Annotated in this window: 56 protein-coding genes and 3 pseudogenes (1 of these 59 cut by a window edge); 25 read left to right on the top strand and 34 right to left on the bottom strand. The window is 57.7% G+C overall.

What is annotated here, in order from left to right; genetic code table 11:
- Positions 1-509, top strand: the final stretch of a protein-coding gene (locus GYN01_RS21845) for a putative porin (protein ID WP_048366349.1). Its footprint begins 784 nt before the window's first position; only the last 509 of its 1,293 coding nucleotides appear in the window; its start codon lies off the left edge, out of view; it ends in the stop codon at positions 507-509.
- A 62-nt stretch (positions 510-571) separates the two neighbouring features.
- Here GYN01_RS21845 and GYN01_RS21840 read toward each other — a convergent pair whose 3' ends face one another.
- From GYN01_RS21840 to aceK, 5 genes are all read right to left on the bottom strand, one after another.
- A complete protein-coding gene (locus GYN01_RS21840; protein ID WP_048366350.1) occupies positions 572-811 on the bottom strand; it encodes an anti-sigma factor family protein in 240 nt (79 codons plus the stop codon).
- On the bottom strand, positions 805-1,407 hold the full coding sequence (locus GYN01_RS21835) for an RNA polymerase sigma factor (protein ID WP_048366351.1): 603 nt from the start codon (positions 1,405-1,407) through the stop codon (positions 805-807). Before GYN01_RS21835 ends, GYN01_RS21840 begins: the two co-directional genes overlap by 7 nt.
- Before the next feature lie 84 nt (positions 1,408-1,491).
- Complete coding sequence (locus GYN01_RS21830; protein WP_048366352.1) at positions 1,492-2,613, bottom strand: beta-ketoacyl-ACP synthase III; 1,122 nt, start codon at positions 2,611-2,613, stop codon at positions 1,492-1,494.
- A gap of 218 nt (positions 2,614-2,831) precedes the next feature.
- Positions 2,832-6,743 (bottom strand): ATP-dependent RNA helicase HrpA, encoded by a 3,912-nt coding sequence (gene hrpA, locus GYN01_RS21825; protein ID WP_203307782.1) that lies wholly within the window; start codon positions 6,741-6,743, stop codon positions 2,832-2,834.
- 273 nt (positions 6,744-7,016) lie between these two features.
- Positions 7,017-8,726: a bifunctional isocitrate dehydrogenase kinase/phosphatase gene (gene aceK / locus GYN01_RS21820; RefSeq protein ID WP_203307781.1), complete on the bottom strand. Its 1,710-nt coding sequence runs from the start codon at positions 8,724-8,726 to the stop codon at positions 7,017-7,019.
- Positions 8,727-8,864: 138 nt separating this feature from the next.
- On the opposite strand from aceK, the gene GYN01_RS21815 reads away from it, so the two are divergent.
- On the top strand, positions 8,865-9,758 hold the full coding sequence (locus tag GYN01_RS21815) for a DMT family transporter (RefSeq protein WP_048366354.1): 894 nt from the start codon (positions 8,865-8,867) through the stop codon (positions 9,756-9,758).
- Between the two features lie 32 nt (positions 9,759-9,790).
- On the opposite strand, the gene GYN01_RS21810 is transcribed toward GYN01_RS21815, so the two are convergent.
- From GYN01_RS21810 to GYN01_RS21795, 4 genes are all read right to left on the bottom strand, one after another.
- Positions 9,791-10,657, bottom strand: a complete 867-nt coding sequence (locus GYN01_RS21810) for a DMT family transporter (RefSeq protein ID WP_048402537.1) — start codon at positions 10,655-10,657, stop codon at positions 9,791-9,793.
- 323 nt (positions 10,658-10,980) lie between these two features.
- A complete protein-coding gene (locus tag GYN01_RS21805; protein ID WP_203307780.1) occupies positions 10,981-11,919 on the bottom strand; it encodes an aspartyl/asparaginyl beta-hydroxylase domain-containing protein in 939 nt (312 codons plus the stop codon).
- 278 nt (positions 11,920-12,197) lie between these two features.
- On the bottom strand, positions 12,198-13,172 hold the full coding sequence (cysK, locus tag GYN01_RS21800) for a cysteine synthase A (RefSeq protein WP_203307779.1): 975 nt from the start codon (positions 13,170-13,172) through the stop codon (positions 12,198-12,200).
- 228 nt (positions 13,173-13,400) lie between these two features.
- Positions 13,401-14,324, bottom strand: coding sequence for a DUF4238 domain-containing protein (locus GYN01_RS21795; protein ID WP_203307778.1), 924 nt, complete (start codon positions 14,322-14,324; stop codon positions 13,401-13,403).
- 356 nt (positions 14,325-14,680) lie between these two features.
- Here GYN01_RS21795 and GYN01_RS21790 point away from each other — a divergent pair, with 356 nt between their 5' ends.
- The 8 genes from GYN01_RS21790 to GYN01_RS21755 all read left to right on the top strand — a co-directional run bounded on the left by GYN01_RS21790 (position 14,681) and on the right by GYN01_RS21755 (position 19,167).
- Positions 14,681-15,241: a recombinase family protein gene (locus tag GYN01_RS21790; protein WP_203307777.1), complete on the top strand. Its 561-nt coding sequence runs from the start codon at positions 14,681-14,683 to the stop codon at positions 15,239-15,241.
- A gap of 377 nt (positions 15,242-15,618) precedes the next feature.
- Positions 15,619-16,014: a hypothetical protein gene (locus tag GYN01_RS21785; RefSeq protein ID WP_203307776.1), complete on the top strand. Its 396-nt coding sequence runs from the start codon at positions 15,619-15,621 to the stop codon at positions 16,012-16,014.
- A gap of 194 nt (positions 16,015-16,208) precedes the next feature.
- Entirely contained in the window at positions 16,209-16,859 is a 651-nt protein-coding gene (locus GYN01_RS21780) for a hypothetical protein (protein WP_203307775.1), read from the top strand.
- 14 nt (positions 16,860-16,873) lie between these two features.
- The gene (locus GYN01_RS21775) at positions 16,874-17,173 is read left to right on the top strand and encodes a hypothetical protein (protein ID WP_203307774.1); all 300 of its coding nucleotides are present in this window, start codon (positions 16,874-16,876) and stop codon (positions 17,171-17,173) included.
- A gap of 179 nt (positions 17,174-17,352) precedes the next feature.
- Entirely contained in the window at positions 17,353-17,592 is a 240-nt protein-coding gene (locus GYN01_RS21770; protein ID WP_203307773.1) for a hypothetical protein, read from the top strand.
- Positions 17,589-17,927, top strand: a complete 339-nt coding sequence (locus GYN01_RS21765) for a hypothetical protein (RefSeq protein ID WP_203307772.1) — start codon at positions 17,589-17,591, stop codon at positions 17,925-17,927. The genes GYN01_RS21770 and GYN01_RS21765 overlap by 4 nt, the downstream gene beginning before the upstream one ends.
- Entirely contained in the window at positions 17,924-18,148 is a 225-nt protein-coding gene (locus GYN01_RS21760) for a hypothetical protein (RefSeq protein ID WP_203307771.1), read from the top strand. Before GYN01_RS21765 ends, GYN01_RS21760 begins: the two co-directional genes overlap by 4 nt.
- Before the next feature lie 44 nt (positions 18,149-18,192).
- Positions 18,193-19,167 carry a hypothetical protein gene (locus GYN01_RS21755; protein ID WP_203307770.1) on the top strand — a complete coding sequence of 325 codons (975 nt, stop codon included), beginning with the start codon at positions 18,193-18,195 and terminating at the stop codon, positions 19,165-19,167.
- Between the two features lie 16 nt (positions 19,168-19,183).
- Here GYN01_RS21755 and GYN01_RS21750 read toward each other — a convergent pair whose 3' ends face one another.
- Positions 19,184-20,644: a DUF6538 domain-containing protein gene (locus GYN01_RS21750; protein ID WP_203307769.1), complete on the bottom strand. Its 1,461-nt coding sequence runs from the start codon at positions 20,642-20,644 to the stop codon at positions 19,184-19,186.
- A gap of 278 nt (positions 20,645-20,922) precedes the next feature.
- Here GYN01_RS21750 and GYN01_RS21745 point away from each other — a divergent pair, with 278 nt between their 5' ends.
- Both GYN01_RS21745 and GYN01_RS21740 read left to right on the top strand, forming a co-directional pair.
- Positions 20,923-21,768: an AAA family ATPase gene (locus GYN01_RS21745; protein ID WP_047276083.1), complete on the top strand. Its 846-nt coding sequence runs from the start codon at positions 20,923-20,925 to the stop codon at positions 21,766-21,768.
- 21 nt (positions 21,769-21,789) lie between these two features.
- Positions 21,790-22,968, top strand: coding sequence for a vWA domain-containing protein (locus GYN01_RS21740; protein WP_048402534.1), 1,179 nt, complete (start codon positions 21,790-21,792; stop codon positions 22,966-22,968).
- Between the two features lie 101 nt (positions 22,969-23,069).
- Here GYN01_RS21740 and GYN01_RS21735 read toward each other — a convergent pair whose 3' ends face one another.
- From GYN01_RS21735 to GYN01_RS21710, 6 genes are all read right to left on the bottom strand, one after another.
- Positions 23,070-23,999, bottom strand: coding sequence for a 5-oxoprolinase subunit C family protein (locus tag GYN01_RS21735; protein ID WP_048402533.1), 930 nt, complete (start codon positions 23,997-23,999; stop codon positions 23,070-23,072).
- Positions 23,996-24,700 carry a 5-oxoprolinase subunit PxpB gene (gene pxpB, locus GYN01_RS21730; protein WP_203307768.1) on the bottom strand — a complete coding sequence of 235 codons (705 nt, stop codon included), beginning with the start codon at positions 24,698-24,700 and terminating at the stop codon, positions 23,996-23,998. Before pxpB ends, GYN01_RS21735 begins: the two co-directional genes overlap by 4 nt.
- Complete coding sequence (locus tag GYN01_RS21725) at positions 24,697-25,446, bottom strand: 5-oxoprolinase subunit PxpA (protein ID WP_203307767.1); 750 nt, start codon at positions 25,444-25,446, stop codon at positions 24,697-24,699. Before GYN01_RS21725 ends, pxpB begins: the two co-directional genes overlap by 4 nt.
- Positions 25,447-25,624: 178 nt before the next feature.
- Positions 25,625-26,158, bottom strand: coding sequence for a DUF2937 family protein (locus GYN01_RS21720; protein WP_203307766.1), 534 nt, complete (start codon positions 26,156-26,158; stop codon positions 25,625-25,627).
- A gap of 12 nt (positions 26,159-26,170) precedes the next feature.
- Positions 26,171-26,947 carry a class II glutamine amidotransferase gene (locus tag GYN01_RS21715; protein WP_048366364.1) on the bottom strand — a complete coding sequence of 259 codons (777 nt, stop codon included), beginning with the start codon at positions 26,945-26,947 and terminating at the stop codon, positions 26,171-26,173.
- 35 nt (positions 26,948-26,982) lie between these two features.
- On the bottom strand, positions 26,983-27,474 hold the full coding sequence (locus tag GYN01_RS21710; protein WP_048366392.1) for a hypothetical protein: 492 nt from the start codon (positions 27,472-27,474) through the stop codon (positions 26,983-26,985).
- Between the two features lie 100 nt (positions 27,475-27,574).
- Here GYN01_RS21710 and GYN01_RS21705 point away from each other — a divergent pair, with 100 nt between their 5' ends.
- Positions 27,575-29,620, top strand: a complete 2,046-nt coding sequence (locus GYN01_RS21705) for a S9 family peptidase (protein WP_203307765.1) — start codon at positions 27,575-27,577, stop codon at positions 29,618-29,620.
- Positions 29,621-29,649: 29 nt separating this feature from the next.
- On the opposite strand, the gene GYN01_RS21700 is transcribed toward GYN01_RS21705, so the two are convergent.
- On the bottom strand, positions 29,650-29,943 hold the full coding sequence (locus GYN01_RS21700) for a hypothetical protein (protein ID WP_048366366.1): 294 nt from the start codon (positions 29,941-29,943) through the stop codon (positions 29,650-29,652).
- An 82-nt stretch (positions 29,944-30,025) separates the two neighbouring features.
- Here GYN01_RS21700 and GYN01_RS21695 point away from each other — a divergent pair, with 82 nt between their 5' ends.
- From GYN01_RS21695 to GYN01_RS21680, 4 genes are all read left to right on the top strand, one after another.
- Positions 30,026-30,712 (top strand): spermidine synthase, encoded by a 687-nt coding sequence (locus GYN01_RS21695; protein ID WP_010656469.1) that lies wholly within the window; start codon positions 30,026-30,028, stop codon positions 30,710-30,712.
- Between the two features lie 52 nt (positions 30,713-30,764).
- On the top strand, positions 30,765-31,139 hold the full coding sequence (locus tag GYN01_RS21690) for a YajD family HNH nuclease (RefSeq protein WP_048366367.1): 375 nt from the start codon (positions 30,765-30,767) through the stop codon (positions 31,137-31,139).
- 144 nt (positions 31,140-31,283) lie between these two features.
- On the top strand, positions 31,284-31,751 hold the full coding sequence (locus GYN01_RS21685) for an RNA methyltransferase (protein ID WP_048366368.1): 468 nt from the start codon (positions 31,284-31,286) through the stop codon (positions 31,749-31,751).
- 79 nt (positions 31,752-31,830) lie between these two features.
- Positions 31,831-32,166: a YgaP family membrane protein gene (locus GYN01_RS21680; RefSeq protein ID WP_048402529.1), complete on the top strand. Its 336-nt coding sequence runs from the start codon at positions 31,831-31,833 to the stop codon at positions 32,164-32,166.
- Between the two features lie 192 nt (positions 32,167-32,358).
- Here the strand turns inward: GYN01_RS21680 and GYN01_RS21675 are convergent, their stop codons facing one another.
- The 9 genes from GYN01_RS21675 to GYN01_RS21635 all read right to left on the bottom strand — a co-directional run bounded on the left by GYN01_RS21675 (position 32,359) and on the right by GYN01_RS21635 (position 40,319).
- Positions 32,359-33,408: an AI-2E family transporter gene (locus GYN01_RS21675; RefSeq protein ID WP_048402528.1), complete on the bottom strand. Its 1,050-nt coding sequence runs from the start codon at positions 33,406-33,408 to the stop codon at positions 32,359-32,361.
- A gap of 73 nt (positions 33,409-33,481) precedes the next feature.
- Positions 33,482-34,300, bottom strand: coding sequence for a DUF4892 domain-containing protein (locus GYN01_RS21670; RefSeq protein WP_048366371.1), 819 nt, complete (start codon positions 34,298-34,300; stop codon positions 33,482-33,484).
- Positions 34,301-34,445: 145 nt separating this feature from the next.
- Positions 34,446-35,300, bottom strand: coding sequence for an alpha/beta hydrolase (locus tag GYN01_RS21665; RefSeq protein WP_048366372.1), 855 nt, complete (start codon positions 35,298-35,300; stop codon positions 34,446-34,448).
- Positions 35,301-35,312: 12 nt separating this feature from the next.
- Positions 35,313-36,113 (bottom strand): alpha/beta fold hydrolase, encoded by an 801-nt coding sequence (locus GYN01_RS21660; RefSeq protein WP_048402557.1) that lies wholly within the window; start codon positions 36,111-36,113, stop codon positions 35,313-35,315.
- A gap of 111 nt (positions 36,114-36,224) precedes the next feature.
- Positions 36,225-36,668: a hotdog fold thioesterase gene (locus GYN01_RS21655; RefSeq protein ID WP_048366373.1), complete on the bottom strand. Its 444-nt coding sequence runs from the start codon at positions 36,666-36,668 to the stop codon at positions 36,225-36,227.
- Positions 36,669-36,690: 22 nt separating this feature from the next.
- The gene (locus GYN01_RS21650) at positions 36,691-38,364 is read right to left on the bottom strand and encodes an AMP-binding protein (RefSeq protein ID WP_048402526.1); all 1,674 of its coding nucleotides are present in this window, start codon (positions 38,362-38,364) and stop codon (positions 36,691-36,693) included.
- Positions 38,365-38,498: 134 nt separating this feature from the next.
- Positions 38,499-38,948, bottom strand: a complete 450-nt coding sequence (gene sixA / locus GYN01_RS21645; protein ID WP_203307764.1) for a phosphohistidine phosphatase SixA — start codon at positions 38,946-38,948, stop codon at positions 38,499-38,501.
- Positions 38,945-39,274: a DUF4389 domain-containing protein gene (locus GYN01_RS21640; protein ID WP_048402524.1), complete on the bottom strand. Its 330-nt coding sequence runs from the start codon at positions 39,272-39,274 to the stop codon at positions 38,945-38,947. Before GYN01_RS21640 ends, sixA begins: the two co-directional genes overlap by 4 nt.
- Before the next feature lie 19 nt (positions 39,275-39,293).
- Positions 39,294-40,319, bottom strand: coding sequence for an NAD(P)H-dependent glycerol-3-phosphate dehydrogenase (locus GYN01_RS21635; RefSeq protein ID WP_048402523.1), 1,026 nt, complete (start codon positions 40,317-40,319; stop codon positions 39,294-39,296).
- 263 nt (positions 40,320-40,582) lie between these two features.
- On the opposite strand from GYN01_RS21635, the gene GYN01_RS21630 reads away from it, so the two are divergent.
- From GYN01_RS21630 to fabB, 3 genes are all read left to right on the top strand, one after another.
- Positions 40,583-42,454 carry a response regulator gene (locus tag GYN01_RS21630; protein WP_203307763.1) on the top strand — a complete coding sequence of 624 codons (1,872 nt, stop codon included), beginning with the start codon at positions 40,583-40,585 and terminating at the stop codon, positions 42,452-42,454.
- Between the two features lie 248 nt (positions 42,455-42,702).
- The gene (fabA, locus tag GYN01_RS21625; RefSeq protein ID WP_048366379.1) at positions 42,703-43,218 is read left to right on the top strand and encodes a 3-hydroxyacyl-[acyl-carrier-protein] dehydratase FabA; all 516 of its coding nucleotides are present in this window, start codon (positions 42,703-42,705) and stop codon (positions 43,216-43,218) included.
- 11 nt (positions 43,219-43,229) lie between these two features.
- A complete protein-coding gene (gene fabB / locus GYN01_RS21620; protein ID WP_203307762.1) occupies positions 43,230-44,450 on the top strand; it encodes a beta-ketoacyl-ACP synthase I in 1,221 nt (406 codons plus the stop codon).
- Between the two features lie 65 nt (positions 44,451-44,515).
- On the opposite strand, the gene GYN01_RS21615 is transcribed toward fabB, so the two are convergent.
- A complete protein-coding gene (locus GYN01_RS21615; RefSeq protein ID WP_420850465.1) occupies positions 44,516-45,517 on the bottom strand; it encodes an amidohydrolase family protein in 1,002 nt (333 codons plus the stop codon).
- Positions 45,518-45,663: 146 nt separating this feature from the next.
- Here GYN01_RS21615 and GYN01_RS21610 point away from each other — a divergent pair, with 146 nt between their 5' ends.
- Positions 45,664-46,080, top strand: a complete 417-nt coding sequence (locus GYN01_RS21610) for an OsmC family protein (RefSeq protein ID WP_048366381.1) — start codon at positions 45,664-45,666, stop codon at positions 46,078-46,080.
- A 64-nt stretch (positions 46,081-46,144) separates the two neighbouring features.
- Positions 46,145-47,011, top strand: a complete 867-nt coding sequence (locus GYN01_RS21605; RefSeq protein WP_048402520.1) for a pirin family protein — start codon at positions 46,145-46,147, stop codon at positions 47,009-47,011.
- A 50-nt stretch (positions 47,012-47,061) separates the two neighbouring features.
- Here the strand turns inward: GYN01_RS21605 and GYN01_RS22810 are convergent, their stop codons facing one another.
- The 3 genes and pseudogenes from GYN01_RS22810 to GYN01_RS21595 form a co-directional block, all read right to left on the bottom strand.
- The gene (locus GYN01_RS22810) at positions 47,062-47,817 is read right to left on the bottom strand and encodes a methyl-accepting chemotaxis protein (protein WP_420850464.1); all 756 of its coding nucleotides are present in this window, start codon (positions 47,815-47,817) and stop codon (positions 47,062-47,064) included.
- 102 nt (positions 47,818-47,919) lie between these two features.
- Positions 47,920-48,744 (bottom strand): annotated as a pseudogene (locus GYN01_RS22805) (cache domain-containing protein); the annotation flags it as partial.
- A gap of 105 nt (positions 48,745-48,849) precedes the next feature.
- On the bottom strand, positions 48,850-50,169 hold the full coding sequence (locus GYN01_RS21595) for a GntT/GntP/DsdX family permease (protein WP_203307793.1): 1,320 nt from the start codon (positions 50,167-50,169) through the stop codon (positions 48,850-48,852).
- Between the two features lie 306 nt (positions 50,170-50,475).
- On the opposite strand from GYN01_RS21595, the pseudogene GYN01_RS22800 reads away from it, so the two are divergent.
- Together GYN01_RS22800 and GYN01_RS22795 are read left to right on the top strand one after the other, a co-directional pair.
- Positions 50,476-51,765, top strand: a pseudogene (locus GYN01_RS22800) (cache domain-containing protein); the annotation flags it as partial.
- Positions 51,766-51,867: 102 nt separating this feature from the next.
- Positions 51,868-52,623 (top strand): methyl-accepting chemotaxis protein, encoded by a 756-nt coding sequence (locus tag GYN01_RS22795; RefSeq protein ID WP_420850463.1) that lies wholly within the window; start codon positions 51,868-51,870, stop codon positions 52,621-52,623.
- Positions 52,624-52,649: 26 nt separating this feature from the next.
- Here the strand turns inward: GYN01_RS22795 and GYN01_RS21585 are convergent, their stop codons facing one another.
- Genes GYN01_RS21585 through GYN01_RS21575 form a run of 3 tightly spaced genes read right to left on the bottom strand, consistent with a single transcriptional unit; the run spans position 52,650 to position 54,963 of the window.
- Positions 52,650-53,984: an ATP-binding protein gene (locus tag GYN01_RS21585; RefSeq protein WP_203307761.1), complete on the bottom strand. Its 1,335-nt coding sequence runs from the start codon at positions 53,982-53,984 to the stop codon at positions 52,650-52,652.
- Positions 53,981-54,649: a response regulator transcription factor gene (locus tag GYN01_RS21580; protein WP_048366387.1), complete on the bottom strand. Its 669-nt coding sequence runs from the start codon at positions 54,647-54,649 to the stop codon at positions 53,981-53,983. Before GYN01_RS21580 ends, GYN01_RS21585 begins: the two co-directional genes overlap by 4 nt.
- Positions 54,649-54,963: a PepSY domain-containing protein gene (locus GYN01_RS21575; RefSeq protein ID WP_048366388.1), complete on the bottom strand. Its 315-nt coding sequence runs from the start codon at positions 54,961-54,963 to the stop codon at positions 54,649-54,651. The genes GYN01_RS21580 and GYN01_RS21575 overlap by 1 nt, the downstream gene beginning before the upstream one ends.
- A gap of 216 nt (positions 54,964-55,179) precedes the next feature.
- On the opposite strand from GYN01_RS21575, the gene queD reads away from it, so the two are divergent.
- Positions 55,180-55,536: a 6-carboxytetrahydropterin synthase QueD gene (gene queD / locus GYN01_RS21570; protein WP_059761996.1), complete on the top strand. Its 357-nt coding sequence runs from the start codon at positions 55,180-55,182 to the stop codon at positions 55,534-55,536.
- Here the strand turns inward: queD and GYN01_RS21565 are convergent.
- A pseudogene (locus GYN01_RS21565) lies at positions 55,533-56,331 on the bottom strand (IS5 family transposase). The gene queD and the pseudogene GYN01_RS21565 overlap by 4 nt on opposite strands.
- Between the last annotated feature and the right edge of the window lie 154 nt (positions 56,332-56,485).

The following is a 56,485-nucleotide window of genomic DNA, read 5'->3' as shown; positions in this document are numbered from 1 at the left end:
AAGTGACGCTGGGCGGCAGTGTTTACGGCTACAAAAACGACGAAGACAGCAAGTGCCCCACCACCGGCACCAAAACCACCCCGTGTGCACTGGCGGTCAACGGCAACAGCACCGACGAGTTCCGTCTGTACGAAGGCTTTGGCCAGGTCGATATTGCCAACCTGCCGTTGCCACTGTCGCTGTATGGCCAATACGTGCATAACGCCGAGACCGACAGCGATCAGGACGATGCGTGGCTGGTGGGCTTCAAAAGCAAGTACAACGCCTTCAGCCTGGACTACAACTACCGCGATATTCAGCGTAACGCCGTGGTCGGTGCCTTCACTGACTCTGACTTCGCGAACGGCACCACCGGTTCTCGCGGCCACAAGGTCAAACTGGGCTACGAGATCGACAAGAACTTCGGGGTTGGCGTGACGTACTTCCTGACCAAAGCCGACTACGCCACCACCACCCAGAAAGATGCCAACACCAATACCTTGCAACTGGACGTTGAAGCCAAGTTCTAACGGCACCTGGGCTTAAGAGAATGCGTCGTCGATCCCCACATCCGTCGACGACGTTTTTTCTTTTAGCTTTCACTCGAGCGCGAGCGCTCACGCATCATGCGCTCAACCGTACTGTCCAGGTCGGCCGGTGGCGTCTCGGGCAGCTTTTTCAACGTCGCCCCCAGCAAGCGCATGTGTTTGATGAACCGACGGCAGTTGGGACAAAACAACAAGTGATGACGCACCAACAACCGTTCACGAAACGTCAACTGACCATCCAGATAATCGCTTGAGCGGGCTACTTGCTGTTTGCAGGTCAACATTCACCGGTTTCCTCGAAATGCTCCACGGTCGCGAAGACTTTAAGTCGGGCTCTGTGCACGAGCACCCGAACATTAGAGAGCGATATCTCCAGAAGATTACAAATCTGCTCCAGCTCCAGCCCTTGACGCTCACGCAACACCAGCACGCTGCTTTGCAGCTGCGGCAAGCTCAACAATGTGTGCTCCAGGCAGTCACGCAATTCGTCTTCGGTGAGCAGGGCTTCAGGTGTGTCCTGATGCCAGGCGAAAGGCGCCAGCAACCAATGGCCATCACTGGAGAAGCGCTCATCATCGATCGTGCCGTGGGGCGATGGCAGGTCGTCGAGCAGCACTTCGCGGCGATTTTGTTTATAGCGGTTTTTCGCACAGTTGGCCGTGATGGTCAGCAGCCAGGTTTTCAGGCTTGAGCGGCCCTCAAACCCGGCCAGGTTGCGCACCACCGACAACCACGCATCTTGCACGGCTTCATCGGCGTGCCGATTGCCGACAATCGCGTACGCCACGGCACGCATCGGGCTTTGATAGGTACTGACCAGCTCGCGAAAGGCCCGCTCATCACCGGCCAGCAAGCGGGTTAATAATTGAGTGTCTGCCATTGGGTCTCACAGCGGTTGAAGTGGCGGGCGCAGGCGACGAACCTGAAGCTCGCAGCCTGCGCCCGTGACGACACCATCAAGGGATCAACGCTTGCGCAAAATCACGCTACCAATGGAGTAGCCTGCGCCGAATGAACTGAGGATCGCCAGTGCACCGCTTGGCAAGTCGTCCTGATAAGTGTGGAACGCGATGACTGAACCCGCCGAGCTGGTGTTGGCGTAGGTGTCGAGAATCACCGGGGCTTCTTCAACCGACGCTTCGCGACCCAACAGGCGCTTGACGATCAGGTGGTTCATGCTCAGGTTGGCCTGGTGCAGCCAGAAGCGCTTCACATCCGCTACGTTCAGTTGGTTTTCTTCAAGGTGCTGACCGATCAACTCGGCCACCATCGGGCACACCTCACGGAATACTTTGCGCCCCTCCTGTACGAACAGTCGGTCCGGGCTGTCCGCCGGCTCGTCTGAGGCACGGTTAAGAAAGCCAAAGTTGTTACGGATGCTGTTGGAGAACGTGGTCAGCAGCTTGGTGCTGACAATATCGAACTGATGCGCGGAGGTCGCCAGGTCGGCACGCTCGACGATCACGGCGGTCGCCGCATCACCAAAGATAAAGTGGCTGTCACGGTCACGGAAATTCAAGTGGCCGGTGCACACTTCCGGGCTTACCAGCAGCACGGCCCGGGCCTGACCCAGTTGCACGCTGTTGCTGGCGGTCTGAAGGCCAAAAGTGGCCGATGAACAGGCCACGTTCATGTCAAAGCCGAAACCTTGGATGCCCAGCGCCTGTTGCACTTCAATAGCAATGGCCGGGTATGGGCGCTGCAAGTTGGAGCAGGCGACGATGACGCCGTCGATATCGGCAGCGGTTTTACCCGCACGTTCCAGCGCCTGTCGGGCGGCGCCGACAGCCATTTCGCACAACACAGACATCTCGTCATTGGAGCGCTCTGGCAAATGCGGGCGCATGCGTTGCGGATCAAGAATGCCGTCCTTGTTCATCACAAAGCGGCTTTTGATACCGGAAGCTTTTTCGATAAAAGCGGCGCTGGACTCGGCCAGAGGCTCGATCTCGCCGGCCTCGATGGCGCCAGCGTTCTCGGCATTGAACTGTTGCACATAGGTATTGAAAGACTGCACCAGCTCTTCGTTGGAGATGCTGTTGGCCGGGGTGTACAGGCCGGTGCCGCTGATGACGACGTTATGCACGGTCGTTCCTCTGTTCTGATCAAGCAGAAAATACTGGCACCTTAGTGCCAAGTCATAAAAAGACTTACCCCAGCACATGAGGGGTAAATGCCTTGGATCAAATTTGTGTCTGGACTTTATAGCCGCGAAGTTTGCCATAAAAGGCAACATTTGGCGTTATGTGAGCAACAACCCCCTCACCCTGGCCCTCTCCCGCCGGGAGAGGGGTGGGGTGAGGGTCAGGCCTCAACCCCACTCCATTGCTTGCTCAAGCGCTTGTCAGAAATCGGCACTTTGGTGCCCAACTGCTGACCGAACAACGACACGCGGTACTCCTCCAGCCACCAGCGGTACAGTTCCAATTGCGGGTCGCGCTTGCCTTCCTGGGCATGCTTGGAGGCGCGCGCCTGGTACTGCGCCCATAACCCACTCAATTCAACGCTCCACACCCGGTCTTTCTGCACCTGACCCGGCAGTTTTTCCAGTCGTAACTCAATCGCCTTCAAATACCGCGGCAACTCCTTGAGCCACACCGCCGGCGTCTCGCGCACAAAGCCTGGGTACACCAAGTGGCTCAGTTGCTGCTTGATGTCATTCAAGGCCACTGCTTGCGCCAGATCAATCTTGCCCTTGAAGCGCTTTTGCAGGCCGTGCCACAGCTTGAGAATGTCCAGCGTCAGTTTGGCCAGTTTCTCGGCGTGCTCAGTCCAGCCTGCGCGTTTGCGCTCGGCCAACGAAGCCAGCCCGGCGCCATCGCGCGGCAACACCGCCTCGCCTTCAAGGATGCAGCTGTCGAGACTGGCCAGCAGAATGTCTTCTACCAGGCTTTCGACCCGGCCCAGCTCGCGGTACAGCAACCCCAACTCGGTCAGCCCCGGCAACTTGCCGCGCAGGAACTTGGCCGGCTCGGCCAGTTGCTGCATCAGCAAACGTTGTAAAGCGCGGCGGTGCTGATATTCGGCCTCAGCCGGCGTCGAAAAGCGCCCTTCCTTGACCGTGTTGCCCTCTTCCACCAACGCCGGGTACACCGTCATCGACAGCCCGGCGATCTTTTGTTGGGTTTTCTCGGCCACCGGGGCAAACACTTTGGCTTCAACCGGCTGCTGGTTTTTGGCCGTTTGCGGCACTGCCAGCGCCGCCTGACTGGCCTGCGCAAAGCGTGCCGTCAGTTCAGCCAGATCACGGCCTTCTCCGAGGAATTTGCCATCAGCGTCCACCACTTCGATGTTCATCTTCAGGTGGTTTTCGACTTGCTGCGCGGCCTCTGTCCACGCCTCGTCACTGACCCGTGCACCGGTCATGCGCAACAATTCGCGACCCAAGGTTTGCGGCAACGACCCCTGCGCAAACGCCATCCGCTCCAGAGCGGCTTTGACGAAGTCCGGCACCGGGACAAAGTTTTTGCGCAACGCTTTGGGCAAACTGCGCACCAAGGCGATGCACTTGGCCTCGATCATGCCGGGCACCAGCCATTCCAGACGCTCCGGCGGTAACACCGGAAGCAACGGCGCGGGCACTTTGACGGTCACGCCATCGCGCGGGTGATTGGGTTCAAAGTGATAGCTCAACGCCAGGGTCAAATCCCCCAGATGCAAGGTGTCAGGGTAATGCCGGGCAGTGATTTCGGTGGCTTCGCGGGCCAGCACGTCTTCTTCGCGCATGATCAGCAGTTGCGGGTCTTTCTGGCTGTTGACCCGGTACCAGCTGTCAAACGTTGCGGTCTGATGAATCTCGGCCGGTAAGCGCGCATCGTAAAACGCATACAGGGTTTCTTCGTCTGCCAGGATGTCCCGACGACGGGCCTTGGCCTCCAATTCGTCGAGTTGCTCCAGCAGTTGAGCGTTGGCGGTCAGGCACTTGGCTCGCGACAGAATCTCGCCGCGCACCAACCCTTCGCGGATGAACAACTCGCGTGACATCACCGGGTCGATCGGCCCGTAATGCACGGCACGGCGCCCGACCACAATCAGCCCGAACAAGGTGATTTGCTCGTAAGCCACCACTTGCCCGCGCTTTTTCTCCCAATGCGGCTCGAAGAAGTTCTTTTTCACCAGATGCCCCGCCAGCGGCTCGATCCAGTCCGGCTCGATCTTGGCCACCATGCGCGCATAGAGTTTGGTGGTTTCTACCAGCTCGGCGGTCATCAGCCATTGCGGGCGCTTTTTGCCCAGCCCGGATGAGGGGTGAATCCAGAACCTGCGCTGGCGCGCGCCCAGATAATCACCGTCTTCGGTCTTTTGTCCGATCTGGCTGAGCAAGCCGGACAACACCGCTTTGTGCAGCTTCGGATAATCTGCCGGCTCTTTATTGACCGTCAGTTGCAGGTCGCGGCAGATCAGGCTCAGCTGACGATGGGAATCACGCCATTCGCGCAGGCGCAGGTAGTTCAAGAAGTTCTTGCGGCACCAGTTGCGCAGCGGGCTGGCGGTCAGTGCCTGACGCTGCTCTTCAAAGCCGCGCCATACGTTGATCAGCGCAGCGAAGTCCGAGTCCACGTCTTTCCATTGCGCATGGGCCTGATCGGCCGCTTGCTGGCGCTCGGGTGGACGTTCACGCGGGTCTTGCACCGACATCGCACTGGCCACGATCAACACTTCCTGCAAGCTGCCCAGTTTGGCCGCTTCGAGCAACATGCGGCCCATGCGCGGGTCGACCGGCAAGCGCGCCAGTTGTCGGCCCAACGGGGTCAGCTGGTTCTCGCGGTTAACCGCCGACAGCTCTTGCAACAGATTGAAACCATCGGTGATGGCCTTGCCGTCCGGTGGCTCGATGAACGGGAACGCGGTGATCTCGCCCAGCCGCAAATGCAGCATTTGCAGGATCACGGCCGCCAGGTTGGTGCGCAGAATCTCGGGGTCGGTAAATTCGGGCCGTGCGTTGAAGTCTTCTTCGGCGTACAAGCGCACGCAAATACCCGGCTCAACCCGGCCGCAACGACCTTTACGCTGATTGGCGCTGGCCTGTGAAATGGCTTCGATCGGCAGGCGCTGCACTTTGGCGCGATAGCTGTAACGACTGATGCGCGCCGTGCCGCTGTCGATCACATAGCGGATACCCGGCACCGTGAGCGAGGTTTCCGCAACGTTGGTTGCCAGCACCACGCGCCGCCCAGGGTGCGACTGAAAAATTCGCTGCTGCTCGGCCGGGGACAGTCGCGCATATAAAGGCAGGATTTCGGTGTGCTTGAGTTGTGCCTTGCGCAGCATGTCGGCGGCATCGCGGATCTCACGCTCACCGGGCAAAAACACCAGTACATCGCCAGGGCTTTTGCGCTCATGGCGTTCGTGCGCGGCAATCTCATCCAGCGTGGCAATGATCGCCTGATCGACGCTCAAGTCTTCTTCGACACTGTTGCCCTCCTCGTCCTGCTCGCTGGTCAGCGGGCGGTACCAGGTGTCTACCGGGTACGTTCGGCCCGAGACCTCGACAATCGGCGCATCGTTGAAATGCTTGGAGAAGCGCTCAAGGTCGATGGTGGCCGAGGTGATGATGACTTTCAGGTCGGGGCGACGCGGCAGCAGGATTTTCAGATAACCCAGCAAAAAGTCGATGTTCAGGCTGCGTTCGTGTGCTTCGTCGACGATGATCGTGTCGTAGCGTTCCAGGTAACGGTCGTGCTGGGTTTCGGCCAGCAAAATACCGTCGGTCATCAGCTTGACCAAGGTATTGGAATCGCTTTGATCCTCGAACCGCACTTGATAGCCGACCAGTGCGCCCAGCGGTGTACCCAACTCTTCTGCTACGCGGCTGGCCACGCTGCGCGCTGCAATGCGCCGCGGCTGTGTGTGACCAATCAGGCCATGCTGACCACGACCGATTTCGAGGCAGATTTTCGGCAACTGAGTGGTTTTACCCGAACCGGTCTCACCCGCCAGAATCAGCACCTGATGCTTGAGCAGCGCGGCCTTGATCTCATCGCGCTTGGCGGCAATGGGCAAGTTTTCGTCATAGCGAATCAGCGGCACACTGGCGGCCCGCGCCGTCACCTGCGCGCACGACGCCTCAACCCGCGCCACCCAGGCCGCCAGCTTGGCGTCGTCCGGTTTTTTGCGCAGCTCATGCAACTGCCGACGCAGCTTATGGCGGTCGGCAATCATGGCGTGATCGAGGTGTTTCAGCAGCGTGTCGATAGCAGGCGATTCGTCAGTCATCAGGTGCGCAAAAGTCTTGGTAAAGGCAGGGGGCGGATTGTCGCAGATTTGGGGGCTGTTGCACGAATCTGTGGCCACTCGGCCGTTGATGAGGCGCAGTCGACAGATGACCGGGTGCAAGATGACGACCACTTATCGGCTCTAATACGGCATTTGAGCGGCAGACGGGTTTTCATTTTTAATCGACATACACTCACACCTCACTCATTGAGAGCACAACGATATAACAGGTGTGAAGCTCGAAAAGCTCAAGACCTAAATATTCAACACTGACTAACCTCGGCGCCGATAAGGAAACACATCAATCACCTTGCCCTCGGCAATAGCCGCTTGCAGGCTTTTCCAGTAATCGGCGTCGTAGATTTCACCGTGCAGCTCATCGAACAAGCGGCGCTGACCGGCGTCGGCAAACAGGAAGGGCGGGAATTCTTCCGGGAACACGTCCAGCGGGCCAATCGAGTACCACGGTTCGCTGGCCATCTCGTCTTCCGGGGTGCGCGGCTGCGGGATGTGGCGAAAGTTGGCTTCGGTCAAAAAGCAGATTTCGTCGTAGTCGTAGAACACCACGCGGCCGTGGCGGGTGACGCCGAAGTTTTTCAACAGCATGTCACCGGGAAAAATATTGGCCGCGGCCAGTTGCTTGATCGCCAGCCCATAGTCATCAAGGGCTTCACGCGTTTGCGCCGCACTGGCGTTTTCCAGGTAGAGGTTGAGCGGGGTCATGCGCCGCTCGGTCCAGCAGTGACGAATCAGTACGCTGTCGTCGTCGAGCACCACGGTTGAAGGCGCAACCGCCAGCAGTTCGGCCAGGCACTCAGGTTCGAACTTGCTCAGCGGAAAGCGAAAATCGGCGAACTCCTGGGTATCGGCCATACGCCCGACCCGGTCGACACTTTTCACCAGCCGGTATTTCTCAATCACCGTGGCCCGGCTGACATTTTTCGACGGCGAAAAGCGGTCTTTGATCAGTTTGAATACCGTATTGAAGCCCGGCAGGGTGAATACGGTCATGACCATGCCGCGCACACCGGGGGCCATGACAAAGCGGTCATCGGTGGTGGCCAGGTGATTGATCAGGGCACGGTAGAACTCGGATTTACCGTGTTTGTAAAAACCGATCGAGGTGTAAAGTTCGGCAATGTGCTTACCGGGCAGGATGCGTTTGAGAAAGCCGATAAACTCCGCAGGCACCGGCACATCGACCATGAAGTAGGAGCGGGTAAACGAGAAAATGATCGACACCTGTGCCTCGTCGGTGATCAAGGCATCAATCTGAATGCCCTGGCCTTCGCGGTGCAAAAACGGGATCACCAGCGGCCACTGCTCATCGTGGGTGTACAGCCGCCCCACCAGGTACGCGCCCTTGTTGCGATACAACACCGAACCAAACAACTCGATGGCCAGTTCCGGGTCTTTGCACACCCAGTCGGGCAGGTTGTCGCGCAGTTCGGCTTCCAGTCGTCGCAGGTCACCCGGCAAGTCGGCGTAGGCCTCCCTGAAGGCGTAGTCGGTAAAGATCTGCGCGAGGGTGTCGCTTAATTGCCCGGCCGGGCGATAGAGGCGGGTTTGCGCGGCCCGCGCCTGGCGCAAGGCCGGGCGCGTGGTGTGAATGAACATGCAGTCATCGCTGATCAGGTCATGACTGAACAGGCTGCAAAAGGTCGAGTTGTACCAGGTCTCGGCCAACTCATCGTCAAAGCGCAGGTCAATCAGGCGGATGTAAGCGCCTTTAACGAGCGGCCAATGGCGGGCCTCAAACAAGCCTTGCCCGGCATACGTCGACTGCAACCGCTGGCTGACTTCACTGACCTTTTGTTCGTAGAGGTTGATGCGCGCCGCTGAGGCCGCCTGCGCGTCTTGCCACAACGCGCCTTCAAAACGGGTGCGCGCACCGTCGGTGATCCGAAGGAAGTGTTCCCGGTAGTCGTCAAAACCTTCCAGAATCATCTTTGCAATGGCAGCAGCAGGCCAGGACTGGGGCATGGGTGAACCTCGGTACGCACAGCGTTGATTATGTTGTTATGCGCCTGAGCTTAGTGGCCAATTGTAACCAGACGCAACCATTGCCTTGCGCGCTGCATCCCCTACACTGCCCCGCTCAAACCTTGTAAGGAAACAACCGTGAGACTTGTCGATATCGCGCGCATGCTGTCGCTGGCAGGCATTTGGGGCGCCAGCTTTTTGTTTATGCGAATCATCGCGCCGGTCCTCGGCTCCATCCCTACGGCGTTCTTTCGTGTCTCCATCGCAGCGACGGGGCTGCTGGTGATACTGGCGTTGATGCGGGTCCGCTGGAACTTCGGCGGCAAGTTCAAGGTGGTATTGATCCTGGGGGTGATTAACTCCGGGATACCGGCCACGCTCTACTCGGTGGCCGCTCAAGTATTGCCGGCGGGTTATTCGGCCATTTTCAATGCCACCACACCGCTGATGGGTGTGTTGATTGGCGGGCTGTTTTTTAGCGAAAAACTCACCCTGACCAAAATGGCCGGGGTGTTTCTGGGCTTGCTCGGGGTCGGGGTGCTGACCCGTGCGGGGCCGGTGGCGTTTGATATGGATTTGCTGATGGGTGCCCTCGCCTGCTTGCTGGCCACCACGTGCTACGGCTTCGCAGGCTTTTTGGCGCGTCGCTGGCTGGATCAGCAAGGCGGGCTTGATCCGCGTCTTTCTGCGCTGGGCAGCATGCTCGGCGCTACGCTGTTCCTGCTACCGCTGTTTGGCATCAGCCTGATCAACCAACCACCCGCCAGTTGGGGCGGTATCAGTGTGTGGCTCTCGCTGCTGGGGCTTGGCCTGTTGTGCACAGCTTTTGCCTACATTCTGTACTTCCGTTTACTGACCAGCATTGGCCCGGTCAAATCCATGACCGTGACCTTTATGATCCCGCCGTTTGGCGTGTTATGGGGCGCATTGTTTCTGGATGAGCCGTTGTCGATGGCGCACATTTATGGCGGCGTACTGATTGCCCTGGCGTTATGGCTGGTGCTCAAGCCAGGGGCCATCGCCAAAGCCTGATGCAAGGCGCGAGCACGCTCGCGCCTTGTCACTTATGGGCGGGATTTACGGAACACGAACATCAAACCGATGATGATCATGGCCATGCCCAGCAGGCTCAACGCTGCCAGCTTATTGCCGAAAATCATGTAATCCATGACTGCTGTCACCGCAGGCACCAGGTAAAACAGGCTGGTGACATTGACCAGATTGCCCCGGGCAATCATCCGGTACAGCAGCAAGGTCGCCAGCACGGAGACCACCAACCCCATCCATAACACCGGTACGACAAAGCCTGCGCTGTGTTCAAAATGAAACGGTTGAAACGGCACAAACACGGCGCACACCAGCAACCCGGCGGCATATTGCAAGGGCAAAGTGCCCAGCGGGTTGTCAGTGATGCGTTTTTGCATCAGCGTGCCCACGGTCATGCTCAGCAATGCCAGCACGGCAAAGAGCATGCCTTGCCACGACATACCCGCCAGCCCCAGCCCCTGATACACCACCAGCACCAACCCCGCCAAGCCCATAAACAGCCCCAGCAGACGGCTCCAGGAGTGACGCCGCTCCACGATCACGGCAGTCAGTATCGGTTGCACGCCCATCACCGTGGCCATCACCCCCGGGGTGACATTAAGGTCCAGCGCCAACAGGTAAAAAATCTGATAGGCGCCGAGCAGCACCGCGCCTGTGGCCAAGGCATACCGCACGGCCTGCGCACTACGAGGCTGTTTGATTTTCAGTAAGGGGATCAGCAGCCCCAATGCCAGCAGCGCGATGGCAAAACGAATCAGCAGAAAGGCAAACGGCGACGCGTGGGCCAAGCCCCATTTAGAGAAGATCGCGCCGCTGCTCCACAGCAACACAAACAGGCTCGTGGAGGCCGCTGCAAAGGCAGATTCTTTAGAGATCGAAAACATGAGTCACACCTGTCATCAGGCAAAAAAGCCAACTCAGCCAAAGCTGAAGTTCATGGGTTTTTCAGACGGGTACGGCCAGCTGAACGCTCGGTTCAGCCCGCCACCACACCCGGTGGCGATACGACGACGTACACCACAGTGCGGCTGACAGGAGGAGGATAGTGACTGATCTGCTCAGGCTGTTTGCTCGCGCACGGCACTGCCCCAGCAGACACTGCTGAGTCGACAACGCGGTGGGAAAGGAAAACCGGCATGGGCTGATCTTTTTCAAGAAGGATATCGAGCGCCGACTATAACCAGCGCCCGATACAAATTGCAACGACTTAGCCGAACAACCAACGCCACAACAACAGCAGCACAATCACCGCCAGTACCGGGCGCATGATGCGGTACAGCTTGGGATTGCGGCGCTTCCACTGCTTGACCACGCCACTGAAGCGGTCGCTGAAGGTTTTGCTCCACGCATAGGCTTTGTTGATACCGCCCACGCGTTCGTCGTCCAGGTTTTGCGGCGCAGTGGCTTTACCCAATTGCGCGCTGACCCAGCGGTTGATCGAGGTCATGAGGCGGCTGGTCAGCGGGCGCTCAACGTCACAGAACAGGATCACGCGGGTGACGTCGGTTTCGTTCTTCACCCAATGCACATAGGTTTCGTCAAACATCACGTCTTCACCATCGCGCCAGGCGTACTCTTCACCGTCGACAAAAATGCGGCAGGCATCGGAGTTCGGTGTCGACAGGCCCAAGTGGTAACGCAAGGAACCGGCAAACGGGTCGCGGTGCGGGTTGAGGTGGCTGCCACCCGGCAACAGGGCGAACATCGCGCCTTTGACGTTGGGGATGCTGTTGACCAGTTCTACCGTTTTAGGGCACAGCAATTCGGCCGATGGCAGCGGTTTGTCGTACCACTTGAGGTAAAAACGCTTCCAGCCTTTTTTGAAGAAGGAACCGAAACCGGCATCGTTGTTCTTCTCGGCGGCGCGAATATAACCCTCGTCGAACAAGTGCATGGCTTCTTCACGGATGGCTTGCCAGTTGTCTTTGAGCACATCCAGCTCAGGGAACTTGCTGCGGTCCAGGTAAGGCTTGGACGGCACGCCCGAAAACAGGTACATCAGCGCGTTGTACGGCGCAAAGAATGCGGAGTGGTTGACGAACTGACGCAGCACCGGCAAGCGCGCTTTGCCGCGCAAATGCACGTAAAGGATGCTGGCGACAAACAGCAGTATCAGCCCTGCCTTGATGGCGAAGGATAAGGTCATGCAACAACTCCTCGAAAAAACCGTGCGGCACCGATGGTCCGATGTGGCAGCCGCGCATGATAAACACTACCGGCGCCGGACAAAACCCGCGTGATCCAACATTCAGCATTAAGGATTACGTAACAACGTATTAATTAGCATAAGCCGGGGTGTAAACGCTTGATATGGGTCAGGCAACCTCCCTGGTCGCTGCGAAGGGCTGCCAAGCAAACCGTGCATGGGATGGCTTCACAGGTCCCTTCGCAGCCTTCGACAGCGATGACGAGATAACGCCAGGTTTACTGCTCCAGTTCCTGCTCGCTGAACACGTCGCTGAACAGAAAGCTCGACAGGTAGCGCTCGCCCGAGTCCGGCAATATCACGACGATGGTTTTGCCTTGCATCTCCGGGGTTTCGGCCAGACGCACCGCCGCCGCCATCGCTGCGCCGCACGAGATCCCGCACAGAATGCCTTCTTCGTGCATCAAGCGCAGGGCCATTGCTTTGGATTCGTCATCGCTGACCAGCTCGACTTTATCGACGATGGACAAGTCGAGGTTTTTGGGCACAAAACCGGCGCCAATGCCCTGAATCTTGTGCGGTGAGGGCTTGATCTCTTCACCCGCCAAGGCTTGCGTGATCACCGGCGAGGTCATGGGTTCGACCGCCACCGACAGCAGTGGCTGGCCCAATGTGTGCTTGATATAGCGCGAAATGCCAGTAATGGTGCCGCCCGTGCCCACACCTGAGACCAGCACATCGACGCGGCCATCGGTGTCATTCCAGATTTCCGGACCGGTGGTTTTCTCGTGGATGGCGGGGTTGGCCGGGTTTTCAAACTGTTGCGGCATAAAGTAGCGCTCAGGATCGCTGGCCTGAATGTCGGCCGCTTTGTCGATGGCGCCTTTCATGCCCTTGGCAGGTTCGGTGAGCACCAGCTCCGCGCCGAGTGCCTTGAGCACTTTGCGCCGTTCCAGGCTCATGGACGAGGGCATGGTCAGCGTCAGCTTATAGCCGCGTGCAGCCGCGACAAAGGCCAGGCCAATGCCGGTATTGCCCGACGTTGGCTCGATGATGGTCATGCCCGGTTTGAGCACACCACGGCTTTCGGCGTCCCAGATCATGTTGGCGCCGATCCGGCATTTGACCGAATACCCTGGGTTACGCCCCTCGATCTTGGCCAGAATGGTCACGCCGCGCGGTGCAATGCTGTTGATCTGCACCAGAGGCGTGTTACCGATGGACTGCGCGTTATCTGCAAAAATGCGGCTCATGACGGGTCCTTTATGCACGTTTTGGGAAAGGCTCCAAGGGTAGGCTCCGTGTTCGTATGCGTCCAGTCATGGCGTGACGCCCCATTCAGAGACTGGACAAGGGATATCGCTGAAAGCCTCGTAAACCGGGGCTCTCAGCGGTGAACCGCTCCAATGACACATACGTGTGGCCGGATCGTGTGCCCCATTCGCATGGGCTAAACCAGCAGCCAACTGCGCACTATCCAATTAAATTGGTACGGGTTGGGGCTGCCAAGCGTTCGCAGTCTTTGCCGCCATAAGTGCAACATCTGAGCACCCGAAGGTTTGGGAATGGCTCGCTGCAAGTATTTTTGCGTTGAGCCCGCAGACTTGCTCTACCGTTAAACCGTCAGAGGTTAAAGGAATATCTCCATCGACCTCATTTATCAACAACGCAAGATTGGGGGATATGGGATAATAGAATGCCAACTCCGTTGGTGGCTCATCGGAAACTGACAGCAAGTTCACTACAGGTTGATCCCCTGTAATGAAAGGCATACCGGTATGATTTTTTAGCAACACTAGCTTGCGGCGCCTACGCTCTACATAAACAGGGCCACCAATATTAATAGCGTACATATGGGCCATAATAGGCCATATCCTAGAAAAATCTAAGCCTATGCCCTTATAGCTCTTTTCAACTATCTTCGTTTGTATCGCCTTCGTCCGCATGTGTTGCGAGCAAAGATAATGTATAAAAATTATGCACTCCTTATCATCAAGATAAAAACCAACATCTCCCTTCAAGGCGCGAGCAAGCAAAGGAATAAATGAACGCTCAATATTTGCATAGTGATCCTCAAGAACATTAGTACGATATACATCAATTAACGCATCAGCCTCCGCGTTCAATCCTTCTAACGCTTCGGGTATCATAAATTTTTGGATAAAGCCTCGATGTGTTCTTTTAGCGGGATCGCTTCTTGTGTCCTCAATGAGCTTTTCAAGCAAAAGCACATCTAGCTTATTAAGCTTTTTTATTGCATAAAAATCACGATCAACGGCAATATTCAGCGTAGACCCTCTAAAGATTTTATCGCCCGTCATACAAGCTATTTTATCGTCGACAAGCCAAGACTTTAAGTAACCCTGCCATACGTGATGCTGTCTACGTTTCTTCTTCTCACCCATAACTCACCTATTAATCTAATTCGCCGATAAGAAAAGACTAGCGGCCTAAATTTGGCTTATTCATTTGGAAGGGTCTCTCTGATCCCATCACGTCATCTTCCCCCGTAGGCCCTCCCCACGCCAGCCAGCAGCACCAATCGCCAGGGGGATTGTCTTCCTACAGAGGCGCGCACAACGCGCATCCCGCGTAGAGAATGATCGAAGCTGGCAGCATTAGCGGCGGCAGATAGATCATTGAGTACACCTTGTGATCCAGTCGAGGGCATGGTGCAGATAGATGGCTCATAGGTGTTGACAACCCATTGAGCCATTGACATGATGTGAGCCATACATTCTGATCCACCCGGAGAAGCAACATGGCGACCATCGGTTACATCCGCGTCAGTACCACAGACCAAAGCGTTGAGGCACAGCGTCACAGCCTTGGCAGTACGCACAACATTGAGCATTGGTTTGAGGATGCAGGCGTTAGCGGTGCTGTGAAGGCACTGGAGCGCCCTGGCTTCAAAGCAATGGCTGACTTCCTGCGCAGTGGGGATACGCTGGTGGTGGCTGCCGTGGACCGCCTAGGCCGCGATACCGTAGACGTGTTGACCACGGTTGAGTACCTGTCTGCCAAGGGCGTAGCTATCATCAGTAAGCGCGAAGGCTTCGACCTGTCCACGGCTATCGGTAAGGCTATGCTGACCATGCTGGCGGCTGTAGCGGAGCTGGAGCGGTCCAACATCAAGGCGCGCCAGATGGTAGGCATTGAACGCGCTAAGGCAGAAGGCAAAGCCCTGGGTCGTGAGAAGACTATCGTGGACGGTGATGTGGTGGCATGGCGCAAGGCTAACAACGCGAGCATCAAGGCTACTGCCGAGCAGTTCGGCATCAGCACTGCGTCGGTGAAACGCGCTTGTAAAGTGGCAGCCTAAGCCTACGCATGGGAGGTGCAATGCCTCCCGAGCAGTGGCAAATGGCGTTTGGGCATTACTTTTTAAATGTCACATACTCCGGTAAGAACGCACGGGAATTCAATTGGTCCCGCTGGACACCTGAGATTCATCAGGGCAACCCGTCATTGATCCAACCCCTCGGCATTGAAGGCTAGCGCAGACTCAAGCGCACCCGGCCGCAAATCCCCACTCCTGATACACGCTCCAGCAACCACGCTGTGAGCCCGTGAGGCGCTGCCTGAGCTGCCTTAATCCTCTCGACAAGCAACCCAATGATCCGTAGAACCCGCAGCCCACAAGGCTATGCGGGGTTTCTGTGCATCTTGAGATTAGCTATCTCATCCTGGAGATTTACCATGACCAGACCGACCTTCGGGACTGATCCAACCTGGCATCGCCAGGAGAAATACAAGCGCTATCACGGCGACAACGGTGCCAAGCCACGGGCCAAGATGGCTGTCGTGCAGGCGTTAAGGACACTTAACAGCACGCACGGATTCGTCCCGGTCGGCATGATCCTCAAGCAAAACTCTGCGCTTACACGCCCCTCGGTTCACCGTGTGCTTCTGGAGCTGGAGCGCGAAGCCTGCCTCGTCACCCGAGGTCAACCATTCCAGCAACACATTCGACAGTACTGCCTCGGGACGATTGCCCATCACCAGCGGCTTGTGGTTCTGCCAGCCGATGACCTGCGATCAGCCACTGAGGCAGAGCGTCGACTTCATTACCTGCACCTGGAACTCCAGGGCTGAGTCGTTGTACTCGCGAGCGAAGCACAGGCCACCCGTGCGGATGGATATTGCGTCGTTCCTCCTTATATATAGTGGGCCAGTTTCGGACCAATGATTCCGGGCACTTGGCAGACTTTTTATCAATAAATTTGCAAGGGATTTGCACACTCATGACCACCAAGTTGACACGCCTCCGGGCCATGCCCGGACAGAGCATGTTGACCCCTGAACCCCTGAACCTACTGGAAGACCTGACACCTGCGAAACTCGCCAAGACGTACAACCTGAGTCGCAAGCTGGCCGACTTCAATCGCCACTTGCACCGCAACGCGGATGCGCTCATAACCAAACAATCAGGGAAGATCAAACCGATGGTAGTTAAACAATCCATATCCCGTGGTGCCGGTGCCCGTGGTCCTGCCGCACTGGAAGTTGCCAACACCCTGTTCGGGTATATCAACCGCAACGACATGGGGATGTACTGGACCGACGACATTATGTGTGGCGTAGCTGGCGCAGATAACCTGGGCAGCACTCGCCCCCTATCCATAACCACCATGTTCGACCTGTTGGAAGACCTGGAAGTATTCAGTGTGCGCAGCATCATGGATGCCAGTGGCCTAGATACCTCATCCGCAAAGCGTTACTTCCAAGCACTGCGTATTGCATTGCCTCACTTGGAACAATCCCGAGTGCTTGAGCGTGCCCGCGCTGCTGCCCGTTGCGGGATGAACCTCATTGCAGTGGAGCAGCACACGAGTAGCTCGACCGAGCTGGCACAGCTCCGTGCCGACATGGGCGACGACGCCTTTGTCAGTGTTGACCACCTGCCACCAGCAGCGAGCCGATTGGCTGTCGCCGCCTAACCAACGAGAACACCATGAATCTGACATTGAATGAGCTGCTGACTGCGTGCGAGCTGCCCCAGGCCGAGGGCCACGCCGTGGATGATCTTGAGCCTGGGCGCCGCCTGGATGCTGAGCCTGGAGTCCTTTACCGGGCTGCCGTCGCCCTTGCTAATGGAGGTGATGGTGGGGCGGCAGGCCAGCGGCTCGCCCTACGCGATGACCGGCGTTACCGAGACGCCACCACCCTAGGCCAGCGGCGTGGGTTGAACGTGGCTGAGAGAGCCTCACAAGACCTCACAGGGCGCAAGGCCCGTGGCCGTTTGCGGGACTGATTAACGCTGCACTCCCGGCCTAAATTAGCGCCACTTATCCGAATGAACTTTGACCTTCCTGCACTCGCGGGAGAGCCAACCCTGCACGGAATCATCCAGTGAAGCACTACACACGTAACGAAAAACATGTCGGCTTATTCAAGCAACGAGGCCGACCGCCTCTCCATAGAATCCGCTGCATGCAGGTTATCCAGTCGATGTTAGCGGCTGGGGAGCCCGTCACTGTCGGCAGTGTGCATAAGCGCATCAGCGTCGGTGCGCCAGCTCAGACCTACACGGTAATGAATTATTTCCTGACCGCTGGCCTTACAGCCGCCCCGTTGGTTGGCGCTCCGCATATCAACCGCTTCGAAGTGGCATGCCCTGCTACCTGGGCGTCGACGATCCGCGAACTTACCGAGATTGAGAAACTGTTATGACCGAACCAACCGTGGCACCAACCACGCGCCGCCGCAAACGGAAGCCCCTGGATGTCCACGCCGAGGGGCTGGCGCTGCTGGCTGAAACCCTGGCCGCTTCCCGCAAAAAGTTGGAGTGGTGCGCTGAGAACGACGTGCCTGTCGATGCCGCCCAGGTAAGCGCCAACGTCTCGTTGCTGAAACTGCTGGAGACGATGCGCCACGTCGATGACGACGACAAGGACAAAGAGACCGCCGAGCTGGTCGCTGGATTTCATGCCAAGACTGCCGAACGTGCCGCCCGCCCCAAGGCTGCCCCGACCAAAGAAGACCTGTTGGCGGAGTACGGCTTGTGATCGACGACCGCAGCACCTCACAGCTCAACGTCGACCGCATCTATGCCGACATGCAGGCAAAGGCCGCGAAGGCCACGGACGATGCCCGACTGGGCCGACTGGCCGCGCTAGCCACCAGCGCCTCAATGCAGTCCCTGGACAGCACACCGGCTTCCGGCTTCCTCAACTTCCGCACTGACACGGACGTGGTCCCCACTTCCAGCGGCATCAAAGTCCCTTAGCCAACCGGCCCCAAACAATCCCTTCTTATATAGAGAGAAATTCCATGACTCGTAAATTCGCTGTTGCCCGCAAATCCGCTAACGCCATCGCATTGTTCGATGCGCTCAAGGCTGCCGTCCCCTTTAATCTGGTCGAAGTACCAGCCACCAAGTACCCGACTGCCCCGGCCAACCTGCAAGAGCTGCGCAAAGGCATCACCACGATGACCGAGCTGTTCACATCTGATGAACGTGCTGACTCCAAGAAGACCAGCCGCGATGATGTCGAGCATGAGTTCATGTCTGTGCTGACCACCATGAGCAACCGTGGCTTCGCCTTCAGTGACCTCCCCCAGCTGTTCGACTTTGAGCAAGATCGTAACCAGCACCTCGACACCGTGACTCGATACACCCGAGCGGCCAACGCGAACACCGATGCTCTGTCGACCAAAGTGGCCGAATGGTTCTCTGACATCACCGCCGTCCTGTCGGTATCGAAGGTCGTAGGCGCTGACGTAATGGCTGATGCCGCTGCCGCGCCTAACAAGACCATGGCGGCGCTGGGTATCGACCTGCACGTTCGCGAGAAACTGAACGCATCCGCTCAAGCTGGTGTGCCCGTTATGGCTGCTGGCCGTGGTCTGATGATCCTCAAAGCTGCCAAGATCGACGCCTTGTCCCTGGACCTGGGCGACGTTGAGCTGGCTGCTGCAATGGCTTTGTACAGCTACTTCCCGGACGCTATCGAAGGCGCATCCATGCAGGACGCGGGGCTGCGCTTTGGCTCCATTGTCCTGCGTGCTGATACTGACGGCGTCGTGGTGTACCGCGAGGCTGTTCAATCGAATGCCTCGGGCCTGCTACCGCACACTGCCCTGGTGGCTGCTGATAGCAAAGCGCTGGCCGCGCTGCAATCGAAGATCGACGTTCGCCTGGGTGGCGTAGACCATGCCTTCACGGGCACTGTGGAGAACGGCGGCATGACTGTTGAGGAACGTCGCCTGCGCGACTTCGGCAAATCTGCTGTGACCACGTACTAAACCCTACCCCGCTTGCCTAATCGGCTTGTGGGGTATTTTGCTTGTCGAGCCTTTCGCGGACTCCGGCCAGCAGTTCCCGCTGTCGTGTGAGTGGAGCCGTTCCACCATAAACGCCAGTGTGTTTGTTCCCGGCCTGGGTGTGTCCAAGGATACCGCCCACCTCTGCCTCACTCGCCCCTGCTGCCCTGAGCAAATCCGCCGCCGTGTGCCGTGCGCTGTAAAGACTGAGCTGTCCCTTGAGGTTTGGTATCTTGAGCAAGGCCGCACTAACCGCACGACTCAACCGCGTAACGCGCTGTCTTCCTCTCTCCGCTGTGCTGCCATCACCAAAGCCTGATAGCACCAGATTGAATAGAGGAACGTCCTCCGCAGCCACAGGCAAATCCCTACGACTGGCTGCGTTCTTGGCACCAGATAGGCCAGCCTGGAATACCTGTTCCCTGTTGCCCACGATGTCCTCCCGCATGGTCAATGCCGCTGGGCCTTCGCTCAACAACTCCAGGGGCCGCACACCGTACCGGACAAGCAGACGCATTGCTGCCGCGTCTACGGCATCACCACGGGCGTCCAGGGCGGATTGCACCTGGGCCACCACGGCCAACGGCATAGGGTCGCGGGCGTTCTTCTGGAGCGCACCACCTGCACGGATGGCCCTGGCTACTGCGCCCTGCTTTGGTAGGCTGATCCTGTCCCATCCTGGCACCTCCCGCAATATCGTTATCAGCCCTGCCGCCTGGGTGTGGACTGATGACGCCTTGCCACCGCCAGCCAGCTTGCCCTCGGCATAGGCCATGATCCGTTGCACCTGCTGCGCCGGGGTGCTGGGCCAGCTTAGAACGTCATTGCAGAGCTTGCGCATGATCCCCACACGGCCTGCGCTGACACGCTCGCAATACCCGTCCAGGGCTACGGCGAACTGCTGGGCGGTACGTCTATCGCCCTGCTGGCTGACCGACTCCACAGGCGCTTCCACCGGGCCAGGAATGCCAGCGCCAAGGGTTGGCGGTTCACCGCGCTCCAGGGCTTCCAGCGCCCGCACAGCAGCCATGGATTCGAGTGGGTGAACGGCTTCCATCCCTGGCGGCGGCATCCCCTGCGCCGCCATCGTGTACGCTCGCTTCTGCCAATCCAGTTCGGTCTGCCAGTTCCTCGTTACCAGCTTCGCCCCTGGCGCCATGTCTGTAACCGCACGGAGTGTTACCCGCTCGACCACGGCCTGTAGGCTTGCCAGGACGGCGCGGGGATCAACCGGGACCGACGCCCTGCGCTCGACTGGATCGTTCGCCACAGGCGCCAGGGCTTCGCTACAGATGCGGTCAAACTCTACTGACACCTGCCGGGCAAGGCGCAGGGCTTCTGCGCGGTCCGCGGTGCCTAGGGCTTTGCGGTATTCAGAGCGGCCCAGCAGTTCGGCAACTGGTAGCGGGAAGCGGCGGCGGTAGTGATAACGCCCCTCACGGCGGGACAAATAGGACATTCAGAATTCTCCGGGGCACGTGGTACGGTCATGTGGTGGTGTCGCGGGGCACATACAAGCGCTGAATACACCGCCATGTGTCACACGACCGAACCGCTGCAAGCCTTATTCTACCTGGCCTGCCGACGACTCGACAGTTTGAAAGTGTACCAACGAGTCAGAGACTGAATGGGGCGTCTGCGTTCACGCAGCGCGGGTGTCGCGCTATAGTCGGCCCTACTTTTTTAGTCGCCCGCCCTGCCCTGCTCAGGTCGGGGTTCTGGTTTGAGGAATGACACATGAAGTTTGAAGGTACCCGCGCCTACGTGGCCACTGACGACCTGAAACTGGCGGTCAACGCGGCAATCACCCTGGAGCGCCCGCTGCTAGTCAAGGGCGAACCCGGCACTGGCAAAACCATGTTGGCCGAGCAACTGGCCGAATCTTTTGGCTGCAAGCTGATCACCTGGCACATCAAGTCCACCACCAAGGCCCATCAGGGTTTGTACGAGTACGACGCGGTCAGCCGCCTGCGCGACTCGCAGCTGGGTGTCGACAAGGTGCACGATGTGCGCAATTACCTGAAGAAGGGCAAGTTGTGGGAGGCTTTCGAAGCCGAAGAACGGGTCATTTTGCTGATCGACGAAATCGACAAAGCCGACATCGAGTTTCCCAACGACTTGCTGCAAGAACTCGACAAGATGGAGTTCTACGTTTACGAGACGGACGAAACGATCAAAGCCAAAGTGCGCCCGATCATCATCATTACGTCAAACAACGAAAAGGAGCTGCCGGACGCCTTCCTGCGTCGTTGCTTCTTCCATTACATCAGCTTCCCGGACCGTAACACCTTGCAAAAAATTGTCGACGTGCACTTTCCTGATATCAAGAAAGAGTTGGTCAGCGAAGCGCTGGACGTGTTCTTCGATGTGCGCAAGGTGCCGGGGCTGAAGAAGAAACCGTCGACCTCCGAGCTGGTTGACTGGCTCAAACTGCTGATGGCCGACAACATTGGCGAAGCCGTGCTGCGCGAGCGCGACCCGACCAAGGCCATCCCGCCATTGGCCGGTGCGCTGGTTAAAAATGAGCAAGACGTGCAATTGCTTGAGCGCCTGGCGTTCATGAGCCGTCGTGGCAATCGCTGATTTTTGCAGAAGGCGCCAAGCATGTTGCTGAATCTGTTCAATGAAATGCGCGCGGCCAAAGTGCCGGTGTCGGTGCGCGAGCTGCTGGACTTGATCAACGCGCTTAAACACCGTGTGACCTTCGCCGACATGGACGAGTTTTACTTTTTGGCGCGCACGATCCTGGTCAAGGACGAGCGTCATTACGACAAGTTCGACCGTGCGTTCGGGGCTTATTTCAACGGGCTGCAAAACCTCAACGAACACCTTGAGGCACTGATCCCGGACGAGTGGCTGCGCAAAGAGTTCGAACGCTCGCTCAGTGACGAAGAGCGCGCGCAGATCCAGTCACTGGGTGGCCTGGACAAACTGATCGAGGCGTTCAAACAGCGTCTGGAAGAGCAAAAGGAACGCCATGCCGGTGGCAATAAATGGATCGGCACCGGCGGCACCAGCCCGTTTGGTTCGGGCGGCTACCACCCCGAAGGCATCCGTGTGGGCGATGCCGGAGCGCGTCAGGGCAAAGCGGCCAAGGTCTGGGAGCAACGCGAGTACAAAAACCTCGACGACCAGGTCGAATTGGGTACACGCAATATCAAGGTTGCGCTACGGCGCTTGCGTAAGTTCGCACGCCAGGGCGCGGCCGAAGAGCTGGACATTGACGGCACCATCGACCACACCGCACGTGATGCTGGCCTGCTCAATATCCAGATGCGCCCTGAGCGGCGTAACACCATCAAGTTGCTGCTGTTGTTCGACATTGGCGGCTCGATGGATTCACACGTCAAGATTTGCGAGGAGTTGTTCTCGGCCTGCAAGACCGAGTTCAAACACCTGGAGTATTACTACTTCCATAACTTCATTTATGAATCGGTGTGGAAAAACAACCAGCGCCGTCAGGTTGAGCGTATTGCCACACAGGATGTACTGCACAAATACGGTGCCGATTACAAAGTGATTTTTATCGGCGACGCGGCCATGGGTCCGTACGAAATCACCCACGCAGGTGGCAGTGTCGAGCACTGGAACGAAGAACCGGGCTTCCTGTGGATGCAGCGTTTTATGGAGAAATACAAAAAACTCATCTGGATCAATCCGTATCCCAAAGATACGTGGAACTACACCGCGTCAACCCGCATCGTGCGCGACTTGATTGAAGACCGCATGTATCCGTTGACCCTGGACGGGCTGGAACAAGGCATGCGGTTTTTGGCCAAGTAATCGCGTTGATTCGCAGGCCCTCACCCCAACCCTCTCCCTGCGGGAGGGTGCAGTGCTCTTGAGACCGCATGCAGTCAGTCCCCTCTCCCTTTGGGAGAGGGTTAGGGTGAGGGGCTTTTAAGGCGCTGCATAAACTCCACCTGCTGACGCTGCGCGGCCTGCTGTGTGGTGGGCCGCAATTGCACTGCCTCCCCCGGCAAACACTGCGCCAGCCGCGCCAGCGCCAAGGGTGTCAACGCCCCCAGCCGCGGATACCCGCCAATGGTCTGTCGGTCATTGAGCAGCACTATCGGCTGACCATCGGGCGGCACTTGAACCGCCCCCAACGGGATACCTTCCGAAATCATCGGCGCCCCCTGATACTCCAGCGTCGGGCCTAACAGGCGAATGCCCATGCGATCAGCACGGCTGTCTACCGTCCACGGAAGGTTGAACGCATCGAAGGTGCTTTGCCCACTGAACGCACCGATTTGTGCGCCCAGGATCACATCCAGTACTGGCCGGGCGGCAAATTCGGGGATCAGCGCGCGGCTCAGCTCGCGCAACGCAGGCACGGCGCCGCTGTAACTCAACTCGCCTCCTTTGACCAAGGCATGGCCAAAACCGTCAGGCCCGCCCAGCGCTTCTCGCACCACGGTGGCGCAACTGCCCAGCACTTGCGGCGCAGTGAAGCCCCCCGGTGCAGCCAGATACGCCCGTGCACCCTTGAGGGGCTGAGCAAATTTCAACGTCTGCCCCTGATGCAGAGTGAAACTGCGCCAGGGTTGAAGTGCCTGACCCTCCACGGTCGCGCCAAGGTCAGCGCCCGCCAGTGCCAAGGTGCAATCGGCCTGCGCAATCAGGGTGAGCCCGCCCAGGGTGATCTCAATCACCGGGGCATCGAGGTCATTGCCCAGCAACCCGTTGGCCACTGCCATCGACCGCCAATCAGCCGCACCGCCCTGGGTCACACCCAAATGCCTGACACCAAAACGTCCTGCGTCCTGCAACTGGCACAACGCAGTGCTGGCTTGTATCAATAAACGGCTCATGCCAGTGCCTCCTGCGGGGTGTCATCGCCACCCAAGTTGATGAACTCGGCATGGCTGATGGGCGCAAACTGCACGCGATCACCGGGTTGCATCAGGCTGTAGCCTTCGCGCTCGCGGTCAAACAAGGCGCTGGGAGTACGCCCGATAAGGTTCCAGCCACCGGGAGATTGCGCCGGATAGGCGGCTGTCTGGCGCTCGGCAATGCCCACGCTGCCCGCCGCCACCCGTTTGCGCGGGGTCGACAGACGCGGTGCGGCTAACGCCTCGTCCACCAACCCCATAAACGCAAAGCCCGGCGCGAACCCCAGGGCGAATACCTGGTACTCGTGCTCGCTGTGGCAACGGATGACTTCGTTGTGCGACCAGCCAGTACGTTGGGCAAGCAATGCCAGCTCAGGCCCGACACTCAGGTCGTACCACACCGGCACCACATGGCACTGGCCTTGACGCCGGGTGTCCGGTTGCAGGTCGGTCAGTGCGTGGGCAATCAGCTCCCGGGCCTGCACCGGGCTGAGCGCCAGCCCATCGTAGTGCACCATCAAGGTGGTGTAGGACGGCACCACATCAATCAACTGCCCGGCAAACACGCTGCGTACGCGCTCAGTGGCGGCCAGCATCCACGGCATGTTGGCTTCGGCAATGTCATCGAACAGGCGCAGCATCAGGCAGTCGATGGCCACCACTTCAATACGCAGCTTCATGCCTGTAACTCGTTGAGGGCATTGCGTATGCGCTGCACGGCGGCCACCGAGCTGGCGTTGTCGCCATGCACACACAGGGTGTTGGCGTGCAGATACAGCGCGCTGCCATCACTGGCAATCAGCGACTGGCCTGCCGCAAGGGTCAGGGCCTGGCGCACGATGGTGTCTGCATCGTGGTGCACGGCCCCCGGCAATTGCCGTGAGACCAAACGCCCTGCGTTGTCGTACGCCCGATCAGCAAAGGCTTCAAACCATAACGTCACGCCATACTCATCGCCGATGGCTTGGGCCTCGCGGTTGTCGCGGGTGGCCATCAGCATCAACGGCAAGCGGGCATCGTAGGTCGCCACAGCGTGCACCACTGCGCGCAATTGCTCGGGGCAGGCCATCATGTCGTTGTACATCGCTCCGTGCGGTTTGACGTAACGGATACGCGTACCTTGGGCACGGCAAATGCCGTCGAGCGCGCCCAACTGGTAGTGCAACAGGTCTTGCAGCTCTGCCGCGGTATAGGCCATAGAACGCCGACCAAATCCTGCCAGGTCCTGATACGCCGGATGGGCACCGATTTGCACGTCATGCTTGAGCGCCAGCGCCACGGTTTTGCGCATGATGCCCGGATCGCCCGCATGAAAACCGCAGGCAATGTTGGCGCAATCAATGAAGGGCATCACTTCGGCGTCCAGGCCCATGGTCCAGCTGCCAAAGCTTTCACCCATATCGCAGTTCAATAACAGGCGGCTCATGCGGATGCTCCTGTGGTTTTTTTATAGTTCAGAGGTAGGACATTTTTCGACAGGCGTACACGTTCGTCCAACTAATAAAAGCCGGGCGCGGGGATAAGAAAAGTTGATCGCTGGCGGCGATGAGCATCATGGGCCCCTTTGGAAGGGGCCGCCGGGCAGGCCATCGCAGCCTAGAGGTTCAGTAGCTGCGCTCGCGACGGGCGATGCGTTCACGCTGGCGTTTACCGCCCAGCACGACCCAATCGATCAGCCGCAAGAAGCCTTCGATGATGAAGGAAAACAACAACGCGCCCGCCATAGCCCAGCCAATGGCCGGCGGCGAGAGCAAGACTTGGTAGGTGTAGGCGTCGAAGGTTTCCTGGCGGATGGCCGGGTCTGCGGCATACGCCACTTGCAGAGCGCGCATGTACCACGGGCCTTGCATGGCCTGAAACTGGTTATCCAGCAGGCGCTGACGGGTCAGCAGCGTGTTCAGGCTGGTGGCGTCGCTGCGAAATACCGGGTCATCACTGGCCTGGTAATGAGCCACCAGTGCTTGCAGGTCACCCTTGAAAAACTGATTGGCCGTGTTTTGAAAGCCTGCCAACCCGGTTTGGGCTTCGATCAGGTGAGCCTCTACACGATTGGCGTAATCATTGATAAACCCCGGCACTTGCACGCCGAGCAACAGGCCCAACGTAAATAGCACCAACCGCAGGTAGCTCAGGAACATACACGCCCTTCCTTATTCGGTTGTACCGCGGCTGACGCATTCGCCGCCTCGCCACAAGCTCCATTGCCCCGGTTCGTAGCGGGTCCAGGTTTCGTTTTCAGTCAACGGTTCGGTGGCAATCACGGTCACCACGTCAGCAGGCGTGGTTTCGGCCTGAAAGTCCACGATCACGTCGACATCTTTCAAGCGCGCCGGACCAAACGGCGCCCGCCGGGTGATGTGGGCCAGTTTGGTCGAGCAGTAGCAAAACAGCCAGTCACCATTGCTCAGCAAGCCATTGAACACGCCTTTAGTGCGGTATTGGGCGCAGGCTGCCACTAGCACGGGAAGCAATGTTTCGACGTCCACGGGTTCTGGAAACGCCTCGCGCACTCGATTGAGCAGATCACAAAAGGCCGCTTCGCTGTCGGTGTCGCCAATGGGCCGGTAAAAACTGACGCTCGGGCTGAAGTCCGCCAACTGCCCGTTGTGCGCAAAGCACCAGTTACGGCCCCACAACTCACGCACAAACGGATGGGTATTGGACAAGCACACCTGACCGACGTTGGCCTGGCGGATATGCCCAATCACCACTTCACTTTTGATCGGATAACGCTGCACCAACAAGGCGACTTCAGAATCGCAGCTGGCACCCGGGTCCTGGAACAGCCGCAGGCCACGCCCTTCATAGAAGGCGATGCCCCAGCCATCGCGGTGCGGGCCGGTACGCCCGCCGCGCTGCATCAGGCCGGTGAAACTGAACACAATGTCGGTCGGCACGTTGGCGCTCATGCCCAGTAATTCACACACGCTCGTACGCTCGCATTCAGGCTTGACGAAAAAGTTTACAGCCGTGGCTCAACCCGTGAGGAGCCAGCAGGCCGCGGTACAGCCGTATGGCCATAGCGATCATCGGCGGCGCCGAAAGGTTGATCGTCTTCGGGCTCGCTTTTGCGGGCCTCTTCATTTGCAGCCAGCCGAGCACGCCGCGCTTTGCTGGCGCGCTCGATCGGCCAGCGAATCAACACAAACACTGCGTACAGGCAAAACGCGATGATGGCGTACATCAACAAGTCGGACACCGCGCGCCAGGCGTTATTGCCCACCTTGAACGCGAGGTCGAGGGCTGTGATGGCGATCGCGGGGGCAAACTTTTCCTTAACCGGGTCAATGATGGTCGCGCTGAACAACAGCACGGCCATTAATATACGCAGGGGTTCACGCAGCCAGCGCCACATGAAGCGGGTCAGGCGGCACCACACGAGCAGGCAGCCCAAAGCGGCAAAGGCGTAAAGGCCCCAAGCGAGCAGATAGTCGTTCTCGGTCATGGTATCCATGGTCGGCAGGCAATGAGGCGCTATGATAACGGCTTTTGACAAGGGCGGCTGCACCGCCGTCAGCACGACTTCTTTTCATGCAGGTTTGTGAGAACACTTAATGACCGAATCAGCCCACGCAAACAGCGCTCCTATCGCACCTACCGTAGAGGGTCCTGACCCGTATGTATGGTTACAAAATCGCGACAGCAAAGAGGTTTTTGACTATCTGAAAGCGGAAAACAGTTATCAGGAGGCGCAGTTGGCCGATCAGGCTGAACGGCGTGAAGCCCTGTTTCAAGAGATCAAAGGCCGTATTCGCGAAACTGATTTGTCGCTGCCCTCGCCTTGGGGACCTTTCCTGTATTACACCCGCACCGTGGCCGGTGATGAGTACCCGCGACACTTGCGCTGCCCGCGCCCGGCCGATGACAACCAGCAGGTTGACGAGCGTGCCGAGCAATTGCTGCTCGACCCGAACGCCTTGGCCGACGGCGGTTTTATTTCACTGGGTGCGTTCAGCATCAGCCCGGACCATCAGCGCCTCGCGTATAGCCTGGACATCAACGGCGAAGAAGTTTTCCGGTTATTCATCAAAGAGCTGAGCACCGGTGTGGTCACCGAACTGCCGTTTGACGACTGTGATGGCAGCATGACGTGGGCCAATGACAGCCAGACGCTGTTTTTTGCCGAACTGGATGACACTCACCGCCCGCACAAACTGATGCGCCATACGCTGGGCGAGTCGGGGGCTCATGAAGTGTTTCATGAGCCGGACGGGCGATTCTTCCTGCATTGCTATCGCTCAAGTTCCGAACGCCAACTCATCCTGCTGCTCAGCAGCAAAACCACCAGTGAAAGCTGGGTGCTGGATGCGCATCAGCCAACAGGCCCGTTCACGTGCCTGGCACCCAGGGTTGAAGACCACGATTACAGCGTCGATCACGGGCTTTACCAAGGCACTTGGACCTGGTTCATTCGCACCAATCAGGACGGCATCAACTTTGCCCTGTACTGCGCCGCAGGTGATGTGCCGACCCGTAATGAGTGGAGGCTGCTGATCGCCCATGACGACAAGGTGATGCTGGAGGGCCTGACCCTGAATGCAAACGCCTTGTGCTTGAGTCTGCGCGAAGGCGGACTGCCAATCATCGAGATTCGCCCTGCGGGTTTGGCGCCGTATCGCGTTCAACTGCCGGACGCCGCCTACAGCCTGTATGTACAAGACAGTCTTGAGTTCGACAGCCCTTGCATTCGTCTGCGCTACGAAGCGCTGAATCGCCCGGCGCAAGTGCGCCAGCTGACCTTGTCCAACGGCGAACAACGGGTGCTCAAAGAAACACCCGTACTCGGGCCGTTCAATGCCGATGATTATGTTAGCCAGCGTCTATGGGCCACGGCGCCCGATGGCACGCAGGTGCCGATCAGCCTGGTGGTCAAGCGCAGTGCTCTGGGCCAACCCACTCCCTTGTATTTGTATGGCTACGGGGCCTATGGCGAAAGTCTGGACCCGTGGTTTTCGCACTCGCGCCTCAGCTTGCTCGACCGCGGCGTGGCCTTTGCCATCGCCCATGTGCGCGGCGGCGGTGAGTTGGGTGAAGCCTGGTATCGCGCCGGTAAACAGGCACACAAACACCACACGTTCAGCGACTTCATCGCCTGCGCCGAACATTTGATTGCCCACGGGCTGACCGACGCCGGGCAACTGGTGATCAGCGGCGCCAGCGCGGGGGGCCTGTTGATTGGCGCCGTGCTCAATCAACGCCCAGAACTGTTCAAGGCGGCGATTGCTGAAGTGCCGTTCGTCGATGTACTGAACACCATGCTCGACCCCGAGCTGCCGCTGACCGTCACCGAGTATGACGAATGGGGCAATCCGCAAGAGCCACAGGTGTATGCCCGGATAAAAGCCTATGCGCCGTACGAAAATGTACGCGCTCAGGCCTACCCGGCGATGCTGGTGATTGCGGGCTACAACGACAGCCGCGTGCAGTATTGGGAAGCGGCCAAGTGGGTCGCCAAACTGCGCGTCACCAAGACTGACAACAACCTGTTACTGCTCAAGACCGAACTGGACGCCGGTCATGGCGGCATGAGCGGGCGCTATCAAGCCCTGCGCGATGTGGCGCTGGAGTATGCCTTTGTGTTCAAGGTGCTGGGCCTGTAGGGGCGCGCCTGTACCTGCAATCAAGCCCTTTACTCTGCCGGGGGTTTGGCCTTGGGGTCTTTGACCTCAAGCCCCGGCAGTGGCTGGTCTTTGGGCGGCTGGGGCAAGTCGATGGGTGGCAGCGGGATCAAACTGCCACCTCCGGCAACCGGCTTGCGCACGGCCTTGGGGGTAATCTGCGGGTACGGGGTGGGCGTCGCCGTGCCGGGTGAACCCGGCGCCGCAGTCACAGGCACCACCGGCACAGGCGTCAGCTCTGCTGCCTGTGCCGCACTTATCGGGAGCGCAGCCCACACAATGGCCGTTAGAATAGTGCGTTTCATCAATCACTCCGTTGCCAGACCGGCTTGTCTGCCCTCAGGCTACTCGTAACCTGCGGTTTTTGTCCCCTTCTATGAGATATCCATGAAACGTTTTGTTTTGCTCGACACCACTCCGATCCCCGAAAACGGCGGCGCCTTGTGCCTGTTCGAGTATGGCGAGGACTTCGTGATCAAGATCCAGGGCGGCGACGGGGGGCAATTGATGAACACCCGCATGCACGGCTCTGAAGATGCGCTGGCCGAAATCCCGTGCCGCAAGGTCGCCGGTCGTCCGCAGTCACGGGTGCTGATTGGCGGACTGGGTATGGGTTTCACCTTGGCTTCGGCGCTCAAACACTTGGGCAAAACTGCCGAAGTGGTGGTGGCCGAGCTGGTGCCGGGGGTTGTTGAATGGAACCGCGGGCCGCTGGGAGAAAAGTCCGGCAATCCTTTGCAAGACCCGCGCACCGTCATCCGCATGGAAGACGTGGCCAAAGTGTTGCAGGCCGAGCCCAATGGCTTCGACGCGATTATGCTGGATGTCGACAACGGCCCCGAAGGCTTGACCCAAAAAGCCAACAGCTGGTTGTATTCAGCCGGTGGCCTGAGCGCCTGCGCCAAAGCCTTGCGCCCTAAAGGCGTGCTGGCGGTGTGGTCGGCCAGTGCCGACAAACAATTTAGCGACAAGCTGCGCAAGGCCGGTTTCAAGGCTGAAGAAGTGCAGGTATTTGCCCACGGCAACAAGGGCACGCGGCACACAATCTGGATTGCTGAAAAAATCAAAGGCTGATCAACAGCTAAACTTAACGACCTGACCGTCATTCGTCCTGAAAGGTAACCCCATGAGTTCGGCCAACCCTCCCTCCCATACCGCGAAGCTGGATCGCATCCTGGCCGATGCCCAGCGTGACCGTGAAATGGGCTACCGCGACAAAGCCCTGAAAATGTACCCGCACGTGTGCGGTCGTTGCGCCCGTGAGTTTGCGGGCAAGCGCCTGAGTGAACTGACTGTTCACCACCGCGACCACAACCATGACAACAACCCGCAAGACGGTTCCAACTGGGAGCTGTTGTGCCTGTACTGCCATGACAACGAACACTCGCGCTACACCGACCAGCAATACTTCTCGGACAGCTCCACCAGCAGCCCGAAAGTCGCCAAGGCCACTCATAACCCGTTCGCGGCACTCGCCGGCTTGATGAAAAAAGACGAGTAAGACGGCTTGCCCCGCAGCCACTGGCGCAGGCGACGTCCAAATCCGGGCCGCGGGGTGTGTGGGCGAACGCACCCTGCGCCAGCGGCTACGGCTATGCAGTAACAGGGGGTATACTCGCGTCTTTTTTCTGAAGGGCTCGGGCACGTGGCGAACAAACGGTACAGCTGCATTGGTTTGTATAACCCCAAATCACCGGAAAACGTCGGCTCGGTGATGCGTGCGGCTGGTTGCTACAACGTGGCCTCGGTGTTTTACACCGGCAAACGGTACGAACGTGCCCGCGACTTCATCACGGACACCAAAAAGGTGCATCAGGACATTCCGTTGATCGGCATTGATGACCTGAAAAAAATCCTGCCGCTGGGCTGCATTCCGGTCGCGGTTGAGCTGGTCGAGGGCGCACGCTCCCTGCCTGAGTACACGCACCCGGATCGCGCGCTGTACATTTTTGGCCCCGAAGACGGCTCACTGGACAAAGAGATTCTGGACTGGTGCGAGGATGTGATTTACATCCCGACCAACGGTTGCATGAACCTTGCGGCCACCGTCAACGTGGTGCTTTACGACCGTTTGGCCAAGGGCAACAACACCCGTTCCGGCCCCCAGTTCTAACCCTCGCCCACCATTGAATGGAACAACCCGCCCTCCCCGGCAGTCAGCTCTGTATCCACCTATCCCTTGGAGACAGAGCATGAGCAACAGACAACCTGTAGAGCGCATTGAATCCACTTCGTACGAAGACGTGCCTTATCAAAACGTAGAGGGCTGGGAGCGCGTTGGCTCGCTGGCAGGCGGCGTGGTGATGCTGGGCAAAGGCATTCGCCGTGGCGGCTTTATCGGCTTGATCCAGGTGGGCATTGGTGCGATGGCGCTCAAGCGCGGCATTACGGGCCACAGCTCGACCAAACGCCTGCTGGAAAAGAGCCGCCAGCAATTGCACAGCGTGCGTTCGGACATCGAGCAGGCGGGTGACGAATTACTGCGAATGAAAGATGAAGTTGAAGCCAGGGTTGTGAAAAACACCTGATACGTACCTGGCTGCACCTGCGATTAGCGGCGCTATGTGCAGTCATTGAGCAGTGATGTGAGGCTGCGATCCGCGGTGAAACCATCATAAACCATTCAACCCGGTGCTTTCGTCACACCGCAATCACCGGGTTTACGGCCGCTTTGCAACCCATCCCCCTTCCTGCCTCAACAGCAACTACAGCGTTTGGCCTCAGACTTTGTCTTTGTTCTGCTGGCTCGCGCTCCAGTCCACCAGCAGGCTGTAAGCCAGCGCCAGCAACGTCGGACCGATGAAAAGACCGATAAAGCCAAAGGCAATCAAGCCACCAAACACGCCGAGCAACACAATCACCAAGGGCAAGTTGCCGCCCCGGCTGATCAAATAAGGTTTGAGCACGTTGTCCACGCCACTGATGATCAGCGTGCCCCAAATTCCGAGAAAAATCGCCAGCCCGTAATCACCCTTCCAGGCCAGCCATGCCGTGGCCGGAATCCAGATCAACGGCGGTCCCATCGGGATAAGACTTAGCAGAAAAGTCGCCACCCCCAGCACCAGTGCGCCCGGTACACCGGCAATCAAGAAGCCGATCAGCGCCAGCACCGCCTGCGCCGCTGCCGTGCCGATCACACCGTTGACCACTCGCTGAATGGTGCCGGCCACCAGATCCTGATAGTAGGAGGCGCGCTCGCCGATCAAGCGTTCAAGCAAGCGATGCACGAACATCGCCAAACGCGGGCCATCACGGTAGAAAAAGAACACAAACACGATACTCAGTGTCAGCTCCAGAATGCCGCCGCCGATCTGTGCACTGCGGGCCAATAGCCAGTTGCCGACCTGCCCCAAGTACGGCTTGACGGCCACGATCAGCGCCGCGCCCTGCTCATCGATGGTGTCCCAAATACCCACCAGGCGCTCACCGATTAACGGAATACCCGCCAGCCAACCAGGCGCCTGCGGCAAACCTTCAAGCTGAACATCCTTGACGAAGGTCGTGGCGTCGCGCACGTGATCCGCCAGGTTGAAGCCCAGCCACACCAGCGGGCCTGCCACCAGCAGCATCCAGCCCAAAGTCAGAATGCCCGCTGCCAGCGACTCACGGCCATTGAGCCAGCGCGTCAGCAAGCGCATTAAAGGCCAACTGGCAAACGCCAGCACCGCCCCCCAGAACAGCGCCGACCAAAAAGGCGCCATCACCCACAGACTGGCACCGAACAACACCAGCAGCAGGATCTGCACCAGCAGGCGATCGTTATTGAGCATGTGTGTTCCACAGAAAATTCATAGGCAAAAAAAGACGACGGCTACGCAGAGTGTAGCCGTCGCAGACAAGCGTTTAACGGAGCAGTTCGACCCGCAGCCCTTGGACCGGGTTCTCGCCCAGCTCAATGCGCGCAGCCCTTACACCGCTCTTGATCAGACCGTCGCGCCATGCGGCGGCGTGAACACCGCTCAGGCTGACCCTGGAGGTTGCATCCAGGTTCAATGCGCGACTGATCAAGCTGAGCCACTGTGCATCAGGTTCTGCCGTGAGCGCAGGGAAATCCAGCTCGCCCGTGCTTTTTAACTGGCGCTGCAAGGTGGCTGAGGTGGGCAGTAATTGGCCCAGATCGCCATTGGCCTGAAGCTGCTCGACATGCAGGTAGGCTTTGCGGTTGCCACGCGTGATGCCATACAACGCGACCAACTGATTTTGCTCGGGCGCCGCCAGGCGGATCAACAGGAAGGACTGCTCACCGTCGGCGCCCACCAGCTTGGAGTTACCAAAAATCTCATTTGCCCACAGGCTGCTTTCGCCACAATCACGGGCCTGGCACCAGAACAACAACTGCGCGTCTTGGGCTTGCAGGGCTTCACGCGCAGCCGTAAAGGCTTCGGTGGCCGAGTGCTCAGCGGGTAATTCGTAGGTGATCGCCGTGGTTTGGCCACGGGCATTGACCTGCCCTTCAAAACGCAGCCGACCGCTGATTTTTCGAATGGCGCCCATCGGGTAGATGCGCTCGACATCGGGCTTGACGGTGTAATCGACAATTTGCGCGTCCGCCAGCCGTGGCACGTCTCGCAAGTCATGACTGCCGGGCACGTCAGCCGCCCACAGCAGAGGGCTGAGGCAGCTCAGGCCCAGCGCACAGATAAAACGATTGGTCGGCTTCATCGGCACGCGTCACCCGCAGGTGAGGTGTGTTTGAGCCTGCTCACGATAGAGACCGGGTGGCCTTCCGAGGTCGCAGCGGTGTAGAGATCTATCATGGTTGTCTCCCATTTCAACCCGCCAAGCCTCGGCAGTTGGCCGCCGCAAGTCAAGGAGCGGCGAAGAACCGATTGAAACAGTCTGCAACAAGGATTGCCCCCGCGTCGTCATTGACGTGTAAATGATGGCCGCCGGGTAACCGTTCCAGCGTAAAGGGTAGCCTATCCAGCAACGTCGGATGGGCGGTCAACATCCCGTCCTCAGCGACCACTAACGTGGTGGGACAACTGACACGCTGTACGAATGACATGGCCTGTTCATCGGTAAGACGCAGCGGGGACGGCAACGTCAAGCGGCTGTCACTGCGCCAGCTGTAACCCCCCGGCACCGGCATCAAGCCGCGCTGGGCCAACAATTGCGCAGCCTCACGGCTGACCGCGACCATGCCTTTCATGCGCGCCTCGACGCCTCCCTCCAGGGTTTTGTGCACCGTTTTGCGTTTGTGCGTGAGTGCCAATTGGGCCTCAAGCGCCTGCCCCATGCGCTCGGCCGTGCCATGTTCAGACCCCATGTGCGGCATGACGCCATCAATGAGCGCCATTCGGGTGATCCGCTGCGGGCATGACCCGGCCACGATCACTGAAACAATCGCCCCCAGCGAGTGCCCTAACAGCGCAAAACGCTCCCAGCCCAGTTGTTCAGCCACGCTGAGCACATCAAAAGCGTAGTCCCACAGCGAGTAACCCACGCCCTGCGGCCTGTGCGCAGAGTGACCATGTCCTGCCAGATCAAGTGCAACGATGCGCAGGCCCTTGAGCCTGGGTGCCAGCCGCGCAAAGCTGTTGGCGTTGTCCAGCCAGCCATGCAACGCGATCACGGGCAGGCCGTCTTCAGGGCCAAACACGTGCGCGGCAAGCTCGATGTGGGGCAGGCTCAGACGAATTTCTTCAACCACTGGATTCATGCAGAGTGCTCTTCAGAGACCGGGATGACGAAGTTCCCAGCGGGTAAAAATGTCTTTCAGCAGGCTGGCGGTGTCTTGGGGCTGTTCCAGCGGGAACATGTGGCCACCCGGCACGCTTAACGCCTCCCCCAGGGGCAGGCGTGCGACGGCGTTGGCATGATGGCGCATCACCACCCGACTGTCGCGCCCACGCACTATGGTCAGCGGTACTTGCAACTGCTTGATCAACCCCGGACTGGTATGCGGCACGCCCCGGTAGATGTCAATTTCGGTGGCCGGGTCGAAGCTTAACCGCAGACGATCATCCATCGCGCACAACCCATGCTCCAGATACGCCTCAAAGCAGTCCGGGTCAAAGCTGCGAAACAACGACTTACCCGCAAAATAAGCCCGGGCGGCGTCACGGTCTGCAAACTCTTCGCGCCGTCCCAGTGTGCGCCCGGCCGGCGTCAGGCGATCAATCAGGCCAAAACGCTTGGCCGCGCGAATCACCCATTGATCGGTGCGCGTCAACACAGGTGAGTCGAGCATCACGACCCCACGGTAGAGATGCGGGCAGCGTATGGCCGCATGCAAGTGCAACATTCCGCCCAATGAATGGCCGACGCCCAATACGGGTTCGTCTTGTTGTTGCAGGTGGTAAATCAGTTCGTCGACCAGGTTGCGCCAGTTGTTGTCCACCGGAAAGCGCGGGTCGTGCCCATGCTGCGACAAATGGGCGACGCGAAAGTCAGGCGACAGCGAGGCAAATAATTTGCCGTAGGTGGCCGAAGGGAAGCCGTTGGCATGGGCGAAAAAAATCTGCCGGGACATACAAGGCATCCAGTTGAAAAGGGTGGCCTTATTGTCAGTAGGATTTTTCCCAACATCAATGACCGTATACGCCATCCAGGACGCCAGTACGGCCATTGCTTGCCCCTTTGGTCAGCGCACAGGCGGGGTATCACCCAGCGCGACCACGGCAATGGTCAGTCGGGAAATGCAGTTGAGTTTGCCGTTTTCATCCGTCAGGCGGATGTCCCACACATGGGTTGTACGCCCGATATGCACCGCACGCGCAACAGCACTCACTCGCCCGCTGCGTACCCCACGCAAGTGATTGGCGTTGACCTCAAGGCCGACGCAGTAGAACTTTTGCTGATCAATGCACAGATAGCTGGCCATCGACCCCAAGGTCTCGGCCAACACGACAGAGGCGCCACCATGCAATAAGCCAAAGGGCTGATGCGTGCGGTGATCGACCACCATGCTTGCCGTGATGGAGGTGTCATCGAAGGCATCAAAGGTGATGTCCAGCACATCGCAAATGGTATTTTTGCGCTGTGAATTGAGGTACGCCAGGTCGGGCGTGGTGGTCCACAAGCTCATGGGTCAGTCCTTGGAGAGTGAATTAGTTACCGTCTTGCCACTGGACGGCTCGACTGTCTGCGCCCCACCGTTCAAACCATTCGCTGTAGGTGTCTTCAATCACTGTGCGTTTGATCTTCAAGGTGGGGGTTAAAAAACCGTTGTCCGTGCCCCAACTATCTTTCACTACCACCAGGCTGCGCAACTGTTCGTGTTTGTCCAGGCCCGCATTGACCGCATGCAACAACGTTTCCAGGCTGCCTTGCAGGCTGGCGCGCGCCACTGTTGCAGCCTCCTCCCGGCCCCGCTCGGACAACACGCAAAGCCCCAACGGCCCCGCCAGACCATCGCCTACCACGCACACCTGTTCAATTTTTGCGTGCGCGGCAAGCTTGCCTTCAATCGGCCCTGGCGCGACGTATTTGCCTTTACTGGTTTTGAAGATCTCTTTGATTCGCCCCCGCAGCCGCAAATGCCCCAAGGTGTCTTGCTCACCTTTGTCGCCGGTGCGCAAATAGCCATCACGGGTAAACGCTTCGCGGGTCAATTGCGGGTTTTTGAAGTAGCCCATCATGAGCGCCGGACTGCGCATTTGCACTTCACCTTCAGGATCGATCCGCACCTCCACGCCCTCGCAATGTCGGCCTATCCAGCCCGGCTTATGCTGGCCCACGCGGCACACATGGGAATAGCCGCAGTTTTCGGTCATGCCATAAATTTCGACCACTTCAAGGCCCAGGCGCCGATACCACAGCATCAACGCCTGGGGTACGGTCGACGCACCGATATAACCCATACGCACCGCGTCCAGCCCCAAAGCGTGCAGGATGTGGCGTGCCACCCGCTGACGCACCATTGGCACGCTCAACAACAGGCTCAGCCGACGCTCGCCCATGCGGCTGTAGACCGCCTGTTGAAATTTGCTCCAGATCCGCGGCACGCCTAAAAACACAGTCGGGCGGGCGCGCTGCATATCGAGGGCAAAAGTCTCCAACGATTGAGAGAAATAAATGCAGTGCCCTGCATAGAACGATGCAAGCTCAACGAACAGCCGCTCAGCCACATGGCACAAGGGCAAGTAAGAGATCACCCGGTCATGGTCATGCAGCCCCAACATGTGCGTGGCATGACTGGCGGCGTAACCCAGCGCGCCGAAGTTGTGCATGACACCTTTGGGCTCGCCAGTGGTCCCTGAGGTGTAAATCACAGTCGCCAGTTGCTCGGCCGCAGGCGTGGGCGAGTCGGTGATGGGGGGACAGGCCTGGAGGTCGTCCCAATTGAAGTCAAAACTGTCGAGTGGCGCCTGCGGCAAGCTGACCGTCACCCGCTCAGGCGTGATGCCCTCAACCATGTGCGACCAGTCATCCAGTTTGCCGACAAACACCAGCACGCTTTCAGAATGCTCCAGTACGTGGGCCACCGAGGCAGCTGTAAGGTTGGGATACAGCGGCACCGTCACATGCCCGGCCATCCAGATCGCCAGATCGGTGATCAGCCAATGGGCGTCATTTTTCGAAATCAGGGCGATATGACTGCCGGGGGCAAGGTTCTGATTGCGTAACCACTGTGCGACCCGCCGGGCTTGCTGCCCCACTTCATACCAGTTGAAGGCGTGCACGCGCCCATCGCTCGACGGTTGAATCATGTAGGTTTTTTGTGGATGACGCCTTTCACGTTCGTAAAAGGCTTGCAGGGGTAAGCATGTTGCGCTGGACATGGCGGCCTCCTTGGCTCATGGCGGATATCCGGACTCCTTGATGAGTCCTGACCGGGCCGACTCCTTCGGCCACACGCAATGAATGTAGAGCACGCGTTGAAACTTGCTGTTAAACCGTCACACCGCCCGGCAGGTTACGGATGCCGGACCGTGCGCAGGTGCATGCAGCCAGCCAGCGCCCCGTCGCCCTCAAGCTGCGCCAGACTGGCGGTCTGCATGGGCTGAGGACGGCGGTCATGGCCGTATTGCAGCAGGCTGATCAACTCGCCCACAAAAGGCTGATGGCTGACCAGTAGCACATTACCGTTGTCAGGGAGTTGATTGAGGGCGTGAGCAGGATCGCTCTCGGGCGTCAACCAGGCCACAGTCTTGAGTGCTGGAGTGAACCCCAAAACCTTGCGCACGATTTCGGCTGTTTGCTGCGCCCTGACGTAAGGACTGACCAATATCGTGTCGATGGACTGGCCGATCAAATGGGCCGCTGCCTGGCGCACTTGCTCACGGCCGTGCTCAGTTAAATTTCGCTGCGCATCAGAGCAGGCGTGGGGCTCGGCTTCGCCGTGGCGCAAAATCCACAGTTTCATGGCTGCTTGGTTTCGCGCACGGGTTCTGCATAAGGCGCTTCACCTTCCGGGGTGCGTGGCGCTGGCCAATCAGCAAATGGCCAGGGTTTTTGGTCCGTGTGAAAACTGCCAAAACGACCGATTTGCGCCAGATACACGCTCAAGCTGTCGCCAAAATTCATCAAGCCACCATTAGGGGCGCCATAGATCAGGCGGTAGATCAATTGCACCAGCACCAACCCGCCGAGCACGAGTTGCGCAACTTGCCAGATCATTAAAAAAGTCAGCATCCACAGCACGCGCAAAATGATGGACTCGTACTGGGGTGCGTTTGAGGTGTCACGCATGGGGCGGCTCCTGTTGTGTTCAGTTAAAACCACTGGTGGAAATAAAGTCGACGTCGGTTTTGGGTTCGGCACGCATCAGCAATTCAATCACCTGGTTCAGGGTGCGGCCCTCAAAAAGGATAGCGTGCAGGCCCGCCACCAACGGCATGTAGACGTTGAGCTCCTGCGCTTTGACCTTGAGCACTTTGAGCGTGTTGACACCTTCTGCCACCTCGCCCAAACGTGAGACCGCCTCTTCCAGGCTAAGCCCTTCACCCAACGCAAAACCGACTTGATAGTTGCGGCTTTTAGGGGAGGAACAGGTGACGATCAGGTCGCCGACACCGGCCAGCCCCAGAAAAGTCATCGGGTTGGCGCCCTGACTGACAGCAAATCGAGTCATCTCTGCCAGTGCTCGGGTAATCAGCATGCTTTTGGTGTTTTCACCCATGCCCAGCGCCACGGCCATGCCGGCAATAATCGCATAGACGTTTTTAAGCGCCCCGCCCAGCTCTACGCCAAAACGGTCCGCGCTGGCGTACACGCGAAACGTACGACCGTGCAGCACCTCTTGAACCCGCAAGCAAAGTGCTTCGTCGGCACTGGCGATCACCGTGGCGGTCAGCGCGTGCTCAGCCACTTCCCGCGCCAGGTTGGGACCGGACAAAACGCCAATCCGCGCCTGAGGGGCGATGTCTTCAAGGATTTCACTCATCAGCTTGAAGCTGTGGGCTTCGATGCCTTTGGTCAGGCTGACCAGCATTTTGCCGCTCAAGCGCTCGGCATGGACCGCCAACACCGCGCGCAAGGCACTGGACGGCAATGCGACGAAACACAAATCACAGTTATCAAGCGTGGCTTGCAGGTCGGTGACCGGCTCTACACCCGGATGAATTTTGATGCCTTTAAGGTAGCGAGGGTTTTCACGGTTAAGGCGAATGGCCTCTGCCTGCTGCGGATCGCGCATCCACTGACGTACGTGATGGCCATTTTCGGCCAACAGGTTGGCCACCGCAGTGCCAAAGCTCCCGCCTCCCAAGACCGCAATAGCGCGCTGTTCTGTCATATGCAATCCCGTCATCCATCTAGCAGTGGCAATGGCGGCATTATACGGAGCACACTCTTGGCGACCAGCCCCCCGTGCAGCGACCTGCGGCAACTGAGCCCGCGCAAAATGCATGGCTTTGGCTGGAAAACGGCTTCAGCTCAGTTAACATGCCGCCCATCCATTCACCCCTGACGAGGCAGCCTGGCTGCGCACCTGCATGACCCACCGTAGGTCACGGATGACTTCAGCAAGCCGGCACTGGCTCATGGAACACCTCACGCATGACTGACCGTGGTCGATGGGATATTCACGCCCGCACCCAAATGATGAGTTTGGGTCCGGCTTTGTTGCTGACCTTGCTGCTTATCAGCTTTTTTACCTTCGTACGCCTTCAGGATTTACGCCTGGAGCTGAACCACACCGGCCAATTGATTGCCAGCCAACTGGCCCCTGCGTCTGAGTACGGGGTTATTTCTGGCAACACCCAGGTGCTCGAAACCCTGATGGCGGCGTCGCTCAACACCCCCCATGTGCAATTTGTGCAAGTACAGGACAGCGCCAACAATGTGCTGGTCCATGCCGAGCAACCGCAGCTCGACCCCCACCATCGCGCTGAGATCGAGGTGTTTCAGGCCCCCGTCAGGGTCAGGCGCAGCTCGAGTCAATCCAATGCCCCTGCCGAGGACTATATGGGCCGGGTACTGGTGGGAATGTCCAGTGACGCCTTCAATCAGCGCCAGCAAGACATCTTGCTCAAGGCCGTGATTCTTGCGCTGTTTGCGCTGGGCTTCACCTACTTGCTGGCCAGACGCCTGGCGTCCAATCTGTCCAAACCGATCAGTGACATGAGCGATGCGGTCAAGGCCATTCAACAAGGGCACTACAACACTCCGCTACCGGTGGTGGACGAGGGTGAACTCGGCAGCTTGGCGCGCCATATCAACAACCTCGCCGAAGGTTTGGCGCAAGCGAGCCGTGAACAGCAAACAGCGATCGCCCAATTGATTGAGACACGCGAAGAGGCCGAGCGCGCCAACAGCGCCAAAACCGATTTTCTGGCGATGATGAGCCATGAGCTGCGTACCCCGATGAATGGCGTGCTGGGGATGCTGCAACTGATGGAAACCACGCAAATGACCGAAGAGCAGGCTGAATATGCCGCCCTTGCGTCGCAATCCACCGAGCATTTGCTCAAGGTCATCAATGACATTCTCGACTTTTCGAGGATCGAACGTTCAACTCTGGAACTGGAACATATTGCGTTCAACCTTGGCGAATTGGTGAACAACTGCGCGCAGGCCTTCCAGCACAATGCCGGGCAACGTGGCTTGCACTTGCGCATGGTGGAGCCAGACGGCCTGCACAATTTGCACGTACTGGGCGACCCCACCCGTATTCGGCAGATTCTGGTGAATCTGATCGGCAATGCATTGAAATTTACCGAACGCGGGCAAGTCAGCATCGAACCTGCATGGCAACCGCTGGACCACGAGCTGATCTGGTTTACCTGCACCGTTCGCGACAGTGGCATTGGCATCAGCACTGAGAAGCTGGACTCGATGTTCAATGCCTTTAAGCAAGCTGACAGCTCTATTTCACGACGTTACGGCGGCACGGGCCTGGGCCTGCCCATTGCTCGCTCATTGGCTGAACGCATGGGTGGGCGCTTATTGGCTCAGAGTGAAGAAGCGCAAGGTTCGGTGTTCACCCTAGAAATCCCGCTGGAACTGCACAAGCCCACAGTCAGCAACACACGCGCCGCACTTCAAGCGCCTCCCTTATGCATCAAAGGTCGCAAAGTGCTGCTGGTGGAGGACAACCCGGTCAACCAAACGGTGATTGAGGCCATGCTCAGCAGCCTTGGGTATGAGGTAAGCGTGGTCAGTGACGGCGCCCAAGCCATTCACCGGGCCAATACCGAATGTTTCACAGCCATTTTGATGGATTGCCGGCTGCCGATCATCGACGGTTATGAAGCAACACGCCAGATTCGCCAGCTTTCAGGCTGTACTCAGGTGCCCATTATTGCGTTGACGGCCAACGCCTTGCAGGGTGACCGTGAAGCCTGCCTGCACGCGGGAATGAACGATTACCTGGCAAAGCCGTTCAAACGAAATGATCTGGAACAAATCATGTTGCGTTGGGTCCAGTAACTTATACCCATGACCTTCCTGCGACTGGCGTAAAACTTAAAAGTGCGGCAGTCTTAGCCACCCGATTGGGGGCCTGAACGGGCCTGTTTTTAAATTTCAGTGAACAAGTGTACATTTGTGCCCTTGGCGCTGTGACTTTCACTACTACGCAATAGTCTATGTGTAGGCTGGCGAACTGAAGCGCGACTGTTTCAGTTGGTCGGGAAGTTTTGCCCCACCTTGCCGCATGGGATTATTGAGGAGCTCGCATGACCAAACAAAACGCCTTTACTCGGGAAGAATTGCTGCGCTGTAGTCGCGGCGAACTGTTCGGCCCAGGTAACGCGCAACTGCCCGCCCCTAACATGCTGATGGTGGATCGCATTACCCATATCAGTGAAGAGGGTGGCAAGTACGGCAAAGGTGAATTGGTCGCCGAGCTGGATATCACCCCTGACCTGTGGTTTTTTGCCTGTCACTTCGAAGGCGACCCTGTGATGCCAGGCTGCCTGGGCCTTGATGCCATGTGGCAACTGGTGGGCTTTTACCTCGGCTGGCAAGGTCTGCCGGGCCGCGGCCGTGCCCTGGGTTCGGGCGAAGTGAAATTTTTTGGCCAGGTCTTGCCGACCGCCAAAAAAGTCACCTACAACATTCATATCAAGCGCGTCCTCAAGGGCAAGCTGAACCTGGCCATTGCCGATGGTTCGGTCACTGTCGACGGTCGCGAAATTTATACCGCCGAAGGCCTTCGGGTCGGCGTTTTCACCTCAACTGACAACTTCTAAGGGTTATCCGAATGCGCCGCGTCGTTATCACTGGTCTGGGCATCGTTTCGTGCCTGGGCAATGACAAAGAGACCGTCTCCGCTAACCTGCGTGCAAGTCGCCCTGGCATCCGATTCAACCCGGAATATGCCGAAATGGGTCTGCGTAGCCAGGTTTCCGGCTCCATTGACCTGAACCTCGAAGAGCTGATCGATCGCAAGATTTATCGTTTCGTTGGCCACGCCGCTGCTTACGCTTACCTGGCCATGAAAGACGCCATTACCGATTCGGGCCTGAGCGAGGAGCAAGTCTCCAATCCGCGTACCGGCCTGATCGCAGGTTCTGGCGGTGCGTCGACCTTGAACCAGATGGAAGCGCTGGACATCCTGCGCGAAAAAGGCGTGAAACGTGTTGGGCCATACCGTGTGACGCGGACCATGAGCAGCACCGTGTCGGCTTGCCTGGCAACGCCGTTCAAGATCAAGGGTCTGAACTACTCCATCGCTTCTGCCTGCGCAACCAGTGCTCACTGCATCGGTACGGCCATGGAACAGATCCAGATGGGCAAGCAGGACATCGTGTTTGCCGGCGGCGGTGAAGAAGAGCATTGGAGCCAATCGTTCCTGTTCGACGCTATGGGCGCTTTGTCCAGCCAGTACAACGACACGCCAGAAAAAGCCTCTCGTGCCTACGACGCCAAGCGTGACGGTTTCGTGATTGCCGGCGGTGGTGGCATGGTGGTGGTTGAAGAGATGGAGCATGCCCTGGCCCGCGGCGCCAAAATCTACGCCGAAATCGTGGGTTACGGTGCAACTTCCGATGGCTACGACATGGTTGCTCCAAGCGGCGAAGGTGCTATTCGCTGCATGCAGATGGCGATGTCTACCGTTGATGCGCCTATCGACTACATCAATACTCACGGCACCTCGACCCCGGTCGGTGATGTGGCCGAAATGAAAGGCATCCGTGAAGTCTTCGCCGACAAAGCGCCGCCTATCAGCTCCACCAAGAGCCTGTCGGGCCACTCCTTGGGCGCCGCCGGTGTTCACGAAGCGATCTACTGCATGCTGATGATGGAAGGTAACTTCATTGCTGGCTCCGCCAACATTGATGAGCTGGACCCGGCCGTCGCTGACATGCCGATCCTGACCAAAACGCGTGAAGATGCCAAAATCGACACCGTGATGAGCAACAGCTTTGGCTTTGGTGGCACGAACGCCACCTTGGTGCTCAAGCGCTGGGAAGGCAAATAAGCCCTCTGCCCGCTCATAAAAAATGCCCTGACTGGTTCAGGGCATTTTTTTGTCCCGGATTTGGCCTATCGAGCCTTTTTCGGCAAAACCTGCAAAAAGTTATCCTTCGCCACTTTATGTGCAACCTCGACAGGCAGTGCATCCAAAAAGGGGTCAAAGCTGTGCAGCTCCTGGCCCAGCTTGTCAAAACGACCTACAACATCTGACCCCAGCATAAAGCGTTCAGGGAAGCGCTCAACCAGCGCCACCCACTCCGGCCTTGCCCTGCCCTGCTCATCCAGCAGATAAGGCGTGAGCATGCTCCAGGACAGGTCGACGTAAAGGTTAGGGTAAGTCGCCAGCAACCGGGTGAGCGTTGGCAGCAAAAAATCCATCTGTGTTTGGTGGCGGTGAATCTCTGCGCTTGTGCCCGCATGCGCCCAGATGAAGCGTGTGCGTGGATGCTGCCCCAACGGTTGTTCAATTTCGGCCAAGTACAGCGGGTTTTTCTCACGCTTGGAGGTGATATTGGAATGCACCAGAACGGGCAAGTCGTGTTGGGCCGCCAAGGTGTAAATGCGCATCAGGGCCTCGTTATTGGCACGCGGGGTATCACCTGAAATCAGGGCGGTCAGATCATCATGGCGGGTGAACACTTCGCCAATCCCCTGCCACAGCCCGGGGTTGAGGTCGAGCATGCGCTGGATGTGCGCCGCCGAATTTTTGTCATTGGGGTTAAAGCCCGACAAAAACGGATGAAAATGCTCGCGCTGCTTTGCACTCAGTTGCTTGACCGCATCTGCCACCCAGACATCGGTGGCGCTGTACCAATAAGCGTCAGCATCGTCACCCGCGTAATAGCGCGGGCGCTTGGGTTCGTCTTCGTGCCATTTTTTGGCCACCGGGATGCCGGAAATCATTACGTGTTCAATACGATTTTTTTCCATGGCCGCCAACAGCGCGGGCATACCCGCACTTTCCTGGAAGAAATCGACGTAATGCAGATGAGCATCGCTGTAAGCGTATTCGCGCGATTGGGCCAACGTGCTCACGGCCAGCACCCCAAAAGCCAAAAGTAATGATTTGATTCGCACCCGGTCATCCTCATCAGTTGAGACTGATAGACCCGAACACAGGCTGAAGGGTTCAGGCCCGCACGTTAAATGGAACGCACGATCCGCCACATGCTCTATAAGGATCAGGACCTTTAATCACTGCCAAGCTGAGGTTTGCCATGACTGTTACCGTTAATACCGTGTCGCATGAGGGTTTTCGTCACAGCATCAAGATTGATGATTACGAAGTGTTCACCGATGTGCCCAAAGCGCTGGGAGGCGAAGGCTCAGCACCAGGGCCGCATGATTACTTCGATGCTGCACTGGCCGCTTGCAAAGCCCTGACCCTGAAAATGTACGCCAAAAAGAAAGACATTCCCCTCACGGGCGTCACCGTCGAGATAAAACACGATGCCGAGGAAGAGCAACAAGGCAAGTACAAGCTGTACGTCAAGCTCACACTCAAGGGCGTACTGACGGACGCCCAGCGAGAGGAACTGCATCGCGTTGCGGATAAATGCCCGATTCATAAACTGATGACCACCGCTGACATCAGCATCGAAACGCATCTGTCCGAAGGTGCGTTTAGCCAGTAACCGGCAACCGTGATCCTGAAGCGTTGGGTTATGCTCAACGCTTCTTGATGGGCGGGACTGATTCATGTCGGCACTTACTGTGATTCGGCCTCGTGCCGAAGAAGTTGAAGGGCAACCCATTCTGCGTCCGCTACCCTCGGCCAAATGCCGAAGTGTCGGACCTTTCGTTTTTTTCGATCACATCCAGCACACCCACTATCCTCCAGGTCACGGGATGGACATCAAACAGCATCCCCACATTGGTCTGTCGACCCTTACCTATTTGTTTAAGGGCCGTGTGCAGCATAAAGACAGCCTGGGTTCAGATCAGCACGTAGGCCCTGGGGACGTCAGTTGGATGACCGCCGGCCAAGCCATTGCCCACATTGAACGCACGCCGCAACCCTTGCGCGCTGAAGGCTCGACGATTCACGGGTTACAAGTGTGGCTGGCCTCGCCCAAAAGCCACGAGCAGGGCCCCGGTCATTACAGCCATCACCCGGCTGCCAGCCTGCCAGTCAGCGACAACCTGGGCGTTAAGATTTGCCTGATCGCGGGTACGGGGTTCTGCCTGACCTCGCCTGTGCCCGTGTTATCCCCCACGCTCTACGCCGACGTGCAGATGCAAACCGCCACCACACTGTTGATTGCAGCCGAACATGCTGAACGCGCGGTGTATGTGCTTGAGGGGGAAGCTCAGATCGATGGCCAGCCACTTGAGCGCCATACGTTGGTGGTGTTGCCGGCGGGTGAAGCGGTCACGGTGTGCGCCGACAGTGATTGCCACGTCGTGATCATGGGCGGCGCCCCACTGGATGGGCCGCGCCGGATGAACTGGAACTTTGTCGCCAGCGATCCGGCCTTGATTGAACGCGCCAGGGCGCGGTGGGCGGCCGGTGATTGGCCGACCGTGCCGGGAGAAACAGGCCGTATCGAGTTGCCGAGCGTATAGAAGTAACCGATGGCGGCGAGCCGCACACAACCATCAGCCACCTCGCACTGTCAGATGCGGAACTGCCCGACCAGATCACCCAAGCGCTGGCCCAATTGCGCCAGGCTGCGGGTGGTTTGGGCGCCTTGCTGGGTTTCGTCCGCCACATTGTCGACCGCGACCGCGATCTGGTGAACGCTGCGGTTGATCTCTTCGGCAACGGCGGTTTGCTCTTCCGCTGCACTGGCAATTTGCGCATTCATTGAGTTAATGGTGCCAATCAGTTGCGCCATCGTGTCCAGGGAGGTCCCGGCCTGATTGGCTTGCGCCGAGGTGCCATCCCCCGCTTCACTGGATCGGCGCATCGCTTGCACGGCTTGATCGGTGCCCTGTTGGAGGCGATCGATCATGCTTTGAATCTCTTGCGTGCTTTGCTGTGTGCGGCTGGCCAGCGCTCGCACTTCATCCGCAACCACGGCAAAACCACGGCCCGCCTCACCTGCACGCGCAGCTTCGATGGCGGCGTTGAGGGCCAACAGGTTGGTTTGGTCTGCAATCGAGCGAATCACCCCCAAGACGCTGACAATCGAGGTGACATCTTGTTGCAAGCTGTCCAGCGATGTCCCGCTGTTACGGATATCGCTGACCAGCGCATGAATCTGTTGAATGCTGCCATCCACCACGCGTTTAGCGAGCTGACCCTCTTCATCGGTTTTTTGTGCCGCGACCGAAGCACCTTGCGCACTGCGGGCCACTTCCTGCGCCGCCGAGGACATTTCATTAATTGCCGTAGCCACTTGGTCGGTTTCGTGGCGCTGACGCTCCATCGCCTGCTCAGAACGGTGCGCCTGGTCTGAGACCTGCCCGACCAGCGTGGTCAGTTGGGAGGTCATGTCGGTGATTTGTCGCACCATGGCGTGGATTTTGTCGACGAACCGGTTGAATGAACCTGCCAGCTCACCCAGTTCATCCTGGCTAGTAATCGCCAGACGATGGGTCAAGTCACCTTCCCCGGCCGCAATATCGTCCAGATTAGCTTTCATCAAGTGCAATGGACGCAGAATGGTATTGGCCACCAGCATGCCAATGACGGCGATGACCAACAGCACCAGCACCGTAATGGCAGCAATGCTGAGGATCATGCCCTCCATACGCTCTTTAACGTCGGCCTGGACGTCGGCGACCTGCGCCTCGATACCGTCAAGATTGACCACCGTCCCCATCACCAGGTCCCACTTGGGCAGATATTCGGTGTAGCCCAACTTGGGGACTAGCAGCTTTTCATTGCCGGGCAGTGACGAACTGTACTGAGCGTAGTGCGTGCCGTCTTTAGCGGCGCGAACCAATTCGCGGTTGGTGTACACGCCATTTGGGTCGCGATTGTCCTGAAAGTTTTTGCCTACGCCTTCCGGGCTGTTGCCTTTAAACAAGCGTACGGTTTGCGAGTCATAACCAAAGAAGTAACCATCGGTGCCGTAGGTGATATTGGACAACAGCTTGATCGCCTGCGCCCGTGCGGCTTCATCACCCGGCTGCGCCGCGTCGTACAACGGCTTGATAGCCGTCATCGCCACCTCAACGTAGCTGTGCAACGTCGCCTTGGCGTCATTGAGCAAGCGTTGACGGGTTTCTTCGACCTCTTTAGTGGCCTGATCTTGCAGAATCCAGACCGTCGTTACGCTGATGACCAAGGCAAACAACAAGACCGGCAACACCGCGAGGGACAATACTTTTGCCTTCAGGCTCAGGCGCATGGCTTTTACTCTTTTTAAGGAACTACGTACTGCGTTAACGGCCTGAAACTTTCAAAGTTAAGACCCCACACACAACTTGTTTAACCGCTTAAGGTGCCAGGTTACCTACAACGTCATGGCCGCCACCCAGCCAAAGGCCAGCAGCGGCAGGTTGTAATGCAGGAACGTGGGTACCACCGTGTCCCAGATATGGTGATGCTGGCCATCAACGTTCAGACCAGAGGTCGGCCCCAGTGTTGAATCGGAGGCAGGCGAACCGGCATCACCCAGCGCGCCCGCGGTGCCCACAATGCACACAATCGCCATCGGGCTGAAGCCGAGTTGCACGCACAGCGGGACAAAAATGGCCGCCAGGATGGGCACCGTCGAAAAGGACGAGCCAATCCCCATCGTGACCAACAAACCGACCAACAACATCAGCAGCGCACCCACGCCCTTGCTATGGTTGATCCAGCCCGCAGAAGCCTCTACCAGCGATTTCACTTCACCGGTGGCTTTCATCACTTCGGCGAAGCCTGAAGCCGCAATCATGATGAAACCGATCATGGCCATCATTTTCATGCCTTCGGTAAACAGATCGTCCGTTTCACGCCAGCGCACGATGCCTGAGGCCGAGAAGAGCAAGAAACCCACCAGTGCGCCAATAATCATCGACCCCAGCCACAGCTGAACGATAAACGCAGCGGCAATCGCCCCGCCCGCGACCAGCAGGGTGCGAGGGTTGTAACTCACGGCCACTTGCTCAACCTGTTCAATTTTTGACAGGTCATATTCACGTTTTTTTCGGTAGCTGATGAACACCGCGACCAACAGACCAAACAACATGCCCAATGCCGGAATGGCCATGGCGTGTGTCACATTGACCTGGCTGATATCCACGCCACCCTTGCTGACGTTGGCCAGCAAAATTTGGTTAAGGAAGATATTACCAAAGCCTACAGGCAAGAAAATGTAGGGCGTGATCAAGCCAAAGGTCATGACACAGGCAATCAAACGCCGGTCAATCTTCAATTTGGTCAGCACATACAGCAGCGGCGGAACCAAAAGCGGAATAAACGCAATGTGGATGGGCAGGATGTTCTGTGAGCAGATCGCAACCCCTAACAGCAAGACAATGAGTAGCCATTTGACTCGATTGCCACCCGCGCTTTGCTGTTTGCTCACCAGCGTCAGGGCTTTATCGGCCAAGGCATGTGCCAAACCGGACTTGGCAATCGCAACGGCGAAAGCACCCAACATCGCGTAAGAAAGCGCAACTTGAGCACCACCACCCAACCCGCTGTTAAAGGCATTGAGGGTTTCTTCAATACCCAGCCCGCCCACCAGACCACCCACGACTGCACCGACAATCAGGGCGATGACCACATGCACACGGGACAGACTGAGCACCAACATGATGCCGACCGCGGCAACTACTGCATTTATCATTACAACCTCATGGCACGCACAACGTGAGCAACACCGTCATGCGGATGATTCCGGGCAAATGACTGCTGTGCCAGTCGCCGGATTTGGAAAGGAGGATTTATTTGAGGGCGCACACTTTGAAGCAGCATCGCCGCCTTGTCAAAGTGCGTTCAGGGGCCTGTCAATAAACATCGCAAAAACAGCTTTACCCCTAATAAATACAGGGCTAAATGGGCATTTAATAAACTGGGTTTTTACGTTTCAAGCATAAAGAAACGTGTCTGTCGGCCGCTAACAGACAAAGCCTCTTTTTAGGATGTCTCCATGTCGATTAGACAGCTTTCCATCCAATGGAAAATCACCCTGCTTTCCGGACTTTGTTTGTTAGCGATTGTGACATTGCTGGTGGGCCTTTCCCTGTATCGCATGGAGCACAACTCCGAACTGGTGAAAGCCTCCAGTGCCCAGATGCTCAACGAATCGGCGCAAGCGCGCATCGAAGCTCAGGGCGAGGCCCAGGCGTTGGCCATCAGCCGCCAGTTTATGGACGCCTACCAGTACGGCAATGGTTTCGCCCGTCAGGTCCTGTTTTTACGGGAGCAATCGCAGAAGCGGTTTCTGGATGCTTTCGATTTGCGTGAAGACCTGACGCGTCAGGTTAAAGCGGCCCTACAGGCAAACCCTGACTTGTTGGGGTTGTCGCTGGTGTTCGAAGCCAATGCGCTGGATGGCAAAGATCAGCTGTTTGATCATCAAAAAGAGTTGGGCAGCAACGATAAAGGCCGTTTTGCGCTCTATTGGTCGCAACCCACGCCAGGCCAGTTAACGTCGATGGCGTTGCCGGAAAGCGACATGGCCGATACGAGCATCGGGCCCAGCGGCCAGGCCAATAACACATGGTTCACATGCCCGCGCGCAACGCTGAAACCGTGCATCATCGAACCCTATTTTTATGAGATCGACGGGCAAAACGTATTGCTGACCAGCATCGTGTTTCCGTTGATGGTCAATGGCAAAGTGATTGCCTCCCTCTCGGTTGATATCAACCTCAATAGCCTGCAAGCCATCAGCCAACAGGCCAGCCAAAAGCTCTACGGCGGCCAAACCAATGTCGGCATTATCAGCTCCGTGGGCCTGTTGGCAGGCTACAGCCTGGATGCCAGCAAACTGAGCCAGCGTCTGGACACGGTCGACAGCAATGATGGTGCGCAACTGATTCGCATGATGGCCAGTGGCGGCGAGCCGCAAAGTATTCGCAGCCATGAGAGCCTGAAAGTCCTGACCCCTTTCCACCCGATCCCTGGCAGTCAGCCTTGGGGCGTACTGCTGGATGTGCCTGAAAAAGTACTGGTTGGACCGGCAGAAACGTTGAAGGCCGAGCTGGACGCTCGCAGCTATGCCGGGACGTTGATCGAACTGGCACTCGGGTTGCTCGCCGCGGTGGTGGGACTGGTGCTTGTGTGGCTGATGGCCCGCAGCGTGACCCGCCCCATCCTCAGCGTGGCAAATATGCTGGAAGACATTGCCAGTGGCGAAGGTGATCTGACACGACGCCTTGCCTACGACAAAAAAGATGAGCTAGGCCAATTGGCGGGCTGGTTCAATCGTTTTCTGGACAAGCTGCAACCGATCATCGCCGAGGTTAAGCGCTCGGTGCAGGATGCCCGTAGCACCGCAGACCAGTCGGCCGCCATCGCCGCCCAGACCAGCGCTGGCATGGAGCAGCAGTATCGCCAGGTTGACCAGGCTGCCACCGCATCTCACGAAATGAGTGCGACAGCGCAGGACGTCGCCCGCAGTGCGGCACAAGCGGCACAAGCCGCGCGTGATGCCGACCAGGCGACGCGTGACGGCTTGACCATTATTGATCGCACCACGCGCAGCATTGGCCACTTGGCCGCTGATATGAGTAATGCCATGACCCAGGTTGAAGGTCTTGCGGCTAACAGCGAAAAAATCGGGTCGGTACTGGAAGTGATTCGCGCGATCGCTGAACAGACTAATTTATTGGCACTCAATGCGGCGATTGAAGCGGCGCGCGCGGGTGAGGCAGGTCGGGGATTTGCCGTGGTTGCTGATGAAGTGCGCAATCTTGCTCGCCGTACACAAGAGTCCGTGGAAGAAACGCGTCAGGTCATCGAACAACTACAGGCAGGCACTCAAGTGGTGGTGAGTTCGATGAGCAATAGCCATCAACAGGCCCAGGGCAGTGTTGAACAAGTCGGGCAAGCCGTCACCGCGCTGCAACAAATCGGTAATGCGGTAACGGTTATTACTGACATGAACTTACAAATTGCCAGCGCAGCGGAGGAACAAAGCGCCGTGGCGGAAGAGATCAACAGTAACGTGTCGACTATTCGGGATGTAACGGAGTCATTGTCTGAACAAGCCAATGAGTCGGCGCGGGTGAGCCAGTCGCTGAATTCACTGGCCAATCAACAACAGCAACTGATGGATCAGTTCCGCGTCTGATCATGCAGCAAAGGCGGCGACATGCATCAGGCTGTCGTCGCCTTGTCAGCCTGGCCAGGCAAAGTGATTGTGACCAATAGACCGCCCCACTGCCCTGCCGCTAGCTGCATCTGCCCCCCCCATGCATCGACGATATCGCGAACGATACCCAACCCCAAACCATGACCGTTGGCTTGTTCGTCGAGGCGAGTACCACGACTCAATACTTGATCGCGCTCAGTTGGCGCAATGCCGGGGCCATCGTCTTGCACCTCGATTTCATAACCGTTGGCTGTTTGACACAGGCTCAGCTCGACCCGTGAATCAGCCCATTTACAGGCGTTGTCCAACAGATTGCCCAAAAGTTCAAGCATGTCTTCACGGTCCCATGGCAGGTGCACATTGTCGGGAGCCTGGAACGTGAGGTTCACATGTTGCCCATGAATCATGGCCAAGGTGGCCAGCAGACCGGGAAGTTCTGCCTGCGGATCAAATTGAGCCCCCGGCAACGCGTCACCCGTAAGACGAGCACGATTTAACTCGCGGTTCATGCGCTGTTCAACTTGCTCCAGCTGGGCACGCAAGGTTGTTTGTATGTCAGGATACGTCACAAGCCGTGGGTCATTGGCAAGGCTGATCAGCACTGCCAGCGGTGTTTTCAACGCATGCCCCACATTGCCTAACGCATTGCGCGAGCGTTTGAGCGTGTCTTCGGTATGCGTCAGCAGGTGGTTGATCTGTTTGACCAGCGGTTCAAGCTCTATGGGCACCTGAGCGTCGAGCTGCGAACGCTGGCCTTTTTGCAATTGGGCAATTTGGATGCGTGCTGTTTCCAGCGGCCGCAGCGCTCTGCGAACAGTAATCCGCTGCAACAGTAAAATAACGACCAACGCTAACATCCCAAGGCCTAGCCCGATTCGCTGAACCTGTTGGAAACTGTTGCGTATGGGCGAGTAATCCTGTGCCACGGTGATGGAAACCGACTGACCGAAGCGTTTGTAGTCACTGCGCAAGACCAACAGCATTTGGCCTTCGGGGCCTGGTTGAAGCGTGTTATTGAGCCCGGACTGTTCTGTCTTGGGCAACTGCGCATCCCACAGTGAGCGCGATCGCCAATGAATGTCACCGAACTCAATACTGAAATAGTGCCCGGAAAATGGTCTCTGATAAGCCGGAGACAGACGCCGCTCATCAAGCTGTAACCCCTGAGGGCCGCGACTCAACGCAAACAGCAAATTCTCGCTGTCATCTTGAAGACCCGACTCAAGATAACGTTGCAGACCACTCTCAAAAAGCCACAGGCTGACTTGGCCGACCACAATACCGACCACCAGCAAGACACTGACAAGCCCAAGGCTAAGCCTGCGCTGAATAGACTTCACTGGGCTGCTGTTCCGAAGATATAGCCCTGACCACGTCGCGTTTCAACAACGTCACGGCCAAGTTTACGCCGCAGGTGGTTGACGTGAACTTCCAAAACATTGGAATCGCGCTCTGTTTCGCCATCATATAAATGCTCAGACAGATGGCTTTTAGAGAGGATTTGCTGCGGGTGCAACATGAAATAGCGCAGTAAGCGAAACTCGGCAGCGGTCAGCTGGATCTCAACACCGTCACGGGTAACACATTGGCGAGCCTCATCCAGTTGCAGACCCGCAGACTTCAAAAGTGGCTGATTGGCATGCCCATGCGTACGGCGCAACAGGGCCTGAACCCGTAACTGTAATTCTTCGGGATGAAAAGGCTTGGTCAAGTAATCATCCGCTCCAGCCTTGAGACCCTCTATGCGTTCGGCCCAAGAGCTGCGTGCGGTGAGGATTAAAACGGGAGTTGTCAGCCCTGCTGAGCGCCACTTTTCAAGCACCTCAATACCTGGCATTCCGGGTAAACCCAGATCGAGAACAATCAGGTCATAGGGTTCACTCTGGCCTTGATGAAGGGCATCGCGACCATCCGCCAACCAATCGACTGCATAGCCTTGGCGAGTAAGTCCGGCGATCAACTCATCAGCGAGTGGGACATGGTCTTCCACCAGTAACAAACGCATCAATCGTCTTCCTTATCTTTAGTCAGATTGCCTCTACTGGCATTGAATTTGAGTTCCCGGACAACACCCTGAGGGGTTAGCAATTCGACCTCATAGACATAGGTATCATGTTTCTCTTCCAGTTCAGCCTCTAATAATTTTGAGCCCGGATAGCGGTCAAACGCGGATTTAAGAATGTCCTCAAGGGGTAAAATTTCACCCCTCTCACGTAAGCGAAGCGCTTCGTCTTGACCCAAATCCCGCGCGGAAGCCAACGAGCAACATGCACAGAGCATCAGCGCTAACAGTCGGCTAAAGCGTACGTTGATGTTCATGGCTACTCCGGTGGAACATCGGGTGAAATGAAAGACACTATCGAAAGCGAAGACTGTAACGAAAGTCGCTTAATTGAAACTGAATTAACACGGCGTTTGGTCACCCAGCGCGCCTTCAAGGCGGGTGGCTACTCGCGTGTACAACGTTAACTGTTAAACTGCGCGCCTGCATTCGTCGCACCTGCGACAGCCATCTCTTCAAGAGCTATAAACACTGTGGAAATTTTTAAAGAGTTTACATTCGAATCTGCGCATCGGCTGCCATTTGTTCCTGAGGGGCACAAATGTGGTCGTTTACATGGCCATTCATTCAAAGTTGCCATTCATCTAAGCGGCGACATTGACCCCAATACCGGCTGGATCCGTGACTTTTCTGAAATCAAGGCGATTTTTAAGCCCCTGTACGAGCAGCTTGATCATAATTATTTGAATGATATTCCTGGCCTTGAAAACCCAACCAGTGAAGTCCTGGCCAAGTGGATCTGGCAGCAGTTGAAGCCTTTACTGCCTGAGCTGTCAGCGATTCGAATTCATGAAACATGTACCAGTGGTTGTATCTACTACGGGGACTAGGTTCGGTACGAAAAGTAATGTCGTAAACATCGCATGGCACAGGCCACAGAGGCCATCGCTGCATAACTTTTTGCGAGTTTGTCGAAGCGCGTAACGATGCGGCGGTTCTCCTTCAACCAACCAAACTTGCGCTCGAGGCTATTGCGCGGTCGGTACTTGGGACGATCAAACAGTCTCGGTAACCCCGACTTGGGTTTGCACTTCATACTGCGCAGTGGAATCACCGGGTGCCTGCGATACCGGTCCAACGCTTCAGCGTCATAGCCTTTGGCAGCGTTTGCGGAGGCGAACGCGCAAGCTGGATAGGTATGCTTCATCGAGCAACGGCTGGGCGTAGGCAATGTCGCTGGCCTGTACGCCCGTGAGTAGAAACTTCAGAGCGACGCCATTGGCATCCGCAAAGCAGATGAATCTTGGTGGTCAGGCCGCCACGACTGCGCCCGAGCGCGTGATCTTGCGGTTTTTCAGCCCCCCTTTTTTCCCCAGCGCTAGAAGAGGCCAGGGTTGCTCGTACTGCGGTGGAGTCAATCAGCCAGGTTTACAGATCAGTTAACCGGTGCTCGTTGAGCTTGATGTGAAGCCGCTTGAGCATCTGGTCAAACGCTGCGCGATTGCGCCAGTCACGAAAGCGCTGATAAACCGTCGACCATGGGCCAAAGCGCTCATGCATATAGCGTCAGGCGGCGCCAGAACAGAGCACCCGTTGAGCATCAAGCGATCATCTGTTCGTGGGCGCCTGCTAAGGCATGATTCATAGAAGATGCCTGCAACCAAATCCCAGGCTGCGTCGGGGATTTCCTACCGTTTGGCCATCGTGGGCTCCAGCCGTTGATGATCGCGGACTTTACTGAATCGTAACGCCCGTGGCATTCAAATGGGTTTCAGCTGATTTCGTACAGAGCCTAGGTGAAGAACGTCGTAATTGTACTTGGCATGGCTCGTCAGAAAG

The sequence above is a fragment of the Pseudomonas weihenstephanensis genome, from assembly GCF_016812185.1.
GTDB classification, from domain to species: Bacteria; Pseudomonadota; Gammaproteobacteria; order Pseudomonadales; family Pseudomonadaceae; genus Aquipseudomonas; species Aquipseudomonas weihenstephanensis.
Note: the sequence above shows the minus strand (reverse complement) of the source record. Positions and strands in the feature narration are given on the sequence as shown.

Coding starts and splice junctions, on each gene's coding strand:
- GYN01_RS21840 (WP_048366350.1), bottom strand. CDS start 811: ATGTTGACCTGCAAACAGCAAGTAGCCCGCTCAAGCGATTATCTGGAT.
- GYN01_RS21835 (WP_048366351.1), bottom strand. CDS start 1,407: ATGGCAGACACTCAATTATTAACCCGCTTGCTGGCCGGTGATGAGCGG.
- hrpA (WP_203307782.1), bottom strand. CDS start 6,743: ATGACTGACGAATCGCCTGCTATCGACACGCTGCTGAAACACCTCGAT.
- aceK (WP_203307781.1), bottom strand. CDS start 8,726: ATGCCCCAGTCCTGGCCTGCTGCTGCCATTGCAAAGATGATTCTGGAA.
- GYN01_RS21810 (WP_048402537.1), bottom strand. CDS start 10,657: ATGTTTTCGATCTCTAAAGAATCTGCCTTTGCAGCGGCCTCCACGAGC.
- GYN01_RS21805 (WP_203307780.1), bottom strand. CDS start 11,919: ATGACCTTATCCTTCGCCATCAAGGCAGGGCTGATACTGCTGTTTGTC.
- cysK (WP_203307779.1), bottom strand. CDS start 13,172: ATGAGCCGCATTTTTGCAGATAACGCGCAGTCCATCGGTAACACGCCT.
- GYN01_RS21795 (WP_203307778.1), bottom strand. CDS start 14,324: ATGGGTGAGAAGAAGAAACGTAGACAGCATCACGTATGGCAGGGTTAC.
- GYN01_RS21790 (WP_203307777.1), top strand. CDS start 14,681: ATGGCGACCATCGGTTACATCCGCGTCAGTACCACAGACCAAAGCGTT.
- GYN01_RS21785 (WP_203307776.1), top strand. CDS start 15,619: ATGACCAGACCGACCTTCGGGACTGATCCAACCTGGCATCGCCAGGAG.
- GYN01_RS21780 (WP_203307775.1), top strand. CDS start 16,209: ATGTTGACCCCTGAACCCCTGAACCTACTGGAAGACCTGACACCTGCG.
- GYN01_RS21775 (WP_203307774.1), top strand. CDS start 16,874: ATGAATCTGACATTGAATGAGCTGCTGACTGCGTGCGAGCTGCCCCAG.
- GYN01_RS21770 (WP_203307773.1), top strand. CDS start 17,353: ATGCAGGTTATCCAGTCGATGTTAGCGGCTGGGGAGCCCGTCACTGTC.
- GYN01_RS21765 (WP_203307772.1), top strand. CDS start 17,589: ATGACCGAACCAACCGTGGCACCAACCACGCGCCGCCGCAAACGGAAG.
- GYN01_RS21755 (WP_203307770.1), top strand. CDS start 18,193: ATGACTCGTAAATTCGCTGTTGCCCGCAAATCCGCTAACGCCATCGCA.
- GYN01_RS21750 (WP_203307769.1), bottom strand. CDS start 20,644: ATGTCCTATTTGTCCCGCCGTGAGGGGCGTTATCACTACCGCCGCCGC.
- GYN01_RS21745 (WP_047276083.1), top strand. CDS start 20,923: ATGAAGTTTGAAGGTACCCGCGCCTACGTGGCCACTGACGACCTGAAA.
- GYN01_RS21740 (WP_048402534.1), top strand. CDS start 21,790: ATGTTGCTGAATCTGTTCAATGAAATGCGCGCGGCCAAAGTGCCGGTG.
- GYN01_RS21735 (WP_048402533.1), bottom strand. CDS start 23,999: ATGAGCCGTTTATTGATACAAGCCAGCACTGCGTTGTGCCAGTTGCAG.
- pxpB (WP_203307768.1), bottom strand. CDS start 24,700: ATGAAGCTGCGTATTGAAGTGGTGGCCATCGACTGCCTGATGCTGCGC.
- GYN01_RS21725 (WP_203307767.1), bottom strand. CDS start 25,446: ATGAGCCGCCTGTTATTGAACTGCGATATGGGTGAAAGCTTTGGCAGC.
- GYN01_RS21720 (WP_203307766.1), bottom strand. CDS start 26,158: ATGTTCCTGAGCTACCTGCGGTTGGTGCTATTTACGTTGGGCCTGTTG.
- GYN01_RS21710 (WP_048366392.1), bottom strand. CDS start 27,474: ATGGATACCATGACCGAGAACGACTATCTGCTCGCTTGGGGCCTTTAC.
- GYN01_RS21705 (WP_203307765.1), top strand. CDS start 27,575: ATGACCGAATCAGCCCACGCAAACAGCGCTCCTATCGCACCTACCGTA.
- GYN01_RS21700 (WP_048366366.1), bottom strand. CDS start 29,943: ATGAAACGCACTATTCTAACGGCCATTGTGTGGGCTGCGCTCCCGATA.
- GYN01_RS21695 (WP_010656469.1), top strand. CDS start 30,026: ATGAAACGTTTTGTTTTGCTCGACACCACTCCGATCCCCGAAAACGGC.
- GYN01_RS21690 (WP_048366367.1), top strand. CDS start 30,765: ATGAGTTCGGCCAACCCTCCCTCCCATACCGCGAAGCTGGATCGCATC.
- GYN01_RS21680 (WP_048402529.1), top strand. CDS start 31,831: ATGAGCAACAGACAACCTGTAGAGCGCATTGAATCCACTTCGTACGAA.
- GYN01_RS21675 (WP_048402528.1), bottom strand. CDS start 33,408: ATGCTCAATAACGATCGCCTGCTGGTGCAGATCCTGCTGCTGGTGTTG.
- GYN01_RS21670 (WP_048366371.1), bottom strand. CDS start 34,300: ATGAAGCCGACCAATCGTTTTATCTGTGCGCTGGGCCTGAGCTGCCTC.
- GYN01_RS21665 (WP_048366372.1), bottom strand. CDS start 35,300: ATGAATCCAGTGGTTGAAGAAATTCGTCTGAGCCTGCCCCACATCGAG.
- GYN01_RS21660 (WP_048402557.1), bottom strand. CDS start 36,113: ATGTCCCGGCAGATTTTTTTCGCCCATGCCAACGGCTTCCCTTCGGCC.
- GYN01_RS21655 (WP_048366373.1), bottom strand. CDS start 36,668: ATGAGCTTGTGGACCACCACGCCCGACCTGGCGTACCTCAATTCACAG.
- GYN01_RS21650 (WP_048402526.1), bottom strand. CDS start 38,364: ATGTCCAGCGCAACATGCTTACCCCTGCAAGCCTTTTACGAACGTGAA.
- sixA (WP_203307764.1), bottom strand. CDS start 38,948: ATGAAACTGTGGATTTTGCGCCACGGCGAAGCCGAGCCCCACGCCTGC.
- GYN01_RS21640 (WP_048402524.1), bottom strand. CDS start 39,274: ATGCGTGACACCTCAAACGCACCCCAGTACGAGTCCATCATTTTGCGC.
- GYN01_RS21635 (WP_048402523.1), bottom strand. CDS start 40,319: ATGACAGAACAGCGCGCTATTGCGGTCTTGGGAGGCGGGAGCTTTGGC.
- GYN01_RS21630 (WP_203307763.1), top strand. CDS start 40,583: ATGACTGACCGTGGTCGATGGGATATTCACGCCCGCACCCAAATGATG.
- fabA (WP_048366379.1), top strand. CDS start 42,703: ATGACCAAACAAAACGCCTTTACTCGGGAAGAATTGCTGCGCTGTAGT.
- fabB (WP_203307762.1), top strand. CDS start 43,230: ATGCGCCGCGTCGTTATCACTGGTCTGGGCATCGTTTCGTGCCTGGGC.
- GYN01_RS21610 (WP_048366381.1), top strand. CDS start 45,664: ATGACTGTTACCGTTAATACCGTGTCGCATGAGGGTTTTCGTCACAGC.
- GYN01_RS21605 (WP_048402520.1), top strand. CDS start 46,145: ATGTCGGCACTTACTGTGATTCGGCCTCGTGCCGAAGAAGTTGAAGGG.
- GYN01_RS22810 (WP_420850464.1), bottom strand. CDS start 47,817: ATGGAGCGTCAGCGCCACGAAACCGACCAAGTGGCTACGGCAATTAAT.
- GYN01_RS22795 (WP_420850463.1), top strand. CDS start 51,868: ATGGAGCAGCAGTATCGCCAGGTTGACCAGGCTGCCACCGCATCTCAC.
- GYN01_RS21580 (WP_048366387.1), bottom strand. CDS start 54,649: ATGCGTTTGTTACTGGTGGAAGACCATGTCCCACTCGCTGATGAGTTG.
- GYN01_RS21575 (WP_048366388.1), bottom strand. CDS start 54,963: ATGAACATCAACGTACGCTTTAGCCGACTGTTAGCGCTGATGCTCTGT.